Source organism: Catellatospora paridis, assembly GCF_009720365.1.
Taxonomy (GTDB): Bacteria; Actinomycetota; Actinomycetes; order Mycobacteriales; family Micromonosporaceae; genus Catellatospora; species Catellatospora paridis.
Genome location: NZ_ML769312.1, coordinates 401,903 through 459,573, shown reverse-complemented (window position 1 = coordinate 459,573; position 57,671 = coordinate 401,903). Strand labels below are relative to the sequence as shown.

The following is a 57,671-nucleotide window of genomic DNA, read 5'->3' as shown; positions in this document are numbered from 1 at the left end:
CCGACGCCCACCCAGGTGGTCAGGCGGCCGGACTCGGTCTTGGGGAACACGTCGGCGTTGCGCAGCGGGGCGCGCACGGTGCCGCTCCAGGTCACCGGCTGCTCGTCGAGCAGCTTGACGAAGAGGTCGATCTTCTCCTCGAACAGCACGTCGTAGTCGGCCAGGTCGTAGCCGAACAGCGGGAACGACTCGGTGAACGAGCCGCGGCCCAGGATGACCTCGGCCCGGCCGTGCGACAGCGCGTCGACCGTGGCGAAGCGCTGGAACACCCGCACCGGGTCGTCGGAGCTGAGCACGGTCACCCCGGACCCGAGGCGGATGCGCGACGTGCGCGTCGCGATCCCGGCCAGCACGGTCTCGGGCGTGGAGACCGAGTACTCCGGCCGGTGGTGCTCGCCGACGGCGATGGCGTCGACGCCGAGTTCGTCGGCGAGCACGGCCTCGTCGACGACCGCCCGGATCGCGGCGGCGTACGAGATCGGGCGGCCGGCGTCGTCGTCCGGCACGTCGCCGAAGGTGTCGAGGCCGAACACGAGGTCAGACATGGGTAGGCTCCTTCGTGAGCAGTTCCCGCACCCGCGGGGCGACTTCGCGGCCGAACAGCTCGATGCTGCGGGCGCGGGCCCGGCGGGGCAGGCGCATGATGTCGTACTTGAGGTCGAAGCGGCTGATCCGCAGGTCGCGGGCCATCGTGGCGATCTTGCGTGCGACCGTCTCGGGCGATCCGACGAACAGTGCCCCGCCGTCGATCTCGGCCTCGTAGCGTTCGCGGGTCGGCTTGTAGAAGCCGCGTTCGCGGGCGAGGTCCGCGACGACCGGTTGCCAGTAGTGCCACCAGGTCTCGACGGCCTCTTCGTCGGTGTCGGCGACCAGGCCGAGTGAGTGCTGCCCGATCGGCAGCGGGGCGTGCCCGTACTGCTCGAGGGCGCGCAGGTACAGCGCGACGTTGCCGGCGAAGCGTTGCGGCCGGCCGCCGATGATCGCCATCATGAGCGGCAGCCCGTAGCGGGCGGCCCGCAGCACCGAGTTCGGGCTGCCGCCCACGCCGATCCAGGTGGGGATGCCACCCTCGGGCATACGCGGGTGCAGCCGCTGCGCGGTGAGCGGGCTGCGTACGGTGCCCGACCAGGTGACCGTGTCCTGGCGCTGGAGCCGCATGAACAGGTCGAGCTTCTCCTCGAACAGGCGCTCGTAGTCGGCCAGGTCGTAGCCGAACAGCGGGAACGACTCGGTCGCCGAGGCCCGGCCGAGGACGAGCTGGGCACGGCCGCCGGACACGGCGTCCAGCGTCGAGAACTCGTGGTAGAGCCGCACGGGGTCGTTGGTGCTCAGCACGGTGACCGAGGTGCCGAGCCGGATCCGCTCGGTGGCTCGCGCGATGGCGGCGAGCAGCACGGGTGTCGCGGAGTCGGTGAAGCCGTCCCGGTAGTGCTCGCCCACGCTGAACACGTCGAGCCCGACCGAGTCGGCGAGCTGCGCCTCCTCGACGATCAGCCGCACGGTCTCGGCGTCGCTCAGCAGCCGGTCGCCGTCGGTGGCCAGTTCACCGAACGAGTTGAGGCCCAGTTCGAAGCTCTCGCTGGTCATGGTCTCCCCCTGCTCCGATCCGGGCCGCACCTTCGGCGGCGCTGATTGACATGTCAATTATGTAGTCCGGTATGATTGACATGTCAATCGGAGGCGGAATGACGCACGACACACCACGACCGCGGCGGGCACGGCAGCTGCCCACCACCGAAGAGCTGCGGATCTGGCGCGACTTCATCGAGACGGCCGACACTCTCCGGTCCGAGCTCACCGCACGCCTGCAGAGCGAGTCCTCGCTCTCGTCGGGCGACTACGCGGTGCTGCTCGCCCTCAACGAGGCCGAAGGACACCGGATGCGCTCCTCCGAACTCGCGGCCCACATCGACTGGGAGCGCAGCCGCCTCTCACATCACCTGGGCCGGATGGAGCGGCGCGACCTCATCCGCCGCGAGGAGTGCGCCGCCGACAGCCGTGGCGCCGAGATCGTGCTGACCCCCACCGGCCTTCAGTCGTTCCGGCAGGCGACGGTGCCGCACCTGCGCGCCGTGCGCGAGCTGTTCGTCGACGCGCTCACGCACGAACAGCTCATCGCGGCAGGCGACCTCGCCGCCACGCTCCGGGCCCGTCTCAGCGCCGCGGGCAGGCAGCGCGGTTCGGCGGCGCAGGCTAAAGCCGCCCGATCCGACACCGGCTAACGGGCGAGGACGAACGTCGCGACGTGGCCGGGGAACCGCACGGTCAGCTCCCCTGCCCCGAACACCTCGGCAAGGGTCTGCTCGCACCAGGTACGAGCATCGTGCCGGGAGAGGACACCGGCGCGGACGGCCCGGTCGACGTTGACCTCGCTGAGCGCGTACCGCTGATAGGCCTCGCCGGTCATCCGCACCGCGACGACCTCGTCACGGTAGTCCAGCAGCCGCAGGCCGGGCTCGATGCCGGGCAGGTCGCGCGGATCGAGTGGCCGCCACCCAGGCGGCCACGGGAAGCGCTGCTCGAATCGGGCGAACCACGTGTTCAGCGCAGGCCCCTCCGCGGCATGGCGCGCCTCACTGAAGTCGTACACGACCAGCCGGCCGGACGGGGCGAGCACCCGCCGCAACTGCGGGAGCGACCGGGTCAGGTCGGTGTAGTTGAGCGCCCCGGCCGCCGTGACCAGGTCGAACGACGCGTCGGGAAACGGCAGCGCCTCGGCCCGGGCGACGGCGAACGACGTACCGGGCGCGACCGCGTCGCGATGGACCAGCATGGCGGCGGCGGGCTCGACTCCGATCACCTGTGCGGCCAGTGGGCGCAGCGCGGCGGTCGACACCCCGGCGCCGCATCCGACGTCGAGCGCCCGCCGGGCCGTGCCGGCCAGCCGCGCCGCGGCCAGCAGGCGGTGATGCACCGCGGGCCGGTCGAAGGCATAGCCACGGGCCAGGTCGGCGCTGTCGTAGACACCGCTCATCGGAATGCCCCAGCCGAGAGCAGCGCCTTGTGTCCTGATTGCACGGCCACCATTGCAGCACACCACATCGACGCGTGGCCGGACCCGTGTGCCGGGCCCGGCCAGTCACGTCACTGCCGGTGGGATCGCGCCGCGACAGCGCGGCGGATGCCGAACGCCAACGCGGCGGCCTTGCCCAGCGGCGTCGCCGACGCCTCGGTGACCGTGTTCGCGACCTTGGCGATGTTCGCCGCGGCGGCCGACAGCGGCCCGGTCACCGCGTCGACCCGGACCAGCTGGAGGTTGATGCCGTCCAGCGTGGTCTGCACCTGGCCGACGGTGGTGTTCACCCCGTCGACGGTGTTGTTGACGTTGTCCAGCAGCGGACCCGTCTTGGCGGTCACCTCACGGATCATGTCGGTGGTCGCGTCGACGGTGCGCCGCAGCCGCAGGATCGGCACCGCGAGCACCAGCACGAGCATCGCGAAGGCTCCCGAGGCGACCAGCGCCGCGATCTCCGTACCCGACATCTGCGGCTACTTCTTCGACCCGGCCGAGTTCCGGCCGAGCAGCCAGCCGACGAGGAACACCGCGGCCCCGGTCGCCCACGGCGTGGGGTTGCGGCGGATGCTGGCCAACAGGTCGCGTCCGGCGCTCTCCCACTCGTCGGCCGTGTGCGGAATCCGCTCGTTGACCGCCGACAGGGCCTCCGTGGCCGCGTCCTTGGCCGCGACCGCGGTGTTGCTGACGTTGGCCTTGAGCTCGCCGGCACCGGCGGCCAGGGCGTGTCCGGTGTCGATCGCCGCCTGCTTGGCCTCCGCTGCCTTCTCGGCGACGGCGGCGGAGGCCGTATTGAGCGCGTCGTGCGCGCCGGCGATGGCGTCGTCCTTGCTTGGCATGGTCGTCTCCCCTTCGAGGTGTGGTGATGGCGGACCGATACCCGTGCGCCCGCTCCTTATGCAGCGCCGATCATTCGGTGAAGGCGGCGCTAGCCGGCTCTTCGCCCGGCAGTGGCGCGGCGTGCGGGCGGCGCAGCGCGGCGAACCGGCCGAACAGCCGGCGGCTCGGCCACTCGCTGGCCGATCCAAGCACCGTGAGCAGCGCGGGGGCGAGAATCGACCGGACGATGAACGCGTCGATCAGGATGCCCACCGACAGTGCGAACGCGAGTTCCCGGAACGGGCGCAGCGGCACCATCGCCAGCAGCCCGAAGCTGACCGCGAGGGTGAACGCGGCGATGCGGATCGCGTGCGCCGACTGCGGCAGTGTGATCGCCAGCGCTTCGCGCAGCGGTCGTCCCCGGGCCTCCTTCCAGGCGGGTCCGATCCCGAAGATGTTGTAGTCCGAGCCGAGCGCGACCAGCAGCACCGCGGCGGCGAAGGGAACGTAGAAGGTCAGCCCGTCGGCGCCGAGGACGTCCTGGAACAGCCAGGTGGTCACCCCGAGCGTGGCGCCGATGGCGAGCACGCTGCAGGCGAGCAGGCCGATCGGGGCCACCAGCGCGCGCAGGAACAGCATGAGGAACAGCAGGTTGGCCACGAGCGCCGCGAGCGCGATACGGCCGAGGTCCTGTCTGGTCTGGTCGACGATGAGCTGCGCGATCGCGGTGTCGCCGCCGAGGCTGGTCTGCACGTCGGTCAACCCGGCCGCGCGCACGAGACCCGGGAGGTCCTGCTGCAGGCGCGACAGGGTCTGCACGGCGCGGGCGCCGAGCGGTTCGTCGGACAGGACCAGCAGGTAGCGGGCCGCGGTGTCGTCGGGAGTGCGGAACACGTGCAGGTCCTGCGGGACGATGTCGTCGCCGGGTCCGAGCACGGCGGCCACCCCGGGCACCTTCCGCAGCGCCTGCTGCAGCCCGTCGAGTTCCTTCTCCTTCGCGGCCACCCCAGGGCCTTCGAGGAGCAGTTCGGTCGGTGACAGGATGCCCTCGGCGAATCCGGTCTGGGCCTGGACGGCGGCCTGGCGGGTCGGGTGGTCGGCGGGCAGCGCCTCGACGAACGACACCCCCAGGGCCAGGTCACGTACGGGCAGCGCGGCCGCGACGAGGCCGCCCACGCACAGCAGCAGCACGGGTGCGGCGACCCAGGGCCGGGTCAGCAGCCGTGACCAGCGCCCGCTGCCGACCTCCGGTGCCGCGTCGGGTTCGGTGGACCCGGCGCGGCGCGGCGACCACAGCACCGCGCGCCCCATGATGGCCAGCAGCGCGGGCACGAGGGTCACCGCCACGAGCATGCCGATGAGCACGGCCAGCGCCATGCCCGGCCCGAACGCGCGGAACGCCGCCGAGCCGGCGACCACCAGCGCGCCGGTGCCGGCGGCGGCGGTCGCGCCCGCGGTGGCGATGATCGGGGTGAACCGGGCGGTCGCGTGCTCCGCCGCCTCCAGCCGGCCCGCGCCCGAGGCGAGCTGGGTGCGGACCGCGGCCAGGTAGAACACGACGTAGTCGGTGACCACGCCGAGCAGCAGCGCCACCAGCAGCGGTTGAGTCTCCTGCGGCACCGGCACGCCGAGCCTGTCGGCGAGCGCGCCGCCGACATGCAGGGTCAGCACGATCGCGACCCCGGCCACCCCGAGGGCCAGCAGCGGTGCGATCAGCGACCGGAACGCGATCGCGACGATGAGGAACACGGCGGCGACGGTCACCGCCTCCAGCCAGGGCAGCGTCGACAGTACGAGGTCGCCCTGCTCGACCCGGGCCGGAACCGACCCGGTCACCCCGACCACGGCGTCGTCGGCGTCGTAGTGTGCCGCCACGAACTTCTCGGCGGCCGCCAGCTGGCCGGCGAAGGTCACGTCGGGTGCGGTGAACAGCATGGTGATGACGGTCGTGCCGTTCTCCTGCGAGCCCGGCATCAGCTGCAGCGTGTTGGTCACCGGCACGGCGGCGAGGATGGGCGCGGCGTCGGAATACTTGCCCTCCGTCACGTCGCGCGCGCGGGCGACCGCTTCGGCCTGGACCGACAGGGGCAGGCCGTCGGGGTTGCGCTGCACCACCGAGACCCGGCTCAGCAGCGGGAACCCGAACTTCTCGAAAGAGCGGATCTCGCTGCGGACCGCGGCGTTGTCGGCGGACACGAGCTGCCCGAGGTCGCTGCCGCCGTGGCCGATGGCCGGCAGGTACAGCACCGACGCCGCCACGGCCGCGACCCACAGCGCCACCACGACCCAGCGCAGCCAGACCACCGATATCGCGTAGTACTCCAGCAGCCGGCTCGGGCGCCAGCGGCTGCGCACCGGCCTGTCCACACCCGACGGCGGCGCTACCCCGCTCACCGGTGCACCCGCTCGGCGGCGACGGGGTCAGACTGCCTCATCCGCATGGTGTTCCTCCTGTGGCGGCACCGGTCGGGCCGCCTCGCGCAGCAGCACAGGGCCGCTTCGCGCGGGGCGGTTCGACCGGCGATGGGATTTCGTGAGTCGGGTACCCGGCCGGTTGCCCGGCAAACGGAGGCAGCCGGGCGTCAGCGCGCGTCGCGGCGGACGGCGGGTTAGCGCCGGCCCGGCCGGCGGTATGGCAGGGGCATGACTCAGGATCCCCGGCCGCCGGGCGCCGTGCCCGCGCCGCCGCCCGACGCCGGCCCGCGCAGTCCCACCCAGCTCAGCCTGCGGTCCTGGTGGAAGGTGCTGCGCCGGACCGCCAAGGAGTTCGACACCGACAGCCTGCAGGTATGGGCCGCCGCCCTGACCTACTACGGCGTGCTGTCGCTGTTTCCGGGCATCCTCGTGCTGGCCGCGGTCGTCGGCCTGTTCGACGACCGGCTGGTGAACGACGTCCTCGACGACGTCACCCCGATCATGCCGACCGCGGTGCGGGAGGTCTTCACCGCCGCGCTCGACAACGTGCAGGCCAACGACAGCAAGGCGGGCATCGCCGCGATCATCGGTCTGGCGGTGGCGATGTGGTCGGCGTCGGGCTACGTCGACGCGTTCATGCAGGCGTCCAACGCGATCTACGACGTGCCCGAGGGCCGGCCGCTGTGGAAGCGGCTGCCGATCCGGCTCGCGGTGACCCTGGCGACCGGGGTGCTGCTGGTCGCGAGCGTCCTCGTCGTCGTGGTCAGCGGACGGCTGGCCGAGGCGCTCGGCGGCGTGCTCGGCCTGTCCGGCCCGGTGGTGACGGCCTGGCAGATCGGCAAGTGGCCGCTGCTGGTCGCGCTGATCGCGCTGCTGTTCGCGATCCTGTACTGGGCCTCCCCCAACGCGCGGCAGGGCGGCTTCCGGTGGATCAGTCCCGGCGGGCTGGTCGCCGTCGTGCTGTGGATCGCCGCGTCGGCCGGATTCGGGTTCTACGTGGCCCGCTTCGGCTCGTATGCCGAGACCTACGGCAGCCTGGGCGGCATCATCGTGTTCCTCATCTGGCTGTGGATCTCCAATCTGGCGATCCTGTTCGGCGCCGAACTCGACGCCGAACTCGAACGCCAGCGCGCCATCGCCGCCGGCCACCCCGCCGACAGCGAGCCCTACCTGCAGATGCGGGACAGCTCCGCGCTCGATCAGGGCGACAAGCAGCAGCTCTGACCCGGGTTGCCGGGCGGGCGCAGGAGGTGTCGACACCTCCTGCGCCCGGGCTTCTCAGAGGGTCGGCACGACGGGCTGGATGGTGCCGTCGGCGTTGAACCGCAGCGCGTCCACGGTGACCTCCCGGTTCATGCCGTCTCCGGCCGGGATGGCGAACCGGTGGTAGGCGATGTGCCAGGTGTCGCTGTTCGGGGCCTTCACCACGGAGTGGTGGCCGGGGCCCTTGACGCCGAGGCTGAGGTTCTTGGACAGGATCGTGCCGCGATGCGTCCACGGCCCGAACGGCGACGTCGCGGTGGCGTACTCGACGTGGTAGTTCTCCGAGCGGGTGTCGTCGACCGAGTACGACATGTAATAGACGCCGTTGCGCTTGAACGCGAACGGGGCCTCCCGGAAGTTGGGCAGGCTGAACGTACGCACCTGCGCCGCGTCGAAGGAGATCATGTCCGCGTTGAGGCGCACCCCGTACGCCGAGCCGTTGCCCCAGTACAGGTAGGCCTCGCCGTCGTCGTCGGTGAAGACGTGCGGGTCGATCATCTGGCCGCTGCGGAACCCGGCAGCCACCAGCGGCCGCCCGAGGGGGTCGGTGAACGGGCCGGTCGGGCTGGTCGACGTCGCGACGCCGATGTTGGTGTCGGCGCAGAAGTAGAAGTAGTACCGGCCGTTGCGGTAGGCGATCGTCGGCGCCCAGGCCCTGCTGTCCGACCAGCTGATCTGCGGTCCGAGGTCCAGGATCGTGCCGTGATCGGTCCAGTTGAGCAGATCGGTGGAGGAGAACGCCTTGAACCGCGTCGAACTCCAGCCGCTGTAGCCGTCGGTGGTGGGATAGAGGTAGTAGCGGCCGTTGAGGTAGGCGATGTTCGGGTCGCCGTACAGGCCCTTGATGACAGGGCTGCGGCGGCCGGCTGTCCACGGCGCGGTGACCTGGTACGAGCTGTCCGCGGCGAAGGTGCCGGGGTTGGTGGTCGACGGGTCCAGCCACAACTCGCTGTTGCGGTGCCGGAGGTAGCGGCCCGGGAAGTTGGACGACTCCAGGCGCACGGAACCGGCTACCGACCCGTCCCGTACGCAGAAGGTCGCGTCCGCCAGGAACGTCGTGCTGCCGCTGTTGGTCTCCAGCCGTACGCGGAAGTCCCGGTGGCGCAGCCACATGCCGTTGGCCGCCTGGAACGACACGCAGCCCGTGCCGCCGGCCAGGCCGGGCGTGACGGTGAAGGTGGCGTCGCTCTTGGCCTGCGCGGAACTGCCCGAGCCGACCGCGGCGACACTGCCGAGATAGTTGCTGTGCCGGACGTACGAGCCGGGGGTGTTGACCGACTGCAGCGACCGGGCGCCGGTCGGGATCTCGGCGGCCACTGCCGGTTCACCGGCCGCCACGGTCAGCAGGGAGGCAGCCAGGCAGACGGTGAGCGCTCGGGAGACCACCCTGCGCCTGCGATGGACTGTTGTCACGGGGCCTCGCTCTCGGAACGGGGGGTGCCCCGGGCACGGCTGCCCGGGGCATCCACGGATCAGCTGGTGATGAGGCGGAAGGTGGCATCGGAGCGTTCGGTTGCCGTGCTGATCGGGTCCAGGCGCAGCAGGTAGTTGTAGTGGCGGATGTACCGGCTGGTGTTGTTGTAGGACTGGAACGACACCGCCGAGGCATCCGCCAGCCCGGCGACCTGCCGGAACGTCGCGTCCGCGGCGAACTGCGCCGAGCCGTCGCCGCGGACCAGGGCGAGGTCGTAGTTGGTGTGCCGCAGGTAGTGGCCGGGGAAGTTCACCGACTCGAACGACACGTATCCGGAGGCCGCGTTGGCCAGGCCCGGCACGAGCCGCCACTGCGAGTCGGCGAGCGGGTTGACGTTCGGGTCGATGCGCACGTCGAAGTTGGCGTGGCGGACGTACCGGTCGGCGAAGTTGAACGACTGCACCCGCCGGGCGCTGCCCGTGCCCCACTTGGTGCGCAGCCGGTCGTACTGTGCCTGGGTGATGCCGATGATGGAGCCGTGCCGCTTGTGGCTGGCCCCGAGCGCGTACTCGGAGGCGGCGCGGACCCGGTAGGTGCTGGTGCCGGCCAGGTTGGTCGAGGTCAGCGGGAGGTAGCCGCGGCCGGTGGCGTACTGGTCGACCCACAGCCCCCACTCGTTGCGGCCGTTGTACTGGTGCAGGATCGGGCCTTCGACCTGCGCGCCGGTCATGCCGAGGTGGGAGATGTCGCCGAGCCTGGTCCAGCCGCTGACGAGCTGGTTGCTGCCCTCGACCGAGATCTGCCCGTCGCCGGATGCGCGGATGTAGCGGTAGCCGCCGACGCTGCCCGGGATCTCGATGATCTGGGTGTCGATGATGCCCTGGGTGCCGGGCCGGTCGATGTAGGGCTGGGCGGCGGTGAAGGTGCGGAAGTCGGTGGTCCGGGAGTACCAGATCCGGGCCTTGTCGACGCCGTTGCGCGGCGAGATGGTCGCCCAGTAGACGAGGTAGTTGCCGGCGGCCGGGTCCCAGATCGCCTCGGGTGCCCAGGCGCAGCCTGCCCCGGCGATGCCGCCGGCGACGTTGACCATCCGCGGCGCGGACCAGGTGACCAGGTCGGTGGACTCCCAGACGACCAGGGAGGTGCTGCCGGCGTGCTGGGCGGCGTCCCAGCCCTTGCCGCTGGCGATGCGCAGGTCGGTGGCGAGCAGGAAGAACCTGTCACCGGCCGGCGAGCGCACGATGCTGGGATCGCGTACGCCGAGCTCGCCGACGGTGGAGCGCAGCACCGGCTGGGAGTAGTTGAGGTCGGTCCAGTGCAGGCCGTCGGTGCTGGCGGAGAAGTAGATCTGCTCGCCGCTGGCGCTCTCGCCGGTGAAGTGGGCCATGAGGTATGCCGCGTAGGTCTCGGCGGCGGCCGCGGGCTGCGGCAGCGCGGCGAGGCCGAGGGACAGCAGCAGGGTGGCGGCAAGTCCGCCGAGCCCGAGCCGCCGCAACCGGTGTGTCATGCGTTCTCCTAGGAACGTCGGTGCGGGCCTGATGAACGGGTCCGGACTTCAGCGCACGACGGTATGGCGGCACGCGCCACCGGCATCGCTGCAGTCGGAAGGATCCACCTCGGAGCACGGCAGGGCGCCGAGGTGGATCGGCTGTTAACGTTCACACCCGCCCGCCAGGAGGCCCTCGGTTCCGACATGGATCCAGGGTTGAGCCTGTTCAACTGCAGGTGCGGGCGCGGTGTTTCCCGTACCTCACGGGGAGGTTAGGTCCGTGTTAAGAGAATGTTAGCGATAACATTCAGGGTGTCAAGACTGTCGATCGCTTCGGCCGAAAGAATTTCGAGCAAGCGGACGACCTCCGGAAGCTCGCCAATCCCCCGCTGTCGCCACCGCAACCACCCGGTCGGTTAAACCGGTGCCGAGCGCCTGCCATGCGGTGTTATGTTCGTTTCGCGAGCTTTGTGACTTGGTGTGGAGGTTCGGATGGCGATCGCCGTCGTGCTGCTGACCGCGCCGAACCGACCACGGGTCACCTACCTGACGCGCGACTTCGTCGAGAAGGTCGTGAGCAGGGTCAACCCCTACTTCGACGCCCAGTCCGGCGGCCGCGCGGTCGGCCACCCGTTCGAGGTGTTCGACTGGTATCGCGCACCCCTCACCGACGACGAGTGGAAGAACGCCGGCTGGAACCTGGGCACCATCATCACGCCCCTGTACAAGCGGGACCGCGGCATCGACCTCGCCACGTACGCCCGGGTCGTGTTCGTGACCGATGTGCAGGAGGCACAGTCGGCGGCCTGGGCGCCCGCGTCGGACTACCGGTTCCTCCACGTGGGCGCGCAGAGCCTGAACCCGGCGCTGCTGCAGCACGAGTTCGGCCATCCGTTCGGGTGCAACCACGCCAACGCCGACCGGCCCTTCGGTCCGGCCGAATACCTCGACCCGTTCTGCGTCATGGGCGCGGAGGGTTTCAAGTACTCGTTCCCCGACGGCAACCTGGACTTCCGCACCGACTTCGGCCAGGTCGCCTGGCGCTACTGCCAGAACTGCTCCGGCATGTTCCACGACGGCGACCCGATCCAGAAGGGCGTATGCCCCGGCGTGATGATCCCCGTCGGGCACGTCGCACAGGGATTCGAGTTCGTGCTGCCGCACCGCCCGCCCGCGACGGCCCAGCAGCAGAACGGCTGGCGTTACTGCAACCGGTGCCGGCTGCTCGTGTTCGAACCCGAGCCCGGCGACGGCCCCTGCCCCGCCGGAAGCGTGCACAGCCTGAGCCTCGCCCTGGATTACACGCTCGCCCACGACGTCACCGACCCCGGCCAGCCGGACTGGCGCAGGTGTGCCAAGTGCCACGCGATGTACTTCGCCGGCAACCCCGCTCAGGGCGTCTGCGCCGCCGGCGCCGCGCACACTCCCGCCGCGGGCGGCCCGAACTACGTCCTGCCGCACTCGCTGGCAGAACACGACATGACCGGGCCCGGCCTCATCGCCTCCAGCCTGGTCGGCGGAGGGTGGCTGGACGTACGGGCGCACGGCGCCGACATCGGCCCGGCGCTGCGCACCCGCCCCGGCACCGTCACCGTGGAGCTCTTCCGGCTGCGCGGCGCCCCACGCGGCGCGTTCTCACAGCCACCCGCCCTGGCCTGGGCTGACCGGGTCGCCAACGACCGCCTGCTCGTCGAGTACCGCACCGACGAGAGCTGGGACGTGGCACTGCCCGACTCGGCCCCGGGCACCGGCGGCTGGGTGCTGGTCCATCTGACCAACGGCGCACCGCCCGGGGTCAGCTCGCTGCTGGTCGCGCAGCTGTCCGACGCCCCCGGCTCGACCGCCTACATCCCCGATGCCATGGCCCGCATCACCACCGTCAGCCGCGACCCGGCCCGGGGCACCGTGGTGGTGCGGCTCGACAGCGACCCCCTGCCCACCGTCGGCGACCTGGTGAACAAGCAGATCCTGCCGCAGACCAGCCCGCACAGCCCGGCACTCGTCTCCGACCACGACCGGGTGTTCCTCGCCTGGACCGGTGCGGGCCCCGGCCAGCTCAACCTGTTGGTGTCCACCGACGACGGCGCGACCTTCACCGCCCGGCACACCAGCCCCGAGACGTCACGGGACGCGCCCGCGCTCGCACTGTGCGCAGGCGTCGTCTACATCGCGTGGGCCGGCCAGGATGACGGCACCCTCAACGTCGCGCGGGTCGCGCACGTGCAGACCCCCGCGGCCCAGATCGGCCTGTTCGACAAGGTCACGCTGCCCGAGACCAGCCCGGTGCGGCCGGCGCTGGCCGCCGACCTGCACGGCAACCTGTATCTGGCCTGGACCGGGCACGGCGGCGGCCAGCTCAACCTGCTCATCTCCCCCGACCGCGGGCAGACCTGGTTCCGCGACGAGAAAAAGGTCTTCGGCCAGACCTCGACCCACGGCCCCGCACTCGTCTCCTACGCCGGGGGACGGATGTACCTGGCGTGGAAGGGCTCCGGCAACGAGAACCTCAACGTGGCGCGACTCGACATCGAGCTCAAGGGCGGCGACAGCAAGCACCCCGTGTGCGAGGGCATGCTGCCGGTGCGCACCCTGCCCGACACCAGCCCGTTCGGTCCCGCGCTCACCGCCGACCGGGGCCGGCTGGCGCTCGCCTGGGCCGGCGAGGGCGACGGCGAGCTCAGCGTAGCGGTGCCGCTGGACAGCACCGGAACGTACACCAGACGGGTGTTCCCGGAGACGTCCGACGACGCCCCGGCCCTGACCTCCCACCGGTCCCGGATCGCCGTGGCCTGGCGCGGCTCGGGCAACGAGAACATCAGCGTCGCCTTCCTGCGCGGCCGCGGCATGATCATCGACGACTTCCGCACCGGCCCCGCCAGCCTGCCCGTCGAGTCCGGCCAGACGGCGACGACGCGCAAGAGCGGCGAAGTGCTCGGCGGGGTGCGCACGCTGTCGGTGCAGAGCATCCGTTACGAGGGCGGGACCGGTGCCGTCGCCACGGTCGACACCGTCGACGGCGAGCTCACCCTCGCCCAGGCCCCCGGCCAGTTCGCGGTGACACACCTGGTGTACGGACTCGACGCCGACGGCACGGTGCAGCACCTCGGCGTCGACCTGCGCCAGGACGGCGCCGACCGGCTGCGGGTCGTGGTGTCCTCCGCCACCGGAGGAGCCGTGCACGTCAACGCCACCGTCGCCTCGGGCGGGTTGTGGACCACCAACGGCGTCACCCTGTTCGCCGGCTCGGGCGTCGCCGACCTGACCTTCGAGACCTTCGGCGGCACCGGCGGGCAGGACTTCTCGAACGTCTCCTACCTGGTGATCATCCTCCAGAGCGCGGCGAGCTTCACGGTGAAGAGCGTGGAGTGCGCCGCACCCTGACCGGACGCCCCGTCCGCTTTCCCTCCTACTTGCGGGGCCGCGCGATGCCGGTCTCGTAGCAGATGCGCCAGCCGTCGCTCTCGTCGTACAGCACGTAGTGCCACAGCTGCGTCCGCCCGTCGGCATAGCGGACGTCGGCGTCGACGGAGTAGCTCGTGGGAGCCTCCGTGAGATCCTCGATCACGACGTCGGTGATCTCGTAGCTCTCGATGTCGGGCTCGACGTGGTAGCGCGTCCACTGGTCCAGCGGATACTTCTTCTGCTCGCTCGCGCAGACCCACCGGTAAGCGGCGGGGTAGTCGGCGTCGCGGAGCGCGTCGAGGTAGGCCGTGGCGGCCTCGGTCATGCCCGCCTTGGTCCGCGGGTCGGCCCACTGCCGGTAGAGCACCCACGCCGGAGTGCCCACGCACAGCAGCAACACGACGATCACCAGGCCGGGGATCAGCCCGCGTTCCTTCGGCTCCGCAGCGTCGGCCATGACATCCCTTCGATCGACCTTTCAGCCATCGAAGGGTATGGCGGCTCGGCCACCCTGCCGCTCCAGGGCTCGGCCGCCGACCCGAGGTGGTTCCGGAACTCCGCGGTCAGCGGTGGGTCGGCTCCCGCTCCGGGCGCGCGGGCGGACGCTCCCGGTCCACGCGCAGGTCACGTTCCAGGTCGTCCAGGAGGGCGCGCAGGCTGTCCAGCCTGCGGCTGATCATGAGCTGGTCGGCGTCGCCCGGCATGCCGTCACGGTCGGATCCGACGCCCGGCATGGGCTCCTGCTCCAGCCGCCGGGCCTCCTCCATCGAGTTGATGATGACGCCGACCAGGATGTTGACCAGCAGGTTCGCGGTGATGAGCACGTAGCTGATGTAGAAGACGACCGTCCACGGAGACAGGGCCATGCCCTGCTCGATGAGATCGGGCAGGTTCTCCAGCGACAGCAGCACGAACAGGGTGAGCACGGCGCTGCCGATCGTGCCGTACTGCTCGGGCTGGTGCTCGGCGAAGATCAGCCAGCCGGCCATGCCGTAGATGTAGAGCGTGACGATCGCCAGGGCGAGGAAGCCGCCCACGCCCGGCAGGCTGCGCAGCAGCGCGGTGACGATCGTGCGCAGTCCCGGCATGAAGCGCATCAGCCGCACCACCCGCGCGATCCGGATGACCCGCAGGATGGCGGAGTCCCCGTGCAGGCCCGGAACGAACGCCGCGGCGACCACCGCCAGGTCGAAGACGTTCCAGCCGTGCCGGAAGAAGTCCAGCGGGCGCCTGCCGTAGCTGAGCAGGCGGACCGCGATCTCGGCGACGAAAACCGCCCGGAACAGCCACTCGAGCGCGTTCAGCCAGCCGGCCGACCTCAGGTCGGGATAGGTCTCCAGGCCGAGGAGGACCGCGTTGGCCGCGATGGCGACCACGATGGTGACCTCGAAGCCACGGGATGCGGCGACCCTGGCACACCAGGCCGTGATTCCGGGAGGCGGTGACGGTTGTTCAGCCTCGGCGTCGGACGGCCGGCTGCGTTCGAGGAGCCGGCTCATGCCCCGATCCGGGTCGTCGAGCAGCGGGCGTGCGTCCGGACCGGACGGACGGTCCGGATGTGCGGTGAGAACATGCGCAACACCTTACGTGCAGCCACCGCGACGACCGTCAGGGGACGAGCACCCGCGTCAGGTGCGCGCGTTCCTCGATCGGCCGGTCACGACGATCCTCGATTTCATAGGATGACCATGTGATCGAGCAGGTGAGCACCCGTGTCGTGTACCGCAATCCGTGGATGACCGTGCGGGAGGACGAGGTCAGGCGGGCCGACGGCAGTGCCGGCGTCTACGGCGTCGTGGAGAAGCCGGACTTCGCGCTGGTGCTGCCGCGCTGGCAGGACGGATTCTGGCTGGTGGAGCAGTTCCGGTATCCGGTCGGGCGGCGGGCGTGGGAGTTCCCGCAGGGCAGCTGGGGCCGCGGGGCAGACGGCGACCAGGCCGCCCTCGCCCGCCAGGAGCTGGCCGAGGAGACGGGCCTACGCGCCGGATCCCTGCGGCACCTGGGCCACCTGTACGAGGCGTACGGCTTCTCGAACCAGGGCTTCGACGTCTACCTCGCGACCGACCTCGCCGCGGGCGCCCACGACCGGGAGGCGAGCGAGCAGGACATGGTCCACCGGGCGTGCACCGACGCGGAGATCTCGGAGATGATCCGTTCCGGACAGATCGTGGACGCGCCGTCGCTGGCCGCGCTGACCCTCTACCGCCTGCACTCGGCCTAGCGAGCGGGCTCGCCGTCCGGTGTCACGGCGTGCGCCGGCCGGCCATCGCCTCGCGGTGCTCGACGGTGGCGGCGCCGACGGCGATCTCGACGCGCGAGCGCAGACCGAGCTTGGCAAGGATGCTCGACACGTGTGACTGGACGGTCCGCGGTGACACGAACATCTGCGCGGCGATGTCCGGGTTGGACCTGCCCTCCGCGACGGCCAGGGCGACCTTGTACTCGGTGTCGCTCAGCGCCGCCCAGCCGTGCTTGGGCCGGCCGCGCGGGCCGCGTACGCCCTGCCGGATGCCCGCCTGGCGGCCGCGCGCGCGGGCACGGTCGATGTCGCGTGCGGCGTCCAGCCCGGTGTAGAGCGCCACCGCGCCCGCCAGCTCGTCCCGGGCCGGCTTCAGGCGGCCGTCCCCGGCGAGCACGACGGCCGCGTGCTCGCGGGCGTAACCCTCGTACAGCGGCCAGCCGGCCTGCGCGAACGACGCCGCCGCGGCCAGCAGCTGCGACGGGTCGTCGTGCAGCAGCCCCCGGCAGAACGCGACGGTGCCTTCGAGACTGGCGATGGGCTGCCCGGCCAGCAACTCGGCCGTGGTGTCGACGAGATCCTGCAGGCGGGCGGCGTCCCCGGCCGCGTGGGCGAACCGGGCCAGGTCCGCGCACAGCCGGTAGCCGATGCAGCGCGGGCTGAACGTCGGCGGCTGTTCCCACATCGGGTACAGGATGTCGAGGGCCGCGCGGGGACCGGAGTCCGTCTCCGCTGCCAGCGAATGGGCCCAGCGCAGCGGGGCCGTGAACCTCGTCTCCAGCGGGGTGGAGGTCGCCAGCGTGGCCAGCTCGGCGTCGAGGGTCCGGGTCTGGCCGCGGTGCATGTCGACCATCGCGGCCAGACCGTGCAGCGCGGGCGCCTGGCACAGCGGGTCGGGGCTGTCCAGGCTGGTGCGGATCTCGGCCAGCGCGTCGTCCCAGCGGCCGCGGAGAAACAGCACGTTGGCGCGCAGCAGTTGCGCGGTGGTGAGGTAGAAGCCGCCCGTGTCGTGGTTACGGCGCAGGGCGGCGTCCAGAACCTGGTCTAGTTCGGCCGGTTGGTCCTGGGCGAACAGGCACATCGCCCGCACCACGAGCGGGTCCACGATGAGGGCGCCGTCGGCGTGGCCGAGGGCCTTCACCGCTTCGGCGTTGAGGTCCAGCGCCTCCTGCACCCGGTTCTGCGCGAACCGCAGCACGGCGAGGGTGTTGTGGCCGTACGCCTGCGCGACGACGTCACCCGACGCCAGGCCCGAACGCAGCGCCTCGCCGGCCAAGCGGTCGCCTTCGCCGAACTCCCCAAGCAACAGGCGGCACACGGCAGCGAAGCCGTACAGGCGGCCGGGATGCACCGGTGCCAGCCGGGCCGCGTCCTCGCCGGCCGCCGCGGCCTGCTGCAGCCGCCCCTGGCGGAAGTAGCCGTCCATGCGCAGTTCGAGCAGTTGCGTGCGGACGGCCGGCGGCTGGTATGCGGCGAGCTGGTCGTGCAGGATCTGCTCGGCTTCGTCGGTCTGGCCGGCCCACAGCAGGGCCCGGATCAGCGCGATGTTCAGCCTGGTCGCCGTCGCCTCGTCGGCGCTGTCGGCCGCGGCGGCACGCAGCAGGGTCACCGCCAGGTCCGGCGCGCGCACGGTCAGCTGCGGCGCTACGTCCATGAGCCACTGCCCGTGCTCGGCGCGGTCGGTCTGGGCGAGGTGTTCGGCGATCCGCTCGACGTCGGCGCCCCGATCCATCAGCACCTGCGCGGCGCGCAGGTGCAGCGTGCCGCGCACCGAAGGCGGCGTCTGCCCGGCGAGCCCCTGCCGGATCAGGTCGTGGCGGAACTGCAGCCCGGCGTCGGTCTCGACCAGCAGCCCCGCACCGGTCGCGGCGGCGCACGCGTCGGCCAGGTCCAGTACGGGCACGTCGAGCACGGCGGCCAGCAGTGGCACGTCGACGGGCCCGCCGAGCGCGGCGGCCTTGTGCAGGACGGCCTGGGTCAGCGAGGGAAGCGGCCCGAGCCGCGACATGATCATCGCCTGGAGCGATGTCACCGAAGGCGTGTCGTGGTCGGTCTCGGCGCGGCCGCGACTGATCCGCAGCGCGCCGTCGCGTTCCAGGCCGGCAACCAGCTCCGCCAGGTAGAGGGGGTGGCCCTCGGTGGCGGCGACCAGCTGCGCCAGCTGCGGCCCGGCGGGCGCGCCGACCGCCGCCTCGACCAGCTCGGCCACTGCCTGCGGGTCCAGCGGCGGAAGCGTCATGCGCTGCGCGCCCTTGGCGACCATGCTGCGCACCAGCGCGCTCATCGCCTCTCCCCGCGGTTCCGGCGCGGCGGAGATGACCACCAGCAGCGGATACTGCCCGATGCCGCGGCACAGGCGGTGCAGCAACACGATGCTCTGCGGATCGGCCCACTGGACGTCGTCGACGAGCACCGCCACCGGCCCGGCGGCACACCATGCGTCGACCAGGTCCAGCATCGCCTCGGTGACGACGAAGTCGTGCCCGGCCGCGCCAGGCTGCCGGTCGGCACCCTCGCCGCGCAGCAGCGCCGCCACCCGGGCCCCGCCGGGCTCGGCGCCGGTCGCCAGCACACCCAGGCACGCACCGGCCAGTGCGAACGGCAGGTCCTGCTCCAGCTGCTCGCCCGCCGCGCGCAGGATCCGCATCCCCAGCCGGTCGCAGTATGCCGCGACCGCGTCCAGCAGCGCCGACTTGCCGATGCCCGACTCACCCTCGACCAGGGTCGCCGAGCCCCGCCCCGCCGCAGCCTCGTCTGCCGCCGACTGCAGCAGTCGTACCTGCGGCTCACGGCCGAACAACGTCATCGGCATGCCCCCACTTCACCATGCGGCCACCGTTGATCATCGCCGATCCGGTGATCGACCGCGCGCATCGGTGACGACACCGCACGAACGGCGCGGAAACCGGCGGTCCTGGTCCGCCGACGTGCGGGCACCCTGACAAGATGATCGACCCGCCGGTAACAAGAGTACGGCGGGCGGTGACTGCGCCGGTGTCCATCGCTGAGGACCCGTCGCCCGGCACGGCCGAGCGGCCGCCCCCGGGAGGGCGGCGGTGGCCCGGTCAGGTCGCGGGTGGGCCGTGCACGCGGTCGCGGCCGGCCCGCTTGGCGGTGTAGAGCGCGGCGTCGGCGCGGTGGACCAGGTCCGCGGTGGTCAGGCCGTGCTCGGGATAGGCGACCACGCCCAGGCTCGCGGTGACCGTCACCGAGTGGCCCTGGAATTCGATCGGCGCGGCGGACAGCGCCGCCCGCACCCGTTCCGCGGTGCGCATCGCCGCGTCGCTGCCGGTGTCGGGCAGCAGCACGGCGAACTCCTCCCCGCCGTGCCGGGCGGCGAGATCGGTGGATCGCAGGTGCGCCTTCAGGATCTCCGCGACCCGGCGCAGCACGGCGTCGCCGGTGAGATGTCCGTGCTCGTCGTTGATCGCCTTGAAGTGGTCGAGGTCGAGCAGGATCAGCGACAGCGGCGTGCCGCGCCTGCGGGCGTGGTCGAGATCGCGGTCCAGGCCGGTGCGCAGCGCACGGCGGTTGGGCAGCCCGGTCAATGGATCGGTCGTCGCCAGGTCGACCAGCACCGCTCTGCGCTGCGCGATGCGTTCGGCCATGACGTTGAGCGCGTCGGCGAGTTCTCGCAGCTCACCGCGGGACTTCACCTGCGCCCGGGTGTCGTAGTCGCCTTCGGCGAACATGGCGGCCGTCTGGGTGAGCCGGCGGATGTCGCGGACCAGCCCGCGCGAGAGCGCCCAGCCCAGCCCTAGTGCCGCCGCCATACCGGCCAGGCCCGCCGCCAGCGTCAACCGGCGGCTGTGCGCGCCGGCGGACAGCACTTCGTCGTACAGGGCGGTGTAGTCGAGCAGCAACGCGCCGACGATGCCGTCGGCCGGGGTGCGGATCGGGACGACGACCAGCTTGAAAGGCGCGCCCCCGCCCTCGCGGGTGACGGTGCGGATCAGCCCGTCGCGCAGCGTTGCGGAGATCTGGCCGTCGGCGTCGACGCCGAGGCGTGCCTCGCCCGCCGGCATCGTGCCGGCGACACTGTCGCGACGCAGATCGACGATCTCGACGTCGCCGCCGATCTGACCGCGCAGCTGATCGAGGTGAGCCCGTATCGTCACGGGATCCAGCGGGCGGCCACCCTGCACGTCGTCGGCGATGTCGGCGGCGATCACCCCGGCGAGTTGCTGCGCCTCGGCCTGCGCGTCACGGGCGGCAGCCAGCCGCTGCTCGCGTTCGGCGATCAAGCCGATCACCGGCAGCAGCGCGGACACCAGCACGAACGCCACCGCCAGCCGCGGGCCCACCCGGGCAAGCCGGCCCGACCCGCGCAGGAGTTTCCCTGGCCGCAGCAGTATCTGCATGCCTTGCGTGAGGTATCTGCGCAGATTCATCGCCATGGCAGCCGGTAAGCCGTCCGTCACCCGGCTTGTCGTGCGGCCGGTCCTCGCCGTAATGTCGCGAACCTGGCTGAACTGTGCATACCGCCACCCTAGCCGCTGGAACGCAGGCGAGCGTCTGACGCGATGCTCCGGTCCGTCGCCGGTCGGCCGTCAACGCTGCAGCCTCTCCATGTGCCGCGCCGCGTCGGCGGCCGCCTCGTCGGGGGCGATACCTCCTCGATCGTGCGGACTCGTCACCGCCCCGGGGCCCGCTGCTTGACCTCCTGCATCAGCCACCCGTTGCCGTCCGGATCGGTGAACGTGGCGAACGACGCGTAGCTGCGCCCGTCGGGAGCCGGACCGTCCACCCGCTCCTGGTACCCGTTGTCATAGGTGTTGTGGAAGACCCTGCTCACCTCGACACCCCTGCCGAGCAGGTCGGCGCGGGCCGCTTCGAGATCGGCGACGACGAGGTAGGTGCCCTGGGTGGTGCCCGGCACGGCCGGGGTGAGTCCGCGGCCGAAGTGGACCGAGCACGTCGAGCCGGGCGGCGTCAGCTGCACGATCCTGAACTTCGGACCGGCCTCGTAGTCGGCGTCGAGCCGCCACCCCAGGCCGCGGTAGAAGACGAGGGAACGGTCGACGTCGGCCACCGGGATGACCACGACCTCGACCTTCATGTCCATCGTCGGCGGGTTGACGGCATCCGCCGCGCCGTCGGGCGAAGTGCTCATGTGGACCTCCTGGGTTCAGCCGAACGTGAACGCGTACACCTCGGCGCCTGGCTCACCGAACGTGATCTCCAGGGTCCGCTCGCGGACGGCGGCCTGCTCGCGGACGAGCTGGTACAGCCGGCCCTCCCGGAGCACACCGTCGCCGTTCTCGTCGACGTCCACGCCGTGCGAGGGGCCCGGAGCGTGGCCGTCCACGAGCACCCGGAACGGAATGGGCGCGCTGCCGCCCGACGACAGGACGAGGTGTGCGTCGCGCGCGTGGAACCGGCAGGCGACGGTCCCGCCGGCCCGGTCGAGCAGGACATTCTCGCGTCCCACCGTCCAGTCGCCGGCCAGCGCCCACTGGTTGAGGCGCAGGTCTTCGGGGAGCTCGTAGGCACGGTGTTCGTCGTACGCGATCCGGCCCGGCGAGGCGAAGTTCTCGCCGCGCGCGTAGCCGAGATACGTCTCGGGCGAGCGCAGGTGCTGCCAGTCCGCCTCCGCCTCCACGCCGCGGCCTTCGACGAAGGTCGAGACCAGCTCGCGCTCCACGCCGAGCAGTCGCTGGATCACCTGCTCCGACCGTTCGTACCGGCCCTCGCCGAAATGCTGGTCACGGACGACGCCCTCGGCGTCGACGAAGTAGAGCGCCGGCCAGTAGTGGTTGTCGAACGCCTGCCAGACCGCGTAGTCGTTGTCGACGGCGACCGGGTAGTCGATCTCCCGCGCCGCCACCGCCTGCCGGATCAGGTCGCTGTCGCGTTCGAACGAGAACTCCGGGGTGTGGACGCCGACGACGACCAGCCCGTCGTCGCGGTACGCCTGCGACCAGGCTCGGACATAGGGCTGCGCGCGCAGCCAGTTGATGCAGGTCAGCGTCCAGAAGTCCACCAGGACGGCACGGCCGCGCAGCTCGGGGCGACCGAGCGGCGCGACACCGAGCCACTCGGACGCCCCGTCGAACGCGGACAGTTCCACCCGCTCGAACGTGACAGACATGATCGGTTCCTTGCTGTACCGGTCGGAGGAACGCCTAGTTAGGCATGATTCCTTCCTTTCATTCATCTTAGAGGTGATTCGTCGCGAGGACGCCCGGACCGCGTCGGCTTCCGGCCCGTCGTCCTCGGCTGACGTCTGGGCCAGGACAGATTCGAGTCGTTTGTCCGGTTCAGTGGGAGTCGTCACCACCAGACGAATCCGCGCGCCGCCGGGTCGGCAGCGCTCCGCGAACCGGCCGGTAGCCCGCGAACGCCGACTCCAACACGCCTTCACCGCCGGTCACCTCCGGCAGCACCCGGTGCAGTTCCTGTGCATACGCGGCGGTCAGCGTCGCGACGACGGTCATCTCGTCGCCGCGCACGACCTGGTCGGCCACGACGGACTGGAGCCTGCTGAGCACACTGAGGACCGGGCCGAGCGCCGAAACCGGGATGTCGAGGGTCACCCGGGCCAGCGGCTCGCACACGGTGGTGCCGGATTCGGCCAGCGCCTGCGTCATCACCAGCGGGGTCAGCTTGCGGAAGTCCGCGGCCGTGCTGTCCGGCCCGCGCAGCGACGGCGGCCCGTCCGCGACGCTGTACCGCGACTCGGTCATCGTCACCACGCAGTCGGTCACCGGCCAGCCGCGCGGGCCCGCGCGCAGCGCGTCCCGGATGTACTCCCCCATGCTGTCCTTGAACAGATCGAGGGTGCGGTAGACGTACAGCGGCGCGAACCGGTAGTCCACCGGCACCCGCACCTGGACGCCGGAACCCGGCGGCGCGGGCTCGACCCGCAGCCCGATGGTGGCCTGGTACGGGTTGGACGGTGTGTTGAGCCGCTCCACCGCCTCCCCGACGCCCGCCGGGCGCTCGACGCACAGCGTCGTCGTCTCCCGGAAGTCGGCCTCGACGCCGAACTCCGCGGCCAGCGTCGCCCGGATGACCTCCTTCTGCACCTCGCCGTAGAGCGAGACCGCCGTGCCCAGGTTCTCGTCGGCCCGCACGTTGATCAGCGGGTCCTGCTCGGCCAGCTGCGCCAGCGCCGAGCGCAGCCGCGCGCCGTCGGCGTGGTGCGCGGGCACGAGCAGCGCTTCGAGCATGGGCGGGGCGAAGTGGTGTGCGGGCAGGTCGTCGGCCGCGCCGATGGCGTCGCCTACGTGCACGGCGGTCAGGCCGCGCAGCGCCGCGATGCCGCCCGCGGCGACACGGTCGCGCGGGACCAAGTCGCCGTGCTCCAGCATGTGCAGCGCCGTGATCCGGTCCCGGCCGCCGGTCGGATGGTCCCGCACGTGCAGGGTGCCGTCGAACATCCGCACGTAGGCGACCTTCTCCCCCGCCGGCCCGCGCTCGATCTTGAAAATCCGTCCGCGCGGGCCCGCCGCGGGGTCGCCGGCCGACGCGGGCAGCAGGTCCGTCAGACCCGCCATGAGGGCGTCGATGCCCGCGCCGGTCATCGCCGAGCCGGCGAAGACCGGGTGCACCGCGCACCGGGCCGTCTGTGCGGCGAGTTCCGCGCGCAGCCGCCGGGGAGTCAGGCAGGACTCGTCCGCGACGTACGCGGCCAGCAGCGCCTCGTTGTCGGCGGTGAGCACGTCGGCGAGGGTCCGGGTGTCCGGCTCGGCCACCGCCGCGCGCTCGCCGGGCCGCGACACCCGGGTCATCGGCGCGGCTTTCACGTCGAGGCGTCGCGCCAGCTCCGCGAGAGTCCGTCCGGCGTCGGCGCCACCACGGTCGATCTTGTTGATGAAGATCAGCGTGGGCACGGCGAGCCGCCGCAGCGCGCGCATGAGCAGCCGGGTCTGCGGCTGCACCCCCTCGACGGCCGACACGACCAGCACCGCCCCGTCGAGCACGCCGAGCACACGGTCCACCTCGGCGATGAAGTCCGGGTGCCCCGGGGTGTCGATGATGTTGACCGCGGTGTCCCCGATCCGCAGCGCCGCCACGGCGGAACGGATCGTGATGCCCCGCTGGCGTTCCAGCGCCAGCGAGTCGGTCTGCGTCGTGCCGGCGTCGACGCTGCCGACCGCGTCGATGACCCCGGCCGCGTAGAGCAGCCGCTCGGTCAGGGACGTCTTACCGGCGTCGACATGGGCCAAGATCCCGAGATTGAGCGTACGGAGCGACAAACGTCAAATCCTTCGAACGAGCGGGCAAGAGAGCTTCGAGGGAGTTGAACGTCGCTCGCATGTCTTGCTCCTCGGTCGTGGGACGCCTGTCGCCGACCACGTAACCACCATCCGCGCCCCGGCGCGAGCCATTTCCGCCCACGCCACGCCGCTCACGCGGTCGGTCACCGGCTGAGTGCTCCGTACGCGGTCGCCGCCTACCGGCCCGCGGCGCGCCAGGGGGCGGGACGGCCGTGCAGCCACCACTCCAGCGTCCGGGTGATCCACGGCAGCATCACGTACGTCATCAGCGGGGTCAGGCACAGGGTGCTGGCCAGGGTCCGGACCACCAGCGGGGTCCCGGCCAGGTATCGCACCACCAGCACGTTGGCGAGCAGGCTGAGCGGGAAGAACACCAGCCAGATGGTGACCGCCTGCTTCCAGCGCGGGGGCGCGGGCGTACGCGCCTCCTCGATGCTGTGCTCCTGCGGCGGGTCGAACCAGCCCTCGATGCCGGTACGCCGCTCGGTGCGGGCGTGCTCGACGATGCCCTGGGCCGACGACAGCCACCACTGCCGCTGCGACGAATCCTCCCAGGTCTGCAGCGCGTCGGCGTCGGCGAAGCGGTAGAGCATGTGCCACTCGGTCGAGCCGGGACCCGGCCGCACCCACCCCGCGCCCAGGAACCCGGGGAACTCCTCGGCCAGCGTCGTGCCCGCCCGCATCCACGCGATCATCTCCCGGGCGTGGGAGGGGTCGGCGCGGCGCGTGATGGCGATGGTCACCGGTACGGCGCCGTTGCTGCTGGTCATGTGTCCATCTTCCGGGCGCGGCCGGGCCGCCGGTGTTACCGGGATCGCCATCGCGGCGCGTTCTTCGTCACGCTGCGATTGGCAAGCGGAGTGTCCTCCGTTTATTGTCAGGCTAACCGGAGCCGGTTCCGTTTATTGGCTTGACGGTCCGCGAGCTGCCCATCCAGGAGGATCAAGAACCGTGGAAGCTCCCATCAGTACGCCGTTCGGGGCCACCTCGACCGCCGCCGAGGTCATCGCCGGGGTCGACCTGACCGGGCGGACCGCGATCGTGACCGGCGGGTCGTCCGGCCTCGGCGTCGAGACCGCTCGCGCGCTGGCCGGAGCCGGTGCTGCGGTCACCCTCGCGGTCCGTGACACAGCCGCCGGTGAGCGCGTCGCCCAGGACCTGATCGCGGCGACCGGAAACAGCCGCATCCGGGTCGCCCCGCTGGACCTGGCCGACCAGCGGTCGGTGGCCGCCTTCGCCTCGGCCTGGTCCGGGCCGCTGCACATGCTGGTCGCCAACGCCGGGATCATGGCCACTCCCCTGCTGCGTACCCCGCAGGGCTGGGAGCTGCAGTTCGCGACCAACCACCTCGGCCACCTCGCGCTGGCGACCGGCCTGCACCTGGCGCTGGCCGCGGCCGGCGGCGCGCGGATCGTGTCCGTCAGCTCCGTCGGGCACATCAATGGCGACGTCGACTTCGACGACATCAACTTCGAGCGCCGGCCGTACGACCCGTGGCTGGCCTACGGCCAGTCGAAGACCGCGAACATCCTGTTCGCCGTCGAGGCCGCCAAGCGCTGGGCCGCCGACGGCATCACCGCCAACGCCCTGAACCCAGGCCGGATCACCGGCACGAACCTGGGCCGGCACATCGACGGCCTCGCCGGCGCGCCCGCGTCGTTCGCACCGGCCAGCACCGACGTGTCCTGGAAGGACGCCGAACAGGGCGCGGCGACCTCGGTCCTGCTCGCCGGATCGCCGCTGGTCGACGGTGTCACGGGGCGCTACTTCGAGGACTGCCAGGTCGCCGTCCCGCACCGGCCCGGCATACGGCGCGGTGTGGCCGCCTACGCACTCGACCCGGTGGCCGCCGCGCGGCTCTGGCAGGTGTCCACCGACATGCTCGCGAGCGCAGGTTCGCGCCGATGAGCCTGCCACCGTCGGAGACGGGCCCTGACGAGCCGGTGGCGGCGGCCGCCGAGGAGTCCTTCAGCGTGGGCTTCGCGATCGGCGGTGGCTCACCGGGATCCGACAGCTTCCTCACCGTGGCCGTCGCACTCGGCGCGAACCTGGTGATCGCGGTCGCCAAGACCGCCGCGGCGCTGATCACCAGGTCGGCGTCGCTGACCGCGGAGGCGGCGCACTCCTGGGCGGACACCGGCAACGAGGTGTTCCTGATCGTGGCCAACCGTCGCGCCGCCCGCCCGCCGGACCGGGGACATCCGCTCGGGCACGGCCGCGAGGCGTACGTGTGGTCGCTGTTCGCCGCCGTCGGGCTGTTCGTGGCCGGTGGCGCGTTCTCGATCACGCATGGCGTCGGCCAGCTGCGTTCGCCCACTCCCGCCGACGACTTCCTGCTGGGATACGCCGTGCTGGCGCTCTCGTTCCTGCTGGAGGGGCTGTCGTTCCGGCAGTCCGTGCGGCAGGCGAGGGCGGACGCGACGGTGATGGAGCGCGATCTCATCGAGCACGTGCTGGCCACGTCCGATCCGGCGCTGCGGGCGGTGTTCGCCGAGGACGCCGCCGCGCTGCTCGGCCTGCTCCTGGCCACGGCCGGGCTGGCGGCGCACCAGCTGACCGGCTCGCCGATGCCGGACGCCATCGGGTCGATCCTGGTCGGGGTGCTGCTCGTGGTGGTCGCGGCCCTGCTCATCAACCGCAACCGCCGGTTCCTCGTCGGCGAGGAGGCCGATCCGCGGGTGCGCGCCGCCGTGCTGCGGTCGCTGCTGGCCATGCCCGAGGTCGACCGGGTCACCTACCTGCGGCTGGAGGTCGTCGGCCCACGAATGATCTCGGTGGTCGGCGACGTCGACCTCGCCGGTGACGACATCGAGTCCCACGTCGCCGTACGCCTGCGCGCGCTGGAGGCGAGGGTCAGCTCCTCGCCGGCCGTGGCGGGCACGGTGCTCAGCCTGTCCGCGCCGGACGAGCCGTCGCTGGCGCCGTAGCCCGCCCCGGTTCAGGCCTTGTCGCCGTGCCAGGAGCGCCACAGCGCCGCGTACGCCCCGCCCGCGCGAACCAGTTCGTCATGGCTGCCCAGCTCGCTGATCCGGCCGTCGGCCAGCACCGCGACCCGGTCGGCGTCGTGCGCGGTGTAGAGGCGGTGCGCGATGGCGATGACGGTCCGTCCCTGCAGGACGGCGCCGAGCGAGCGTTCGGTGCGCCGGGCGGTCGTCGGGTCCAGCGCCGCGGTCGCCTCGTCGAGGATCAGCGTGTGCGGATCGGCGAGCACCAGCCGCGCCAGCGCCACCTGCTGCGCGTCGGCCGGGTTCAGCGCCCGCGCACCGTCGCCGAGTTCGGTGTCCAGGCCGTCGGGCAGATCGGCGTACCAGTCGGCGCCCACCGCGGCGAGCGCGCCGCGCATGTCGTCGTCGGTGGCGCCGGGCGCGGAGAAGGCGAGGTTGTCGCGCAGCGTGCCGATGAAGACGTGGTGCTCCTGGGTGACCAGGGCGATGCGGCGGCGGCGTTCGGCCGGGTCGAGGTCGGTCACCGGGACGCCGCCGAGGCTGACCTCGCCTTCGCGGGGCGCGTCTATCCCGGCCAGCAGGCGGGCCAGGGTCGACTTGCCCGCACCGGACGGCCCGACGATGGCGAGCCGCTCGCCGGGGCGCACCTCCAGGTCGATGCCGTGGAGCACGTCCTGGCCGCCGGCGTAGCGGAACCGCGCGCCGCGGACCGTGAGCCGCTGGCCGGGCGGGGCCGAAGCGACACCGCGGGGCTCGGGCGCGACCAGGCCGATGCCGAGCACGCGGGCCAGTGAGGCGACACCTCGCTGGGCCTGCTCCAGAAAGATCATGATGTGGTCGATCGGTTCGATCGACTGCTGGGCGTAGAGGGTCGCCGCCACGACCGCGCCGAGGGTGACCCAGCCCTCGCTGAGGAAGAACCCGCCCGCGAGCAGCATCGCCGCGGCGGGCAGCGCGTAGCCGGACTCGACGACCGGGAAGAAGACGCTGCGCAGCGCCAGCGTCGCCCGGCGCGTGGTCCACTGCCGAGCGATCCGCGCGGTGCCCTCGCGGGTCCGCTCCTCGGTCAGCCGCAGCGCCTCCACGGTCCGCGCGCCCTCGGCGGTCGCGGTCAGCGACTCCGTGAGTTCCGAGCTCGCCTCGCCCTCGGCCAGGTAGGCCTGCGGGGCGCGGCGCAGATACCAGCGGGCGACCGCGACGGACGTCGGCGCCCCGGCGAGGATGAGCAGTCCGAGCAGCGGATGCAGCAGGAACACGGCCGTGATGACCAGGAGCAGCTGGATGGCCGAGATGAGCACGATCGGCACGACCTGGCGGACCGCGTTGCCGACGGTGGCGACGTCGACGGAGCTGCGGGTGGCGAGGTCGCCGGTGCCGGCCCGCTCGACCACGGCGATCGGCAGGCGCAGCGTACGCGCGACGAAGTCCTCCCGCAGCCGGGCGTTGGCCCGTTCGCCGAACTTGTTGCCGACGTTCTGGGCGGTGCGGAACAGCAGGATCTGCGCCAGCACACACCCCGCCATGACCAGGGCGTACGTGTCCACGTCGGAGGCGGTCGCGCCGGCGGTGACCCGGTCGACGATCCGTCCCACCAGCCACGGTGCGGCGAGCCCGGCGACCGCGGCGGCGACGTACAGCGCGAGCGCGAGGCTCAGCGACCTTTTCTCGGTCCGGGCCAGCTCGGCCACCGACCGGCGCACGGTCGCCGTGTCGGCGACGGGCAGCGCCTTCATCGCCGGGCCGCCGGTGCGGTGCGGGCCTCGGTGGTCATGGTCTCGGTCATCGTCGCTTCCCCTCGCGCGGCGTCGGTCTCCGGCTCCGCGGCGTCGCGGGCGACCAGGGCCCGGTAGCCGGGTTCGGTCTCCAGCAGTTCGTCGTGCGTGCCGACAGCGGCGACCCGCCCGCCTCGTACGAACGCGACGAGGTCGGTGCGGTCCAGCAGCAACGGAGACGTGGCGAGCACGACCGTGGTCCGGCCGGTGCGGTGCTCGTGCAGCCGGTCGGCGATGCGGGCCTCGGTGTGCGAGTCGACGGCCGAGGTCGGGTCGACGAGGATCAGCACATCGGGTTCGGCGAGCAGGTGTTGGGCCAGGCGTACCCGCTGGCGCTGGCCGCCGGAGAGGTTGCTGCCGCGGCCTTCGATCGGTGCGTCCAGGCCGCCGGGCAGCGACTCGACGATGTCGTCGGCGGAGGCGGTGCGGATCGCGGCGGCGAGCTGCGCGTCGCTGATGCCGTCCCGGATCCGCAGCACGTCGCGCAGCGTGCCCGGGAACAGGTAGGAGTCGTGGTCGGCGACGAGGATCCGGGCCCGGACCTCGGCCGGGTCGACGCCGGCGATCGGCAGCCCGCCCCAGGTCACCTCGCTGGCGACGTAGCGGCCCAGCCGGTCGGCGAGGGCGATCGCGTCCGCCGGGTCCTCGGCCGCGACACCGATCATCCGGCCGGTCGGCACGGCCAGCCCCGACTGGGGGTCGTACAGCTCGGCGGGGCCGGCGGGGGCGGGGCCGTCCGCCGCGGCGTCGGGCTGGATCCGCAGCACCGCGATGATCCGCCGGGCCGCGACCATGCCCCGTACGGTCATGAAGCCGCCTTCGAGCAGGAACCACACCGGCACCGACAGGACGGCGGCGTAGCCGTAGACGGCGACCATCTCACCGACCGTGATCTGCCCTTCGGCCGCCATCCGCGCGGCCAGCCAGACGATCGCGGCCAGGAACAGGGCGGGGATGCCCGCGGTCAGCGCCTGCACCCAGGAGGTGATCGAGCCGACGCGGTAGCCGCGCCGGAGCAGGCTCTGCGACCGGGCGGCGTAGCGGCGGGCGAACAGGTCGCGGCCGCCGACCCCGGCCAGCACGCGCAGCCCGGCCACGATGTCACCGGCCCGGGTGGTCAGGATCCCCAGTTCGTGCCGGTAGTCGGTGTCGACGCCCTGCAGCCGGTTGAGCAGCGGTCCCACCACCAGCACGACCATCGGCACGCCCAGCAGCACGAAGACGGCCAGCAGCGGGTCGACCGACCAGAGCACGACGGCGGCGGTGGTGTAGGCCAGGACGGCGCCCACGCCCGGCCCGGTCATCGTCAGCGCCCACGAGGCCTGCGAGATGTCCGTGCCGGCGACCGTCGCGATCTCGCCTGCCGCGACCGTGCGCGGCAGCACCGCGCCCAGCCGGGCGATGTGCCGCAGCACCACCTGCGAGGAGCGTGCCGTCGCGTCCTCGCGGAGGAAGGTCATCGTCCGATGCCGCATGATGCCCAGGTAGGCGACGACGACACCGGCGCCGATGATCGCGGCGACCCAGCTCAGCAGGGCCCGCGTGTCGCCCGTGCGCAGCCCGTCGTCGATCGCCCGCGCGATCAGGTACGGCCGCACCGCGAGCCCGATCATCCAGGCCGTGCCGACGACGCTGCCACGCAGGGCGCGCGGCCACTGGCTGCGGACCAGCCACCACAGGTACCGCACGGGACCTCTCGTATCCGCAATGCCGGGATCGGAATGTGGGAGGTGTGGGGGCATGGGCTCAGGCTACCGAGGGTCCCGATGCCCTGGCTTGCGGGTTTTGCCCCGGCGCCGGATGAATCCCACCAATACATCGACATTGGCGAGTTCCCTGATGCCGTGGTGCACCGCACCCGGACACGAACGCCGGCACCGAGTGGGCGGGTCGGGTGCCGGGCTACCTGCCCGAGTCCGTCGCCGCGTACTCGTCGAGCAGCCGCTGTTCGTCGTCCTTGGCGGGGAAGAAGACGAACACGATGGTCGCGCCGATCAGGACCGCGATGATGCCGGCGAGGTAGGCCCACTGGTCGCCCTGCAGGAACGCCGCCTTGGCCCCGGCGATGATCTGGGTGGAGTACTGCGGGTACTGCTCGGCGGTGGTGGCCGCGCTGGAGAACGACTTGGTGAGCTGCGTCTGCACGCTGGCCGTGATCGCCGGGTTGGGTGGCGCGGCGGTGACGGCAGCCGCGGCGGCGCTGGCGTACCCGGCGGTGAGCAGCGCCCCGAAGATCGACTGCATGACCGCGCCGCCGAGGTCGCGCTGCAGGTCGGCGGTGCCGGACGCCATGCCCGCCTTGGTCACCGGCACCGAGCCGGTCAGCGAGTGGGAGGCGGGCGTACCCGCGAAGCCGACCCCCGCGCCGATCAGGGCGTAGCCGAGCCCGACCTGCCAGTAGCCAATGCCCTCCCGCCACAGCAGCAGCATCGTCAGGAATCCGAGCAGCACGAAGACGTATCCGGTGAGCAGCGTGAACCGGGCGCCGTGCGACTCCACCAGCTTCGCCGACCGGGGCGCGATGATCACCATGAGGATCGCGGCGGGCAGGATCGCCGTCCCGGCCTGCACGGTCGAGTAGCCGAGCACGTTCTGCAGGAACTGCTGGCCGATGAACATCGCACCCATCAGCGAGCCGAACACGATGATGCCCGCGCAGGCGGCGACCCAGAACACCCGCCGCGAGGCGATGTCCAGGTCGTAGAGCGGGTTCGCGGCCCGGCGCTCGCGCAGCACGAACGCGACGACGGCGGCCAGGGCGAGCACGGTCAGCCCGGCGACCAGCGCGCCGGCGTTGGGCACGGGCGCGAAGTTGATGGCGAGGATCGCCGCGCCGACCAGCACGACCGACAGGATGCCGCCGAGGTTGTCGACCGGTTCGGTGGTCTCGTTCACGTGCGCGGGCACCAGCATCACGGCCATGACCAGGGCTATCGCCGCCAGTGGCAGGGTGATCAGGAAGACCGAGCCCCACCAGAAGCGCTCCAGCGCGAAGCCCGCGGCCAGTGGCCCGAGTGAGGCGATGGCCCCGCCGGTCGCCGACCAGAGCGCGATCGAGCGGGTGCGGGCCGGACCCGACCAGAGTGCGGCGATGAGCGCGAGGGTGGTCGGGTAGGCCATGCCCGCGGAGAGGCCGCCGACGAAGCGGGCGATGATCAGGACGGTGTCCGTGGGCGCGTACGCGGCGAGCAGGCACGCGGGCACGGACAGCAGGATGCCTGCCACCAGCATTAGCTTGCGGCCGTACCGGTCGCCGAGCGCGCCCAGGTAGATGACCGAGCAGGCCAGGCCGAGCGAGTACGCGACCGCGATGAGGTTGAGCGCCGTCTGCGACGAGTCGAAGGCCCGGCCGATGTCGGGCAGTGCCACGTTGGCGACGGCCAGGTTCAGGTTGGCCACCGCCGCGACCATGATCAGCGCCGCGAGCACCAGCCCTGGCCGCGCCGGCGCCGACGACCGCCGGTCAGGCGATGAGGTCATCGTCGGCTACTCCCCCGTCCCGTTCGCGGCCAGGCGTTTCGATCAGGTTATCGGCTATCGCGACCATCACGGGTAAGTTGCCGGAATAGGACCGTTTCAGGGGTCTACAGGTGGAAACTGACCACAAGGACTAAGATCGCGGCGATCCGGCGGTCGCCTCGTCGGCGCGCGGTCTCCTCCGACAGCGTCGGCACTCGGTCGAACCCCGCTCACGGCGCACCGGCCGCGGCGTGCAGGATGGTGGACAGGTGGCTCGGGTTGCAAGCAACTTGCGGTCGCCGCACAGGGGATCTTGTTGCTAAATAAGCCTTAATGTCCGTTTACCGTCCAGCTCAATTTGTGGGATCCATACAAAACTCGCTGTCGCCTACTGAGGCGTACAGCGGTTTCCTACTCACCGGTAGCTGGAAGGGTTGTTGGCGAGGATCCGCCCTGAAGGGGTCCCGAGTTCCAGTCATTGGGAAGGCTTGATCGGTGTTCAGTCGCATCGCCATCGTCAACCGGGGAGAGGCCGCCATGCGGCTCATCCACGCAGTCCGCGAGATCAACGCCGAGAGCGGTGCTCCGCCGATCGAGACGATCGCCCTCTACACCGAGGCGGAGCGCACCGCCACGTTCGTCCGCGAGGCCGACGACAGCTACTGCCTCGGGCCCGCCTCGGCACGCCCCTACCTCGACCACGCCGTGCTGGAGCGCGCACTGGTCGAGATGCAGGTCGACGCGGCATGGGTCGGCTGGGGCTTCGTCGCCGAGGACCCCACCTTCGCGGAGCTGTGCGAGAAGATCGGCGTCACCTTCATCGGCCCGAGCGCCGAGGCGATGCGCAAGCTCGGTGACAAGATCGGCTCGAAGCTGATCGCCGAGGAGGTCGGCGTTCCAGTCGCGCCGTGGAGCCGGGGTGCGGTGGAGAGCCTGGAGGCGGCCACCCGCTCGGCGGCCGAGATCGGCTACCCGCTGATGCTCAAGGCCACCGCCGGCGGCGGCGGTCGCGGCATCCGGGTGGTGCGCAGCGACGAGGAGCTGGCCGACGCGTACGAGCGCACCAGCCTGGAGGCCAAGCGCGCCTTCGGCAGCGGCATCGTGTTCCTGGAGCGCCTGGTAACCGGCGCCCGGCACGTCGAGGTCCAGGTCATCGCCGACGGCCAGGGCACCGCGTGGGCGCTGGGCGTGCGCGACTGCTCGGTGCAGCGGCGCAACCAGAAGGTCATCGAGGAGTCCGCCTCGCCCGTGCTCGCCCCCGCGCAGGTGGCCGAGCTGAAGTCGGCCGCCGAGCGGCTGGCGCTGGCGGTGGACTACCGCGGCGCGGGCACCGTCGAGTTCCTCTACCACCCGGGCGAGAAGCTGTTCGCCTTCCTCGAGGTCAACACCCGGCTGCAGGTCGAGCACCCGATCACCGAGGCGACCACCGACTTCGACCTGGTCAAGGCACAGATCCACGTCGCCTCGGGCGGACGGTTGGGCGACCTGATCCCGACCGAGGTCGGCCATGCGGTGGAGGCCCGGCTCAACGCCGAGGACCCCGACCGCGACTTCGCCCCGTCGCCCGGCCGGATCGAGCGGCTGACGCTGCCCGCGGGTCCGGGCGTGCGGGTGGACACCGGTGTCAGCGAGGGCGACGTCATCCCCGCCGACTTCGACTCCATGATCGCCAAGATCATCGCGTTCGGGCGTACCCGCGAGGAGGCGCTCGGCCGGCTGCGCCGCGCGGTCGCCGACACCGTCGTGATCATCGAGGGCGGCGCGACCAACAAGAGCTTCCTGCTCGACCTGCTCGACCAGCCCGAGGTCATCGACGGCAGCGCCGACACCGGCTGGATCGACCGGGTCCGCGCGCAGGGCCGCCTGATCTCCACCAAGCACTCCGGCATCGCGCTGGCCGCGGCCGCCATCGAGGCGTACGAGGACGAGGCGCAGATCGAGCGGCACCGGCTGCTGTCCACCGCGCACGGCGGCCGTCCCCAGGTCCAGCACAAGAGCGGCCGACCGATCGACCTCAAGCTGCGCGGCGCCGCCTACCGGGTGTCGGTCGCGCAGATCGGGCCGCACCGCTTCCGGGTCGGCATCGGCGAAGCCCCGACCGTGGACGTAGAGCTGGAGCGCTTCGACGAGCACACCGGCCGGGTCCTGGTCAACGGCCGCCGGTTCCGGCTGGTCACCGACACCCACGGCCCGATCCACCTGGTCGAGGTCAACGGTGTCACGCACCGCGTCAGCCGCGACGAGGGCGGCGTGCTGCGCTCCCCCGCGCCCGCGCTGGTGGTGGCGACCCCGCTCCAGGTCGGCGACGAGGTCGAGGCCGGCGCCCCGGTGCTCGTGCTGGAGAGCATGAAGATGGAGACCGTGCTGCGCGCACCGGTCAAGTCCAAGCTGCGCGAGATCTCGGTCTCGGTCGGCAGCCAGGTCGAATCCGGCGCGCCGCTGATGCGCCTGGAGCCGATCGGTGACGACACCGATGCCGAGGCCGCCGCGACCGACGCCGTGGACCTGGAGCTGCCGCCCGAGCCCGACGGCCTGACCGCCGAGGCCCGGGTCGCCCGCGGCCAGGCCGATCTGCGCAGCCTGCTGCTCGGCTACGACCTCGACCCGCGCGACGAGCGCCGGGCGCTGTCGGCGTACCTGGCCGGGCGCGCCGAGCTGGGTCGCGTGCCGATCGAGGGCGAGGTCGAGCTGCTGCAGGTGTTCGCCGACCTGTCCGAGCTGACCCGCAACCGGCCGGCCGGCGAGGAGACCAAGGCCGACACCCGGGTGCACAGCCCGCGCGAGTTCTTCCACGCCTACCTGCAGAGCCTCGACGTCGACCGGGCCGGGCTGCCGGACGCGTTCCGGCAGCGGCTGGCCCGGGTGCTCGCGCACTACGGCATCGACGGCTTCGACCGCACGCCCGAGCTGGATGAGGCCGTCTTCCGGATCTTCCTGGCGCAGCAGCGCTCCTCGGCCGACGTCGCGGTCATCGTCTCGCTGCTGCAGCAGTGGCTGACCGAGCCGGTGCCCGGCGAGGGCGTGCGCGAGTCGGTCAGCCAGGCGCTGGAGCACCTGATCTGGGCGACCCAGGTGCGGTTCCCGGTGGTGGGCGACCTCGCCCGCAGCATCGTGTTCCGCTGGGCTGCGCAGCCGATGCTGCGCCGCAAGCGCGCCGAGGTCTACAACGAGGTCCGCGACCACCTGCGCCACCTCGACCGCGACCCGGCCGCGCCGGACCGCGACGAGCGCATCGCGAAGATGGTCGCCTCGCCCGAACCGCTGGTGCGGCTGCTCGGGCAGCGCATCGGTCGCAAGGGCGTCGACAACGGGCCGATGCTGGAGGTGCTCAGCCGCCGCTACTACGGCAGCCGCGGCATCAGCGACACCCACTGCGTCGAGGTGGCCGGGCACACGTTCTTCACCGCGGCGTACGACCGCGACGGCGAGCGCTACCGGCTGGTCTCGACGGCGACGGACTTCGCCGAGCTGCCCGCCGCCCTGGGCAAGACCGCCGGGCTGGCCGACGGGACGTCGTTCGCCGACGTCTACCTGACGTGGGCCGACCAGCCCGACACGGACACCATGGCCACCACGCTGCGCGAGGTGCTCGACCGCGCCGGGGTGCTGGACGTGCTGCAGCGGGTCACGGTGTCGGTGGCCGGGCCCACGGGCACGGCGATGCACCACCACTTCACGTTCCGGCCGGGTCAGGGCGAGGACCGGGTCATCCGCGGGCTGCACCCGCAGATCGCCGAGCGCCTGCAGCTGCCGCGGCTGCGCAACTTCGACCTGACCCGCCTGCCGTCGATCGACGAAGAGGTCTACCTCTTCCGCTGCGTCGCGCCGGACAACCCGGCCGACGAGCGGCTGGCGGCGATGGGGCAGGTCCGCGACCTGACCCCGCTGCGCGACGCCGAGGGCCGAGTGCTCGCCCTGCCCGCCCTGGAGGGCATGCTGGACGGCTGCCTGGACGCGATCCGCAAGGTCCAGGCGCGACGCCCGGCCAAGAAGCGGCTCGACACCAACCGCATCACGCTGTACGTCTGGCCGTCGAGCGAACTGACCGTGGAGGAGCTGAACGCGGTCATCCAGCGCGTGCTGCCGCGTACCGCGGGCGCGGGCCTGGAGCAGGTGCTGGTGCTGGGCCGCCAGCGCGACGAGGTCACCGGTGAGATGGCCGACGTCGCGGTCGAGGTCTCCTTCGACGCGGGCATGCGGATGTCGGTGACCGAGCCGACGACCGAGCCGATCGAGCCGCTCGACGACTACCGGCAGAAGGTGCTGTCGGCCCGCCGCCGCGGCACGACCTACCCGTACGAGCTGACCGGCCTGCTGTCCGGCAGGCGCGGCACGTTCACCGAGCACGACCTGGACGACAAGGGCGAGCTCGTCCCGGTCGAGCGGCCCAAGGGGCGCAACAAGGCGGGCATCGTCGCCGGTGTGGTCAGCACGCCGACCGAGCGCTATCCCGAAGGCGTCACCCGGGTGGCGCTGCTCGGCGACCCGACCAAGGCGCTGGGCGCGCTGTCCGAGCCGGAGTGCGCACGGATCATCGCGGCGCTGAACCTGGCCGAGCGGATGCAGGCGCCGGTCGACTGGTTCGCGCTGTCGGCGGGCGCCCGGATCTCGATGGACTCGGGAACCGAGAACATGGACTGGGTGGCCGCGGCGCTCAAGCGCATCGTCGAGTTCACCCAGGACGGCGGCGAGATCAACATCGTGGTCGCGGGCATCACGGTCGGCGCGCAGCCGTACTGGAACGCCGAGGCCACCATGCTGATGCACACCAAGGGCATCCTGGTGATGACCCCGGACTCGGCGATGGTGCTGACCGGCAAGCAGTCACTGGACTTCTCCGGCGGCGTGTCGGCCGAGGACAACTTCGGCATCGGCGGCTACGACCGGGTGATGGGCCCCAACGGCCAGGCCCAGTACTGGGCCCCGGACCTGCGGGCCGCCCAGGACGTGCTGATGGCGCACCACGAGCACACCTACATCGCGCCCGGTGAGGCCGGTCCGCGCCGGGCGGCCACCACCGACCCGGCCGACCGCGACATCTCGCCGTTCCCGCACGCGGTGCCCGACAGCGACTTCACCACCGTCGGGCAGATCTTCTCCAAGGAGCACAACCCCGACCGCAAGAAGCCGTTCGACATCCGCACCCTGATGCGGGCGCTCGCCGACCAGGACCACGCGATCCTGGAGCGCTGGGCGGGTATGGCCGACGCCGAGACGACGGTCGTGCAGGACGTGCACCTGGGCGGCATCCCGGTGTGCCTGCTCGGCATCGAGTCCCGGTCGGTGCCGCGGCGCGGCTTCCCGCCCACCGACGGCCCGGACACGTACACCGCGGGCACGCTGTTCCCGCAGTCGTCGAAGAAGGCGGCACGGGCCATCAACGCCGCGAGCGGCAACCGGCCGCTGGTGGTGCTGGCGAACCTGTCCGGGTTCGACGGCTCGCCGGAGTCGATGCGCAAGCTGCAGCTGGAGTACGGCGCGGAGATCGGCCGGGCGATCGTGAACTTCCGCGGCCCGATCGTGTTCTGCGTGATCTCCCGGTACCACGGCGGCGCGTTCGTGGTGTTCTCCAAGGCGCTCAACCCGAACATGACGGTGCTGGCCCTGGAGGGCTCGTTCGCCTCGGTGCTCGGTGGCGCGCCCGCGGCGGCCGTGGTGTTCGCCGGCGACGTCAACGCGCGCACCGCCAAGGACCCGCGGGTGGTCGACCTGGAGACGCGGATCGCGGCCGCGACCGGCGGCGAGAAGGCGGCCCTGGTCGGGCAGCTGCTCGACGTGCGGGCCTCGGTCCGCGCGGAGAAGCTGAGCGAGGTCGCCGCCGAGTTCGACGGCGTGCACAGCATCCAGCGTGCAGTGCAGGTCGGCTCGGTGGACGCGATCATCCGGCCCGAGGAGCTGCGTCCGCAGATCATCGCGGCGGTCGAGCGCGGCCTCGCGGCCGCGTAACACGAAGGTCTGTCCGGAAGCCGGTCAGCGCGTCAGCTCATGGCGCCCTGACCGGCTTCCGCGTTCTGCGTCACTCCCACGACGCCGGCAAGTTGTCGCGCCCCAACGTGCCTTTCGTACGTGTTTAGATCAGTGTGCGCAGGATACGGCCCAGCTGGGCGCGATCGTCCGGACTGAGCGCGCTGAAGAAGCGGTCGGCCTCGGCGCGGCGGGCCGCTTCGATCGCGCGGAGCGCGTCGCGGCCGGGGCCGGTCAGCGCCACCAGCGTCGCGCGGCGGTCGGCGGGGTCGGCGCGGCGTTCGACCATCCCGCGGGCCTGCAGGTCGTCGACGACTTCGGTGGCCGAGCGCGGGGCGATGCGCAGCTGTTCGGCCAGTTCGTTGAGGCGCAGGGCTTCCTGGCGGCCGAGCACGTTCAGCGCCCGGGACTGCGACGGGGTGATCTGCCAGGGCGCGAGGGCGTCCTTGGTGAGGTGCCGCAGGTGGCGGGCGACCGCCCAGAAGGCCTCCGAGAGGCCCGCTTCCTCGTGCTCGTCCACGGGAATACCGTACCAGTGGTTACTGTTGGAACCTCATGTTGAGGTAACCTCAGCATCCACCCACGGAAGGATCCACCCCTTGGACAGCCCACTCATGGAACGAGGAGGCCGCCGCGGCGGCGGCCCGCACACCGTCACCGCCGAGGAGAAGGCGCAGGCCCGCGAGGTGTCGCTACGCCGCATCGGCGGTCTTTTCACCGCCCACCGCTGGCAGCTCGCCGTGGTGACCGCGATCATCGTGGCGTCGTCCGTGATCGCCATGGCCACGCCGTTCCTGCTGCGTGAGGTCATCGACGTGGCGCTCCCCCACGCCGACCTGACCCTGCTGGTCTGGCTGGTGCTCGGCATGGTCGCCGTCGCCGGGCTGACCTCAGCCCTGGGCGTCGTGCAGACCTGGATCTCCACCACCGTCGGCCAGCAGATCATGCACCGGCTACGCACCGAGGTCTTCACCCACCTGCACCGCCAGTCGATCGCCTTCTTCACCCGCACCCGCACCGGCGAGGTGCAGTCGCGCATCACCAACGACATCGGCGGTATGCAGGCCGTGGTCACCTCGACCGCGACCTCCGTCGCCTCGAACCTCACCACCACCGTCGCCACCGCCGTGGCCATGGCTGCCCTGTCCTGGCGGCTGTCGCTGGTCTCGCTGGTCGTGGTGCCCCCGGCCGTCTACCTGACCCGCCGGGTCGCCCGCATGCGCCGCACCATCACCGCGCAGCGCCAGCGCGAGCTGGCCGACCTCAACGTCACCATCGACGAGGGCCTGTCGATCAGCGGCGTACAGCTGAGCAAGACCACCGGCACCGGCCCCGCGCTGGTCCAGCGCTTCACCACCTCGTCGTCCCGCCTCATCGACCTGGAGCTGCGCTCGGAGCTGGCCGGCCGCTGGCGGATGGCCTCGATGAGCATCATCTTCGCCGCCATCCCCGCGGTCATCTACCTCAGCGCGGGCCTGCCCGCGACCGCCGGCACGCTGAGCATCGGCACCCTGGTCGCGTTCACCGCGCTGCAGGCCAACCTGTTCCGGCCGCTGATGGGTCTGCTCAACGTCGGCGTGTCGCTGACCAGCTCGCTGGCCCTGTTCGCCCGCATCTTCGAATACCTGGACCTGCCGGTCGACGTCGACGACCCCGCGCACCCGGTCGAACTCGACCCCACCCGCGTCGCCGGGCACCTGCGCCTGGAGGACGTCACCTTCGCCTACCCGGGCAGCGAGACCGCCGCCGTCGCGGGCGTCAGCCTCGACGTGCCCGCGGGCACCTCACTGGCCCTGGTCGGCGAGACGGGCTCGGGCAAGAGCACCATCGCCGCGCTGATCTCCCGGCTCTACGACCCGGCCGCCGGTCGCATCACCGTCGACGGGGTCGACCTGCGCGACCTGCGGCTGGCCGACCTGGCCCGGATCCTCGGCGTGGTCAGCCAGGAGACCTACCTGCTGCACACGACGATCAGGGAGAACCTGCGCTACGTGAAGCCGACCGCCACCGACGCCGAGATCGAGCAGGCCGCCCGCGCCGCACAGGTCCACGACCTGATCACGGGCCTGCCCGAGGGCTACGACACCGTCGTGGGCTCCCGCGGGCACCGCTTCTCGGGCGGCGAGAAGCAGCGCATCGCCATCGCCCGCACCCTGCTGCGCGACCCGCGCATCCTGGTGCTCGACGAGGCCACCAGCGCCCTGGACACCCAGACCGAACGGGCCGTGCAGCGCGCGCTCGACGAGCTGAGCCGCGGGCGCACCACGATCACCATCGCGCATCGGATGTCGACCGTGCGCGACGCCGACCAGATCGCGGTGCTCGACCACGGCCGCATCCTCGAATCCGGCTCGCACCGCAACCTCGTCGAGGTCGGCGGCCGCTACGCGGCACTCGCCGCATAGCGGCCAGGTCCTCCTCGCCGCGCCGACGAATCCACGAATCCCGGCCGTTCGGGAACCCGAGCGGTCCCGGAACGGTCGGTGTGGTGCGGAGTGGATCGTGAAAGGTGGCCCCGGTGGCGGAGGAGATGGAGCTGATGACCGAGACGCAGCAGTACGCGTACCGGTCGCTGGTTCAACTGGACGGGGGGCGGGCCGCCGATGTCGCCGCGCTCGGCGCCCTGTCGCACGCGCAGGCAGCGGCCGCCCTGCAGGCCCTGCTGGAGGCCGGGCTGGCGGTTGTCGAGCCCGGCCCGGACCCGGTGTTCCAGCCGCTGCCGCCGGAGGTGGCGCTCGGCGCGAGCCTGCTGCGGCGGCAGGAGGCCCTCGAACGGGGCCGTCGGATCATGACCGACCTGCACGAGCAGTACCGGGCCGCCAGCCGCCAGCGATCCGAACAGGTCGCCGAACTGGTCGTCGGCGCAGAGCCGCTGCGCCGGCGGCTGCGCCAGGTGCAGGATCTGGCCGGCGGTGAGCTGCTGTGGTTCTGCCGCGCCAATCCGGTCGCGCTGGCCAGCGGCGAGAACACGGCAGAGTTCGACGCGCTCGCCCGGGGCGTCGTCAGCCGTGCCGTCTACGAGCGGGAACCCCTGCTGGCACCCGGCGTGCTCGACAACGTGGCGGAGGGGATCCGCCGCGGCCAGCTGGCCCGGGCCACGCAGTCGCTGCCGGTGCGGATGCTGATCGCCGACCGGACGACCGCGGTGTTGTCGCTGATCCGCGAGCCTGGCGACGCCGCAGGCCCCCGCGCCGCGGTGATCAACAACGGCGAGCTGCTGCACGCGCTGGTCGACCTGTTCGACGGCCACTGGGAGACGGCGGTGCCGATCCGGGTCACCGGCGGCGGAACCGATCACCCTGAAGGCCCTGCCGAAGCCGAACTGTACGTGCTGTCACTGGTCGTCGGCGGGGTGCCCGACAAAGCGATCGCGTCCCAACTGGGCGTCAGCCGGCGCACCGTGCAGCGGCGACTGGATCGACTGATGGCGCTGGCGGGCGTGGACACCCGGGCGGGCCTGGCCTACCACGCGGCGCGGCGCGGCTGGCTGTGACCGCGGGGCGTCGTGGCTGGGCCGGCCGCCCTCGCTGACGACGCCGTTGAGCTGGTCTGATCTGATGTCCATGACGGCGGGAGGAGGACCCGGCATGACCCGGCACCGCTTCCATGGCGACGAGGCCCGGTTCGACGTGCTCGCCGAGTTCGTCACGGCACGCTTCCCGCAGGCCCGGTACGTCGCCGACGTGGCCGGCGGCCAAGGCATGCTGACCCGGCTGCTGCGCAAGCGGTTCGGCCTGGAAGCCGAGGTCGTGGACCCCCGGGGCTGGACGCTCAAGGGTGTGCCGGCCCGCGCCGAGCCCTACCTGGCGACGCTGGCCGACTACTACGACCTGATCGTGGGCCTGCACCCGGACGAGGCGCTGCGCGAGGTGGTGGACTCGGCACGGGTGCGTCCCGTGCTGGTCGTGCCCTGCTGCAACTTCTGGGACCGCGACCGCAAGCTGGGCCGCGACGAGCTGCTGACCGCGATCACCGCCCATCACCGCGCCCTCGGCGGCCGGGCCGAGCACGTCGAGCTGGCCTTCCGCGGCCCGAAGAACCACGCCCTGATCCTGCTGCCGCCGCCGATGCGCAACGGCTGACGCCGGTCAGGCGGACCGGGCGGCCCTGCGCCGCCGGGACAGGTACAGGTAGAGCAGGGTCACGCCGGTCATCAGCAGCGCGCCGCCCACCGCGAAGGCGATGATGACGATCCCGGACAGCGCCGCCATGCCCTCCAGCTCACCCGCCAGGAAGGCGAACAGCATGAGCACGCTCGCCACGACCGCCAGCAGCCAGGCGAGGCCAGACAGTCCGATCAGGACCTTGCCGAGCAGGCCGGTCCGGCGCGTAGATTCTGGCATGGGAGGCAGCGTAACGCCTCGCGCCAAAGGCCGTGGCGGCCGAGGACACGACCCTTGGGCGCGAGCTCAGAGGGTGGTTCGTAGGACTATGTCCCGTTGTTGGTTTGGCCCTGAGGTAGAGGTCCTGCTCGTGTCCTGTCCGTGCCTGCGCGTGCCGTAGGGCGCTGGCGGATGTCGGCAGCGACTAGGCTGTTCGTGCGCGGCCGGTAACGCCCGCTTGTTACGACAACTTCATGTATTGGCTCAGGGATGTTGGGTGGGCTCATACCTGGAGGCAGGCTGTGTTCCGCCCATTTATACGTGTTATTGCGATTCCTGGTGCGGGGTTGCCGGTGGTCGCGAGCTTCCTCGGCGCCCTGCCGATCGGGATGCTCGGCCTTGGTGTGCTGCTGCTGGCGCACTCGACGACGGGATCGTTCGCGGCGGCGGGGTCGGTGAGCGGCGCGTTCAGTATCGGCAACGCCGTCGGCCTGGTGACGCAGGGGCGTCTCATCGACCGGTATGGCCAGACCAGGGTGCTCGTCGTCGGGGGACTGCTGTGTCCGGCGGCGCTGGTGGCATTCATCGCTGCCAGCTCTACGCACGCGCCGTTGTTGGTGAGCGCGATGCTGGCAGCCGGTGGCGGCGCGAGCCTTCCCGCCACCACGAGCAGCATGCGGGTGTTGTGGCCGCGGCTGGTGCGCGATCCGGCGCAGCGCAGTACCGCCTACGCGGTTCTGGCCACGCAGTTCCAGATAGCCATGGTCGCGGGTCCGCTGCTGGTGTCGGCGCTCGTGCTGGTGGGCGGTCCGGCGGGCGCCGTGCTGGTGGCGGCCGGGTTCGCCTGCTGTGGTGGGCTGGCCTTCGCCGCCGCCCCCGCGTCGCGGCGTTCGCGCCTTGCGGCGGATGCGCCCGCGGCAGTCCCTCGCGGACGGCTGGGTGCGGGTATGTGGACGCTTCTGGTCGCCGGCTTCGGCGGCGGCGTGGCCGGCGGGATGATGACGGTCAGCGTGCCCGCCGTCGCCGCCGAACACGAATCCGCCGCCTTGGCTGGGCTTCTGTTCGCCGCGTTGTCGGCCGGGGAACTGCTGGGCGGATTGATCTATGGTGGCGTGGCTTGGCGGTTGCCGCCCGCGCGCCGCTTGGTGGTCGGTCAAGCTGCTGCCGCGCTTGGCATGGCGGCTTTGGTGCTGCTGACCGGCACGCCCGCCGGGATGCTGGTGGCGATGTTCGCGGTCGGGGCGTGTCTGGCTCCGATCGCGATTGCCAGCTCAGCTCTCCTGGACGACATCGCACCCCCGGGTTCGCTGGCGCGGGCTTACACCGTGCTGGTCGCGGTCGGCCTTCTCGGTGTCGCGGCAGGCAGCGCGGTTGGTGGAGCGCTTGGCACTTCGCTTGGGACGCGGCCGGTCTTGCTCATTGCCAGTAGCGCGCTCGGCGTCGTAGCGTCGTGGACCACCGTCCGCATTCGCTCGCTGCTCGCCGCCACAACACGTTCCTGCGCCACGAGCTGACGACGCAGACCTGCCGACCAGCTCGCCCATTTTCGCCAACCAACGTGCCCAGATGGTGGCCTATTCGTTTCTGGCCGGTTTGTCATCGCTCGATGATGTGATGTTCCGGCCCTCGTGAGAAGGAGCTGGCCGACCTCGCGATCACCCGCATAACCCTGATGAAACCGACCGGCGAGGCCGAAGCGAGCACACCGGCCGACGCGACCATCGCCAGCATCGCCTACCAGAAGATCCTCGCCGTATTCGCCACCGCCACCGGCCCGATGCGCGCCAAGGACGTATGCCGCGACCTCGGCGTAGGCGTCGCCGCGAAGCGATACCGAGGGGATGCGCGCCAAGCTCAAACGCCTTGTCGCCCGCCAGATCCTCGTCGAGCCAGAGCCGGGCTTGTCCGCGCTCACCTCGGTGACACGGTCCGCATAACCCCGCGAGTAGGACTCCTATCCCACTGCCAGACCATAAACGGACATAGTCCTACGAACCACCCTCTCAGTCCGTGGCGATCACGATCACGCTGTCGCCCGCGTCCAGCCGGACCAGAGCGGACCTGCGCGGGTTGAGCACCACCCCGTAGAACGGCGGCTGGTCGGCGGCGTCACGGCGGCGGAAGCCGATCGCCGACTCGCCGCGCCGCCGGGCCGACTCCACCACGGTCGCGAACGTGACCTCGGCTCCGGGCTGCACGTAGTCGGCCGCGGGCTTGAGGTGGATCTCCGCACCGGACGCGTCGAACAGGTCGGCGAACACCTCGTACAGGTGCCGGTTCTCGGCCAGCTGGGTCATCAGCAGGCTGATCAGCCGTGCCGAGACCACGAAGTCGTCGGCCTTGGTCACCTGGGCGACCTCGCGGTTGCCGTCGTCGTTCATCTCGGTGACGATCGAGTACGGCTCACCGAGGTTGACTTCGATGTCGCGCAGGTGCAGCAAGGTCACCAGGGTGCGGTCGTCGGCGCGGTCGGGCTCGGCGGAGTCGTCGGACAGCACGATGATGTGCTGGTATCCCCCCAATTCCATCCGCTCCAGGTCGCGGCGGCTGGTGGGCTGGCAGCGCTGGTAGCCGACGGTCAGGTTCTCCCGGCTCACCGCGAGGGCGTCCTCCGGCGGGTTCGGGGCGGCGACCTCGACCGCCGAGCCGGGCTCGGCGAAGCGGTCCAGCAGGTCCAGCACGCGGTCGGCGCGCGAGTTCCAGCCGACCATCAGGGTCCGGTCCGGTGCGACCTTGGTGTCGGGCACCAGCACGATCGCGTCGGAGTGCACCCGTGCCGGGTCGACGGCCAGTTCGATGAGCAGGTCGTCCTCGGCGACAAGGATCACCTCGTCGCCCTCGGTCAGCACGGTGTCCATCGGCGGGTTGACCGCGATCGCGCCGTCGGCGCGGCGCAGGCCGATCGGCGCGCCCGCCTCGAACGCGCCGAGGACGTCGCCGTATGCCCGGCCGACCAGCGAGGGTTCGGCCCGGATGTAGATCTCGTTGCCCGCGAAGTCGAGCAGGTCGGTGCAGACCGTCGACAGGCCCGACTGCCGGTGCGACTGCACGACCATGCGCACGGCGATGTCGTCGGCGTCGATGACCAGCGCGTGCTTACCCCCCGCCAGTTTCGCGGCGGCGACGTTGGCCGACTCCTGCACCGCGGCGACCACGTGCGGGCGCGCCGCGGGCCAGGGGCGGTTGTTGAGCAGCAGCAGCACCTTGATGACGTCGATGTCCGGATCGTCGCCGGTCGGCGACAGCACCATCACGGCGCGCGCCGTGTCGAGACTGACCAGGTCGAGATCGCTGCGCTTCAGCGGGCTGCCGGACCGGCAGACGACCCGGGTGCGGCCGGTGTCGCCGACCCGGGCGCGGATCTGGTCCTCCATCTCGACCTTGTCCCGGTCGGCGAGCACGACCACGGTCGAACGGCGCGAGCCGCGGTTGGCCGCGGCCAGCTCCCCCACGACGGTGAAGACCTGGTCGGACCAGCCCAGCACGACGATGTGGCCCTGGGCGATCACCTGAGAGCGGCCTTTACGCAGGTTGGTGATGGCGTCGTTGAGCCCGGTGGTGAGCACGCCGATCAGCGAGCTGACGAGGAAGATACCGCCGATGGTGACGACGAGCATCAGCGCGAGGTACACCGGGCTGCCGCCGTCGGCACCCATGGTGCCGGGGTCCAGGGTGCGCAGCACGCTGCGCCACAGGACGGCAGACCAGCCGCCGTCGTGCGCGGTGTCCTCAGCCGCGAACAGCATCGCGAGTCCGGTCACGACGGTGATCAGGGCCAGCGACGCCAGGCCGAGCCAGCCGATGAGGGCGGGCGTGCCCCGGTCCATGGTGCCGTCGAACCAGACGCGCAAACGTCGCCGCACTCCCAGCCGTACCACTGAGGTTCCTCCCACTGCCGCCACTGCCGGCCGCTGAATGTCCAATAGGCAGAGACATCCTAGGGAGCAGCCGGGAAGGTGGCCGCAGGCCGTCCGGCTTGTTCTCCGCGATGGGCGGTGTGCTGGGTTCGCCGCACAGCAACGGGCCGGGGCCGCCTGGGAACAGACGGCCCCGGCCCGGGGCGGAACGAGCGTCACCGGCCCGCGGCGACCTCCTCGCGGCGGTGCCCGGTGTGCAGGTGCGGCAGGTGCAGTTCGGCGGGCTCGGGCGGGAGGTCGTCGACTCCGGCGGCCACGGCCTGCTCGTGGCGGCGGTGTGCGGACGGCAGGGCGAGCGACGCGATGACGGCCAGCACGGCCACGCCCGCGCATACCCAGAACCCGGTGCTGAACGCCGTATCGGTCGGCAGGCCGCGCGGGGTGCTGTTAGAAGTGATGACGGCGGCGACGACGGCGGAGCCGATGCTGCTGCCGATGGTCCGGGCGATGGTGTTGACGCTGGTCGCCTCGCCGGTCTGGGTGGCCGGCACGCTTTCGATGATGGCGTTGGACATGGCCGCGAAGGCCAGGCCGATGCCCGCGCCGACGGCCAGACCGGAGACGACCACCTGCCATTCCACGTTGTGTACGACGGCGGGCAGGGTGAAGCCGCCGACGACGGCGACCGCGCCGAGGAACATCGGCAGTTTCGGCCCGTACCGGCGGACCAGCAGCCCGGCGAGTGGGCCGAACAGCACCATCGACACGACGGTGGGCAGCAGGAACAGGCCCGCCTCGGACACCGACTTGCCGTAGCCGTAGCCGGTGGCGGCGGGCAGCTGCAGCAGGGTCGGCACCAGCAGGAACGACCCGAACATCGCGAAGCCGAGGATCAGGGCGACGAGGTCGGTGGCCCATACGCCGCGGATCTTCATGAGGCGCATGTCGACGAGCGGCTCGCTGACCCGCAGCTCGACCACGACGAACAGGATCATGGTGACCACGCCGACGGCGAGCAGGCCGATGGTGTTCGCCGAGGCCCAGCCCCAGGACTGGCCCTTGCTGATGGCCAGCAGCAGCGACACGAGCGAGACCGACAGGACGGCCGTGCCGAGCACGTCGAGCCTGCCGGGCTTGCGCACCGGCGACTCCTGCATCCCGAAGATCGCGCCGAGCAGCGCGATGACGACGAGCACCAGGGGCAGCCAGAACAGCCAGTGCCAGGACAGGTGCTCCACGATGGGGCCGGCGGCCACGATGCCGACGCCCGCGCCGACGCCGAAGATCGCCGACAGCAGGCCGACGGTGGCGCTGACCTTCTCGCGGGCCAGTTCGTCGCGGACCATGCCGATCGACAGCGGCATGATGGCGCCCGCCGCGCCCTGCAGGGCGCGCGCGACGATGAGCACGCCCAGGTTCGGGGCCAGTGCGGCCAGCAGGGTGCCCACCGCGAGCACGGCGAGCACGGCGATGAGCACGCGGCGCTTGCCGACCATGTCGCCGAGCCGGCCGAGGATGGGCGTCAGCACCGATGCCGACAGCAGGTAGGCGGTGAGGATCCAGCTGGCGTTGGCGGTGGAGACGTTCAGGTCTCCCGCGATGGTGGACATCGCCGGGGCGACCAGCGACTGGAGCACGGCGAAGGCGAGACCACCCAGTGACAGGTACAGCACGAGCAGCGTGCCGTTGGTGCGGCGACCCGTGGGCGCACCCGGCCCGCTCTCGACGGTGGCACCGGCGGCCGGCGGCCCCACGATCGGCTGCGACATGAACTTCTCCTGGAGAAACTTGTAAACAACTGCTGACTTGCCGAGTATTACCCGCTCGCAGTCCGGTCAACAGTTGTTTACATCACTTGTAAGCAGTTGTTTACGTCACGTTCCATGGCCGCTATCCTGATTCGAGAGCGAGGGGAATCCATGGCGACCAGCAGTCCGCGCACCTCCACCACGGGCGAGAACCCGGCCGGGCAGCGCCGCCGTGACGCGGCCGGAACCCGGCAGCTGCTGCTCGACGCCGCCCGTCGCCGCTTCGCCGCCCACGGATACACCGGCACGACCGTGCGCGACATCGCCGACGAGGCCGGGGTCAACGTCGCGCTGATCAGCCGCTACTTCACGTCCAAGGAGGGCCTGTTCGAGGCGTGCCTGGTCGGCGCGGTCGACGAGCTCAGCCACGCGGTGGCCCCGGACGTGACCCTCGACCGGCTGCCGCACGCCATCGCCGCGCAGCTCGCCGGGACCGGCCTGGGCAGTCGGCCGGACCAGTTCCTCCTGCTACTGCGCTCCTCCGGCGACGAGCGGGCCGACCAGATCCGGCGCAACACCGTGCGGTCGTTCGCCGAACGGCTGGCCACGGCCGCGGGCTGGCGGCCCGGCCACCCCGACGGCGACCGGATCATGCTCAGGGCTCAGGTCGCGCTGGCCACCGGCTTCGGGATCGTCCTGCTGCGCTCCTCCACCGGGCTGGAACCGCTGTCCTCGGCCGGTCCGCAGGACCTGCTCGCACCGATGCAGGACCTCATCGACGGGCTGCTGCGCGAGCGCGGCGCGCGGTGAGCGCCCCGACGATGCGCGCGGCGGTGGTCACCGCGCCGGGCGAGTGCTCGGTGCAGGAGGTGCCCGCGCCACGGGCGGCCGCCGGTGAGGTCGTCGTGGACGTCGAACGGGTCGGGGTCTGCGGCACCGACGTCGAGTTCTTCACCGGCGAGATGGCCTACCTGCACGAGGGGCACGCGCGGTTCCCGATGCGGCTCGGTCACGAGTGGGCCGGCGTCGTGCGCGCCGTCGGCGACGGCGTGGACCCCGCGTGGCGCGGCCGGCGGGTCATGGGCGACACGATGCTCGGCTGCCGCGCCTGCCGCCGCTGCCTGCGCGGACACCAGCACGTGTGCGCCGACCGGCAGGAGGTCGGCATCCGCGGCGGCCGACCGGGCGCCCTGGCCGAGCAGGTCGCCGTGCCGGTCACCGCGCTGCACGAACTGCCCGGCGCCGTCGATCCGGCCCTCGGGGCGCTCGTCGAGCCGGGCGGCAACGCCCTGCGTGCCGCGCGAGCCGCCGACCTGACCCCGGGCGACCGGGTGCTCATCCTCGGTCCCGGCACCATCGGGCTGCTCACCGCGATGTTCGCCCGCGCCGCCGGAGCCGAGGTGCACCTGATGGGCCACACCGCGGCCTCGCTGGCCTTCGCCCGGTCCCTCGGCTTCACCGCCTGGACCGAACTGGGTCTGCCCGACCTCCCCTTCGACGCGGTGATCGACGCCAGCAACGCCGCATACCTGCCGGCCAAGGCGCTCGACCTGGTCGAACCCGCGGGCCGCGTCGTCTACATCGGCCTGGCCGGCTCCCCCAGCCTGGTCGACACCCGCCGGCTGGCGCTCAAGGACGTCACCGCCGTCGGTGTCCTGTCCGCCTCCCCCGGCCTCGCCGCCACGATCGCCGCGTACGCCGCCGGGCACGTCGACCCGCGGCCGCTCGTCGCCGCCACGGTCGGCCTCGACCGGGTCGGCGCGGTGCTGGCCGGTGTGCCCGTCGCGGGCGCGGGGCCGGGACCCAAGTTCCACATCGATCCGCGCCGAGCCGGGTAGGGCGGGATCGCCCTACCCGGCCATGCCGGCTACGACGCGGCGCAGGTGTATCCGGACGGCACCTGGGTGTTGCCGTTGGGCCGGCTGACCTGGTAGCCGAAGTTGGCCACCGAGCCACCGGGCGGGATCGCGCCGTTGAAGCTCACGTTCCGCGCCGTCACCGTCTGGCCGCTGGTCGTCACGGTCGCGTTCCACGACCCGGTGATGGCGTGCCCGGCGGGCAGGGTGAACGTCAGCGTCCAGCCATTGATCGTCGACGTGCCGTTGTTGGTGACGGTCACCGGCTGGATGACGTAGCCGGTCGCCCACTGGGTCTGCACGGTCCCGGTCGCCGAGCAGCCCGCCCCGGTCGGGGGCGGCGAGACGCTGGGCGACGGCGGTGCACTGGGCGAGGGCGGCGCGCTCGGCGACGGCGGGGCGCTCGGCGACGCGCTCGGCGAGGGCGGCGCGCTGGGCGACGGCGTGCTGGGGCCGTCGGTCAGCGTGGGGGTCTGCCAGTCGCGCCACTCGGCCAGGTTGCCGGCGGCCCGGCTGGAGATCCTCATCGCGCCGGGGGCGTTGCCGGTCTTCAGCAGGTACTTCTGGATGTTCTGCTGCAGCGGGGTCGACCATTCCGGCCGGTTGGCGCAGTGGCTGCCGTTCTGGATGTCGGACCAGTAGGTGATGTTCTCCCCCGCGCCGAGCGCCTTGTAGACCTCCGCGCCGCCCAGCGCCGCCACGCTGGCCGACTTCGGCCCCAGGTTGACGATGTGCGGGTTGTCCATGATGAACAGCCCGCGCGGCGCGACCATGGCCACCATCTGGTGCGTGTCGACCGGCAGCGTGTTCGGGCTGCCGGTGAAGGAGCCGAACGCGTCGCCCAGCCACGGCTGCTCACCGTACGCGCTGCTCAGGCTCTGCGCGCCCTCGCCGGGGATGCCCCGGAAGATCGGCACACCCGCACTGCCCGACTCGATCGGCATGGTCAGCGCGATGCGCTGGTCGAACGCGCCGACGACGAACGCTCCCTTGCCGAACCGCGAGCATCCCGTGACGCCCATCGCGTCTGCCTTGAGGACGCTGCCGCCCGACTGCGCGATGACGTCGATGATCCGGCTGACGCCCCACGACCAGGCCATCAGCAGGCCCGTGCTGCTCGTGGCGCCGTAGATGGTGTAGAACGCGCCCTGCTTGTTGTTGCGGGGCGTGCCCTCCCTGCCGACCGCGTACGGGTCGTAGTTGATGACCGCCGCGCCCGCGGCCCGGATGGCCGCGGTGTCCGCGCCGAACCCGCCCAGCACGACGACGGCCGGGAAGGGCCCGGAGCCGCTGGGCAGCTGCACACTGGCCGAGAAGCTGGAGCTCCTGCCGGTGTGCGAGACGTTCACCGTGATGTTGGTGCTCGACACCGTGCCGGTGACGCTGGTGGGCTTGGCGGGCTTCTCGCCGTACACGTACCGCTCCGCCAGCTTCTTGATCTCCTCCCGGCGGCACCGCCAGTCGGACTTGGCGGTGATGCGGGCGCCGTCCAGCTTCTTGAAGGGATCGGGCAGCCGGGAGTTGGCGGTCAGCGAGCCGGGCAGCGTGACGGGGCAGTCGGCGCCCTCGTCCTCGACAGCGGCGGCGAGTGCGGCCGCCTCGGCGGGCACGGTCGTCGTGATCACCGCGACCGCACCGGCGAACGCGAGGGCTGTCACGGTCAGCGCGACGATCGTCGCACGGACCGTCGAACGGCCTGCGCCGACGGCCGCCAGGGCGATCCTTCCGGTATGGACGACGGCGGCGGCGACCTCGATCGCCGATCTTCTCCTGGGGACGGTTCGCATGCGGGCTCCTCCTTGCCGATGGGGCGGAATCGATCGGCGACACGGGTTGGCCTGGGCACGAGGCGGGTGCGGCAGCAGCACTCGAGGAACCGGAGGGCGGTCGCCGCGGGAAGCCGGAGCCGCCTCGCACCGGAGCCGACCCGTGAGCGCGCTCACGTCTGTCGATGGACACGCTCCCACAACGTTTCGGTGTTTTCAAGGGAAGGTTTCAAGGAAATTCCGGAAACGTTTCCCTCAGCAAAGCTGAGCGATCACGACCTGAGTCAATGAAGACCTGCCACACCAGTCCCGAAAGTTTCGGAGGCCCTCCGAAAAGTATCGACCGGCATGCTCATACGATCCCGCTCGGAGGGACGCATCGGCGCGGACCACCCCCCACGGAGTGGCGTGCGGGTGCCATGATGCCGACCCAGAAGATCTCCGAGAGAGGTGTCCGTGAGTCAGCCCAAGCGGATGAAAGCACCGTCATCGCCGCGGCCGCGAGTGTCGCCGCGGTCGTGTGCACGCCCTGGACGGCGACGCTGGTGCCGGACGCGCCCGGGTCAAGCGGCTACCACATCCCGGTCGCCTGGCAGGACTTCGCACAGCCGATCGCGCTCGCGCTCATCGCGCTGACGGGAGGCCGGTGGGGGCTGAGCGTCCTGGTCACGGGTCTGGCTGTCACCGTGCCGCCCGCGGTGGTCTACGGCGTCTACGGCGAGTACTTCATGGACCCTGTCGGGGCCGGCATGTGGCCGGTGGGGGTGGTCGTGCTGGCACCGCTCGTGTTCGGGGCCGCCGTCGGGCTCGCCGCGCTGGGCCGGATGCGGTGGCGGCTCGGCGCACAGCGCCAGGCGGCCCGCGCTGCCGCCTGAGCGGGTCAGCCGGGCCGTCACCGGCGGTGCGCGCCGGCGGGGTCTATCCGACGCGCGGAAGCCGCACCCGGGCCGCCAGCGTCAGCTGGTGGAGGCCTTCGCTGGCCTCCGGCCGCGTACGCAGCACGTCTTCGAGCCGGACCCGCCATTTGCCGCCCTCGACGTCACGCGCGTTGAGCCGCGGCGAGGTCGCCAGCTCCTTGCGGGTGGCCAGCAGATCCCGCCGGTAGGTCGGACCGAGCAGGACCGCGACCTGATCGCAGTACCACGCGAACAGGCCGGCGTCGGCAGCCGACACGTCGACCAGGATCCTTGCCGCATCGAAGGCGATTCTTGGCTGGTGTTGCACATTGCTGTCCACGTGGGCCTCCCCCGGAACGACGCCTGTCCAATCACCAGATGGTCCTGGACGGCCCTGAACGGCGCAATACTCCTTGCGGCCAGCGGCGTCCGCCGATGCGTGCGGCCCGCCGCAGCGTGGCCGCCACCAGGTCACCGGTTCGCCTTCCGGCCCTGGAGAACCGCCGGAACCCTCTCCTGACCCGGCGCAGGACCGTTAGCGTCGAGGTCGGGGACGGATCGGCCCGTCCGGCCACCGAGGAGGATACGTGATGACCACCACCTGGACCGCCGAGGAACTCGACCGCATCGGCGCCGCCGACGAGCTGGACGTCGCGGCCCGGCGACGGGACGGCTCGCTGCGCACCCCGACCACGATCTGGGTGGTGCGCAACGGCGACGACCTGTACATCAGGTCCTTCCGAGGACCCGAGGGCGGCTGGTACCGCGCGACGAAGACCCGGCACGAGGGCCACATCCACGCCGCCGACATCGACAAGGACGTCGCCTTCGTCGCCGCACCCGACCCGGACCTCAACACCCGCGTCGACCAGGCCTACCGCGAGAAGTACGCCCGCTTCGGCGGGCAGTACGTCGACCCCATGACGGCCGCGCCCGCGCGGACCACGACAACCCGCATCGTGCCGCGCTGATCACGAGGTCGTCCACGGTCGTGGTCCTCCGGTGGCGCGGCCGTCAGGTGAGTGTCTTGGACATCTGCTGTGTCATGACGGTGAAACCCAGGCTTTCGTACAGCGCGATGGCCCGGCTGTTGCCCCCGAACACGTTGAGGCCGAACCGGGTGGCCCCGTGTCGGCGCAGCTCCTCCTCGACGGCCAGGATCATCGCCCGGCCGTGGCCCCGGGACTGGTGTTCCGGATCCACGTCGATGTTGTGCAGCCAGGCCATCTCGGGGCGGCCCGGCGCGCCCGGCAGCGTGGCCCAGACCCAGCCGACCGTCTCGCCGTCCACCTGCGCGGACCGCAGGATCGCCCACGCGGTGCCCAGCCCGGCCGGCAGGACCAGCTCCAGCTGATGCCGCGCCTCAGTCTCGGCGTCCGCGCCGCTCATGCCCCGCTGCTGCTGGAGGTTGGCGGCATAGCGCCGCCGCAACGCGGCCACCCGCCGGTCGTAGTCCGGACCGGACATAGGGACGAGAACGAGACTCATGCGAACTCCAGGGCAGAACAGACACCTACGCCGGCCATCCTGCCCGACCCAGCGAATCGGGGGACGGCTGGGCCGGATGGAGCTCACCGGACGCGACACGGCCGGCCGGATCGTGGCGAGGCGGACCTTCGAGGACCAGGGCCTGTGACCGGCGCCGTACTCCGGCCGGGGCTCGGCGGCGTCAGGCGATGTCGAGGTGGTCGGCCACTCCGGCGACCTGGAACACGCGCAGCACCCACGGCTGGACGTTGACGCACCGCAGCAGCACTCCCCGTCGCCGAGCGTAGTCCTGTGCCCGCACCAGCCCGGCGATGCCCATCGAGTCGAGAAACCGCGTGTCGGACAGGTCGACGAGGACCACGCCGCAGCCGGAGGTGTCGACCGCCGCGCGCAACCAGGCCTCGACCCCCTCGACCTCGGACATGTCGACGTCTCCCGCAATCCGTACGGTGCAGACGTCGCCGTCGACCACCGTGGCGTGGGTGACCCGCATCGGTACAGCCTCCTCGCGCTGACGCCGAGGTGTCTCGTACCCACCCGCCACCCCGGTAAACCGTAGAATGCGACGCCTGACCGGGCGGGAGGACGGCGACGATGCGGGTGGCGATGGCCAGCGCCGCGGCACACCACGGCCGCGTGAACGAGGATTTCACCGCGGCGACGGCGACGGCGGCGGTGCTGGTCGACGGTGCGGGCATCCCCGGCGCGGAAGCGGTCTGCCGACACGGCGTGGCCTGGTACGCCGTACGCCTGGGCGGCAGCCTGCTCGGTCTTCTGTCGCTCGACCCGGATCGCAGCCTGACGGCGGTGCTCGCCGCGGCCGTCGAGCAGGTGACCGCCGAGCACCGGGACACCTGCGACGTGGCCGACCCGATCAGCCCGTCGGCGGCCGTGGCCATGCTGCGCCTGTCCGGTGACCGGCTCGATCACCTGGTGCTCGGCGACGCGGTGCTCGTGCTGGACCGGGCAGCGGATACGCCGCTGGTCGTCACCGATCCCCGCGAGGTGGTGATCGCCCGGTCCTACGAGTCCAAGCTCGTGGGCAAGGCCGAAGGCAGCGAGGAGTACCAGCGCATCCTGCGGGAGCTGCGCTCCCGCCGGAACTCACCCGGCGGCTTCTGGGTCGCCAAGGACGACCCGAAAGCGGCCGACGAGGCGCTGACCGGCAGCTGCGCGATAACGGACCTGTCCGGCGCGGTCCTGCTCAGCAACGGCGCCAGCCGGATCGTGGACCGGTTCGGGCTGACCGACTGGCCGGGCGCCATGGCCGTGCTCGCCACAGAGGGACCCGCCGCGGTCATCGGCCGCGTCCGGCAAGCCGAGGCACGACACGCGACGGCGGCCGACGACGCGACGGTCGCGCACTGCACAGCCCTGGACGTGGCCTGACGGCCGTCCGGGTCGCGGCGGGGCTCCTGGCGCGGGCCGTCGCGGAAGGGCCGCTCCGCATAGGATCAGCGGGACGCTTGATGGCCGAGGTGCTCGGGGGCGCTGGGAATCGTGATGTTGCCTGCGGACAGCCATGTGCACAGTCAGTGGTCGTGGGATGCCGCGGTCGGCGACATGGAGGGCTCGTGCGCCCGCGCGGTGGAACTGGGGCTCCCTGCGGTCGCCTTCACCGAGCACCTCGACCACACGGTCTGGACGGTGAACCTCGACGGGCTCGATCCCGGCGCGCATCTGGCGAAGATGGCCGCCCCGGACGGGCTGCTCACTCCGCCGCCGTTCGATGTGCCCGGCTATCTGGCGGCCGTCGAGCGGTGCCGTGAACGGTTTCCGAACCTGCTGGTCCTGAGCGGTCTGGAGGTGGGGGAACCGCACTGGCACGCCGAAGCCGTGGCGAAGGTGCTGGGTGCGGGCCGCTTCGACCGGGTGCTCGGCTCCGTGCACTGCCTGCCGCTGGGCGACGGGTTCGCCGAGCCGCCGGGCCTGTTCCCGCACGGGCAGGCGGCCGACGTCGTCCGGCGCTATCTGGCGGAGATCGCGGTGCTGGCTGCCCGGAGCCAGGTGTTCTCGGTGCTGGCGCACATCGACTATCCCGTCCGCTACTGGCCCGCCCAGGCTGGTCCGTTCGATCCGTACGCCTTCGAGGACGAGTTCCGGCACGCGTTGCGGGCACTGGCCGACAGCGGCCGGGCGCTGGAGGTCAACACCAAGGTGCCACTGCATCCGGAGGTCGTCGGCTGGTGGCGGCAGGAGGGCGGCCGCGCGGTCACCTTCGGCAGCGACGCCCACGACCCGGCCGGGCTGGGGCACGGGTTCGGCGCGGCGGTGGCCATGGTCGAGGCGTACGGCTTCCGGCCCGGACGTCATCCCCACGACTTCTGGACCCGCCCGCGCTGAACCGGCTCGACAGACCCGGCGGCGGTCGGTTCAATCAGGACCGTGAACGGCTTCGAGGCCTGGCTGGCCTACCTGTTCGACCGGCCCGCCGACGACGACGGCTCGTGGGACGACCAGCCCCACGAGTGGTTCGACCGGTACGCCCGCCAGGACACGCCCGCGGCGACCGCGGAACGCATCCGGGAACTGTTCGGCAACGCGGGTAGCCTGCTGCGGCGGCACTCCGACGACCAGGTCGCCTGCGGCGTACGCGACATCGTCGACGACGGGCTCGGCGTGCTGCGCTCCCGGCAGGTGCCGGTGGTGCTGCGTACCACCGGGCTGCGCTCGATCGTCACGCTGTTCGCCGAGGTGTTCGCCGCGCGGATATCGGTCGAGCAGCCCCGGAACGAGCCGCAACTGCAGTCGGTCTGCTTCATGTTCTTCGACATCGCGCCCCTCGACCTGGGCGACGACACCGTGCTGGACGTGCTGGAGGACACGCTGGCACTGCCGTCGGTCCCATGCCAGCGGGCCGCGCTGCACGGCCTGGGTCACGCCCACTGCCAGGCACCCCAGGCGGCGCAGGCGATCGTGGACCGGTGGCTGGCCCGGCACCGCCACGCGCCACAGGAGGTGCGGGACTACGCCACCGCCGCCCGCGCCGGGCAGGTCATGTGACCCCGGTTGACTGGCGGTCGGGTCCGGAGTGGACGATGCGATCGTGAGAATTCTCGTGGTGGGTGGTACGGGCCTGATCGGCGCGCATGTCGTGGACGTGCTGGGTGAGCGGGGCCATGCCGCGACCACGGTGGCGCGGTCGGCCCGTCCGGGCGTCGACCACGTGCTCGATCTCGCGTCGGCATCCGTCGAGGAGCTGCGGTCGCTGCTGGCGGGTCACGACGGGGTGGTGTACGCCGCCCGCTCGGACGAGCAGCGGCCGCTGCGCAAGCCGATCCACCCGGTGTTCCGCAGGGACATGGTCGAGCCGGTGGTGCGC

General features: G+C 71.7%; 46 protein-coding genes (2 of these 46 running past the window's edge). 19 read left to right on the top strand and 27 right to left on the bottom strand.

Features of this window, described 5'->3' with window-relative positions; genetic code table 11:
* Both F9C41_RS01900 and F9C41_RS01895 read right to left on the bottom strand, forming a co-directional pair.
* On the bottom strand, positions 1-545 hold the 5' portion of the coding sequence (locus F9C41_RS01900) for an LLM class flavin-dependent oxidoreductase (RefSeq protein WP_155384817.1). The gene continues 487 nt to the left of window position 1, outside the view; 545 of the gene's 1,032 nt are visible here — the first part of the coding sequence; its start codon is at positions 543-545; its stop codon lies off the left edge, out of view.
* Positions 538-1,587 carry an LLM class flavin-dependent oxidoreductase gene (locus tag F9C41_RS01895; RefSeq protein ID WP_155384816.1) on the bottom strand — a complete coding sequence of 350 codons (1,050 nt, stop codon included), beginning with the start codon at positions 1,585-1,587 and terminating at the stop codon, positions 538-540. The genes F9C41_RS01900 and F9C41_RS01895 overlap by 8 nt, the downstream gene beginning before the upstream one ends.
* 98 nt (positions 1,588-1,685) lie before the next feature.
* Here F9C41_RS01895 and F9C41_RS01890 point away from each other — a divergent pair, with 98 nt between their 5' ends.
* Complete coding sequence (locus tag F9C41_RS01890; protein WP_155384815.1) at positions 1,686-2,222, top strand: MarR family winged helix-turn-helix transcriptional regulator; 537 nt, start codon at positions 1,686-1,688, stop codon at positions 2,220-2,222.
* Here the strand turns inward: F9C41_RS01890 and F9C41_RS01885 are convergent.
* From F9C41_RS01885 to F9C41_RS01870, 4 genes are all read right to left on the bottom strand, one after another.
* On the bottom strand, positions 2,219-2,974 hold the full coding sequence (locus F9C41_RS01885; protein WP_155384814.1) for a class I SAM-dependent methyltransferase: 756 nt from the start codon (positions 2,972-2,974) through the stop codon (positions 2,219-2,221). The two genes, F9C41_RS01890 and F9C41_RS01885, sit on opposite strands and share 4 nt — an antisense overlap.
* Positions 2,975-3,084: 110 nt before the next feature.
* On the bottom strand, positions 3,085-3,483 hold the full coding sequence (locus F9C41_RS01880; RefSeq protein ID WP_144120187.1) for a DUF948 domain-containing protein: 399 nt from the start codon (positions 3,481-3,483) through the stop codon (positions 3,085-3,087).
* A gap of 6 nt (positions 3,484-3,489) precedes the next feature.
* Positions 3,490-3,852 (bottom strand): hypothetical protein, encoded by a 363-nt coding sequence (locus F9C41_RS01875; protein ID WP_155384813.1) that lies wholly within the window; start codon positions 3,850-3,852, stop codon positions 3,490-3,492.
* 70 nt (positions 3,853-3,922) lie between these two features.
* Positions 3,923-6,226 (bottom strand): MMPL family transporter, encoded by a 2,304-nt coding sequence (locus F9C41_RS01870; RefSeq protein ID WP_155384812.1) that lies wholly within the window; start codon positions 6,224-6,226, stop codon positions 3,923-3,925.
* A gap of 249 nt (positions 6,227-6,475) precedes the next feature.
* On the opposite strand from F9C41_RS01870, the gene F9C41_RS01865 reads away from it, so the two are divergent.
* A complete protein-coding gene (locus tag F9C41_RS01865; protein ID WP_155384811.1) occupies positions 6,476-7,471 on the top strand; it encodes a YihY/virulence factor BrkB family protein in 996 nt (331 codons plus the stop codon).
* Between the two features lie 54 nt (positions 7,472-7,525).
* On the opposite strand, the gene F9C41_RS40570 is transcribed toward F9C41_RS01865, so the two are convergent.
* Positions 7,526-8,923 (bottom strand): family 43 glycosylhydrolase, encoded by a 1,398-nt coding sequence (locus F9C41_RS40570; RefSeq protein ID WP_230689214.1) that lies wholly within the window; start codon positions 8,921-8,923, stop codon positions 7,526-7,528.
* Between the two features lie 59 nt (positions 8,924-8,982).
* Entirely contained in the window at positions 8,983-10,431 is a 1,449-nt protein-coding gene (locus F9C41_RS01855; RefSeq protein ID WP_155384809.1) for a glycoside hydrolase family 43 protein, read from the bottom strand.
* A gap of 474 nt (positions 10,432-10,905) precedes the next feature.
* Here F9C41_RS01855 and F9C41_RS01850 point away from each other — a divergent pair, with 474 nt between their 5' ends.
* Positions 10,906-13,794, top strand: a complete 2,889-nt coding sequence (locus F9C41_RS01850; protein ID WP_155384808.1) for a hypothetical protein — start codon at positions 10,906-10,908, stop codon at positions 13,792-13,794.
* Between the two features lie 25 nt (positions 13,795-13,819).
* Here F9C41_RS01850 and F9C41_RS01845 read toward each other — a convergent pair whose 3' ends face one another.
* Both F9C41_RS01845 and F9C41_RS01840 read right to left on the bottom strand, forming a co-directional pair.
* Positions 13,820-14,272, bottom strand: a complete 453-nt coding sequence (locus F9C41_RS01845; RefSeq protein ID WP_155384807.1) for an Rv0361 family membrane protein — start codon at positions 14,270-14,272, stop codon at positions 13,820-13,822.
* A gap of 106 nt (positions 14,273-14,378) precedes the next feature.
* Positions 14,379-15,314 carry an ion transporter gene (locus F9C41_RS01840; RefSeq protein WP_155384806.1) on the bottom strand — a complete coding sequence of 312 codons (936 nt, stop codon included), beginning with the start codon at positions 15,312-15,314 and terminating at the stop codon, positions 14,379-14,381.
* A gap of 191 nt (positions 15,315-15,505) precedes the next feature.
* On the opposite strand from F9C41_RS01840, the gene F9C41_RS01835 reads away from it, so the two are divergent.
* A complete protein-coding gene (locus tag F9C41_RS01835) occupies positions 15,506-16,036 on the top strand; it encodes an NUDIX domain-containing protein (RefSeq protein ID WP_230689213.1) in 531 nt (176 codons plus the stop codon).
* A 22-nt stretch (positions 16,037-16,058) separates the two neighbouring features.
* Here F9C41_RS01835 and F9C41_RS01830 read toward each other — a convergent pair whose 3' ends face one another.
* The 6 genes from F9C41_RS01830 to F9C41_RS01805 form a co-directional block, all read right to left on the bottom strand.
* Complete coding sequence (locus tag F9C41_RS01830) at positions 16,059-18,866, bottom strand: helix-turn-helix transcriptional regulator (RefSeq protein ID WP_155384805.1); 2,808 nt, start codon at positions 18,864-18,866, stop codon at positions 16,059-16,061.
* Positions 18,867-19,119: 253 nt separating this feature from the next.
* Positions 19,120-20,415 (bottom strand): GGDEF domain-containing protein, encoded by a 1,296-nt coding sequence (locus tag F9C41_RS01825; protein WP_196279585.1) that lies wholly within the window; start codon positions 20,413-20,415, stop codon positions 19,120-19,122.
* Between the two features lie 272 nt (positions 20,416-20,687).
* The gene (locus F9C41_RS01820; protein ID WP_230689212.1) at positions 20,688-21,167 is read right to left on the bottom strand and encodes a VOC family protein; all 480 of its coding nucleotides are present in this window, start codon (positions 21,165-21,167) and stop codon (positions 20,688-20,690) included.
* Positions 21,168-21,182: 15 nt separating this feature from the next.
* On the bottom strand, positions 21,183-22,145 hold the full coding sequence (locus F9C41_RS01815) for a thioredoxin family protein (RefSeq protein WP_155384803.1): 963 nt from the start codon (positions 22,143-22,145) through the stop codon (positions 21,183-21,185).
* A 169-nt stretch (positions 22,146-22,314) separates the two neighbouring features.
* Positions 22,315-24,255: an elongation factor G gene (locus F9C41_RS01810; protein ID WP_155384802.1), complete on the bottom strand. Its 1,941-nt coding sequence runs from the start codon at positions 24,253-24,255 to the stop codon at positions 22,315-22,317.
* A gap of 197 nt (positions 24,256-24,452) precedes the next feature.
* Complete coding sequence (locus F9C41_RS01805; RefSeq protein ID WP_155384801.1) at positions 24,453-25,046, bottom strand: antibiotic biosynthesis monooxygenase; 594 nt, start codon at positions 25,044-25,046, stop codon at positions 24,453-24,455.
* Positions 25,047-25,227: 181 nt separating this feature from the next.
* Here F9C41_RS01805 and F9C41_RS01800 point away from each other — a divergent pair, with 181 nt between their 5' ends.
* Together F9C41_RS01800 and F9C41_RS01795 are read left to right on the top strand one after the other, a co-directional pair.
* A complete protein-coding gene (locus tag F9C41_RS01800; RefSeq protein ID WP_230689210.1) occupies positions 25,228-26,184 on the top strand; it encodes an SDR family NAD(P)-dependent oxidoreductase in 957 nt (318 codons plus the stop codon).
* The gene (locus F9C41_RS01795) at positions 26,181-27,203 is read left to right on the top strand and encodes a cation diffusion facilitator family transporter (RefSeq protein WP_155384800.1); all 1,023 of its coding nucleotides are present in this window, start codon (positions 26,181-26,183) and stop codon (positions 27,201-27,203) included. Before F9C41_RS01800 ends, F9C41_RS01795 begins: the two co-directional genes overlap by 4 nt.
* A gap of 11 nt (positions 27,204-27,214) precedes the next feature.
* On the opposite strand, the gene F9C41_RS01790 is transcribed toward F9C41_RS01795, so the two are convergent.
* The 3 genes from F9C41_RS01790 to F9C41_RS01780 all read right to left on the bottom strand — a co-directional run bounded on the left by F9C41_RS01790 (position 27,215) and on the right by F9C41_RS01780 (position 32,473).
* Positions 27,215-28,954, bottom strand: a complete 1,740-nt coding sequence (locus F9C41_RS01790; protein ID WP_155384799.1) for an ABC transporter ATP-binding protein — start codon at positions 28,952-28,954, stop codon at positions 27,215-27,217.
* The gene (locus F9C41_RS01785) at positions 28,951-30,606 is read right to left on the bottom strand and encodes an ABC transporter ATP-binding protein (RefSeq protein WP_230689309.1); all 1,656 of its coding nucleotides are present in this window, start codon (positions 30,604-30,606) and stop codon (positions 28,951-28,953) included. Before F9C41_RS01785 ends, F9C41_RS01790 begins: the two co-directional genes overlap by 4 nt.
* A 289-nt stretch (positions 30,607-30,895) precedes the next feature.
* A complete protein-coding gene (locus F9C41_RS01780) occupies positions 30,896-32,473 on the bottom strand; it encodes an MFS transporter (protein WP_155384797.1) in 1,578 nt (525 codons plus the stop codon).
* A 474-nt stretch (positions 32,474-32,947) separates the two neighbouring features.
* On the opposite strand from F9C41_RS01780, the gene F9C41_RS01775 reads away from it, so the two are divergent.
* Positions 32,948-38,398 (top strand): ATP-binding protein, encoded by a 5,451-nt coding sequence (locus tag F9C41_RS01775; protein WP_155384796.1) that lies wholly within the window; start codon positions 32,948-32,950, stop codon positions 38,396-38,398.
* A gap of 124 nt (positions 38,399-38,522) precedes the next feature.
* Here the strand turns inward: F9C41_RS01775 and F9C41_RS01770 are convergent, their stop codons facing one another.
* The gene (locus F9C41_RS01770) at positions 38,523-38,936 is read right to left on the bottom strand and encodes a MarR family winged helix-turn-helix transcriptional regulator (protein WP_155384795.1); all 414 of its coding nucleotides are present in this window, start codon (positions 38,934-38,936) and stop codon (positions 38,523-38,525) included.
* A gap of 94 nt (positions 38,937-39,030) precedes the next feature.
* Here F9C41_RS01770 and F9C41_RS01765 point away from each other — a divergent pair, with 94 nt between their 5' ends.
* From F9C41_RS01765 to F9C41_RS01755, 3 genes are all read left to right on the top strand, one after another.
* Positions 39,031-40,821, top strand: a complete 1,791-nt coding sequence (locus tag F9C41_RS01765) for an ABC transporter ATP-binding protein (RefSeq protein WP_155385387.1) — start codon at positions 39,031-39,033, stop codon at positions 40,819-40,821.
* 113 nt (positions 40,822-40,934) lie between these two features.
* Positions 40,935-41,909, top strand: coding sequence for a helix-turn-helix domain-containing protein (locus F9C41_RS01760; RefSeq protein ID WP_230689209.1), 975 nt, complete (start codon positions 40,935-40,937; stop codon positions 41,907-41,909).
* A 94-nt stretch (positions 41,910-42,003) separates the two neighbouring features.
* Positions 42,004-42,498: a class I SAM-dependent methyltransferase gene (locus tag F9C41_RS01755; protein ID WP_155384794.1), complete on the top strand. Its 495-nt coding sequence runs from the start codon at positions 42,004-42,006 to the stop codon at positions 42,496-42,498.
* Between the two features lie 6 nt (positions 42,499-42,504).
* On the opposite strand, the gene F9C41_RS01750 is transcribed toward F9C41_RS01755, so the two are convergent.
* The gene (locus F9C41_RS01750; RefSeq protein WP_155384793.1) at positions 42,505-42,759 is read right to left on the bottom strand and encodes a hypothetical protein; all 255 of its coding nucleotides are present in this window, start codon (positions 42,757-42,759) and stop codon (positions 42,505-42,507) included.
* A gap of 332 nt (positions 42,760-43,091) precedes the next feature.
* Here F9C41_RS01750 and F9C41_RS01745 point away from each other — a divergent pair, with 332 nt between their 5' ends.
* Complete coding sequence (locus F9C41_RS01745; protein ID WP_196279584.1) at positions 43,092-44,252, top strand: MFS transporter; 1,161 nt, start codon at positions 43,092-43,094, stop codon at positions 44,250-44,252.
* 489 nt (positions 44,253-44,741) lie between these two features.
* On the opposite strand, the gene F9C41_RS01740 is transcribed toward F9C41_RS01745, so the two are convergent.
* Together F9C41_RS01740 and F9C41_RS01735 are read right to left on the bottom strand one after the other, a co-directional pair.
* A complete protein-coding gene (locus F9C41_RS01740) occupies positions 44,742-46,616 on the bottom strand; it encodes a CASTOR/POLLUX-related putative ion channel (protein ID WP_230689208.1) in 1,875 nt (624 codons plus the stop codon).
* Positions 46,617-46,810: 194 nt separating this feature from the next.
* Entirely contained in the window at positions 46,811-48,364 is a 1,554-nt protein-coding gene (locus F9C41_RS01735) for an MFS transporter (protein ID WP_155384791.1), read from the bottom strand.
* Positions 48,365-48,514: 150 nt separating this feature from the next.
* Here F9C41_RS01735 and F9C41_RS01730 point away from each other — a divergent pair, with 150 nt between their 5' ends.
* Together F9C41_RS01730 and F9C41_RS01725 are read left to right on the top strand one after the other, a co-directional pair.
* Positions 48,515-49,153, top strand: a complete 639-nt coding sequence (locus F9C41_RS01730; RefSeq protein ID WP_196279583.1) for a TetR/AcrR family transcriptional regulator — start codon at positions 48,515-48,517, stop codon at positions 49,151-49,153.
* Positions 49,150-50,181 carry a zinc-dependent alcohol dehydrogenase gene (locus F9C41_RS01725; protein WP_230689207.1) on the top strand — a complete coding sequence of 344 codons (1,032 nt, stop codon included), beginning with the start codon at positions 49,150-49,152 and terminating at the stop codon, positions 50,179-50,181. The genes F9C41_RS01730 and F9C41_RS01725 overlap by 4 nt, the downstream gene beginning before the upstream one ends.
* Positions 50,182-50,210: 29 nt before the next feature.
* On the opposite strand, the gene F9C41_RS01720 is transcribed toward F9C41_RS01725, so the two are convergent.
* Entirely contained in the window at positions 50,211-51,986 is a 1,776-nt protein-coding gene (locus tag F9C41_RS01720) for a glucuronyl esterase domain-containing protein (protein ID WP_155384790.1), read from the bottom strand.
* 401 nt (positions 51,987-52,387) lie between these two features.
* Here F9C41_RS01720 and F9C41_RS01715 point away from each other — a divergent pair, with 401 nt between their 5' ends.
* On the top strand, positions 52,388-52,840 hold the full coding sequence (locus F9C41_RS01715) for a hypothetical protein (protein WP_155384789.1): 453 nt from the start codon (positions 52,388-52,390) through the stop codon (positions 52,838-52,840).
* Positions 52,841-52,883: 43 nt separating this feature from the next.
* On the opposite strand, the gene F9C41_RS01710 is transcribed toward F9C41_RS01715, so the two are convergent.
* Entirely contained in the window at positions 52,884-53,201 is a 318-nt protein-coding gene (locus tag F9C41_RS01710; protein WP_155384788.1) for a hypothetical protein, read from the bottom strand.
* Positions 53,202-53,451: 250 nt separating this feature from the next.
* On the opposite strand from F9C41_RS01710, the gene F9C41_RS01705 reads away from it, so the two are divergent.
* Positions 53,452-53,832, top strand: coding sequence for a DUF2255 family protein (locus F9C41_RS01705; RefSeq protein WP_155384787.1), 381 nt, complete (start codon positions 53,452-53,454; stop codon positions 53,830-53,832).
* 43 nt (positions 53,833-53,875) lie between these two features.
* Here F9C41_RS01705 and F9C41_RS01700 read toward each other — a convergent pair whose 3' ends face one another.
* On the bottom strand, positions 53,876-54,349 hold the full coding sequence (locus F9C41_RS01700) for a GNAT family N-acetyltransferase (RefSeq protein ID WP_155384786.1): 474 nt from the start codon (positions 54,347-54,349) through the stop codon (positions 53,876-53,878).
* A gap of 181 nt (positions 54,350-54,530) precedes the next feature.
* Positions 54,531-54,842 (bottom strand): STAS domain-containing protein, encoded by a 312-nt coding sequence (locus tag F9C41_RS01695; RefSeq protein WP_155384785.1) that lies wholly within the window; start codon positions 54,840-54,842, stop codon positions 54,531-54,533.
* Positions 54,843-54,985: 143 nt separating this feature from the next.
* Between F9C41_RS01695 and F9C41_RS01690 the strand changes: the two genes are divergently transcribed.
* The 4 genes from F9C41_RS01690 to F9C41_RS01675 all read left to right on the top strand — a co-directional run.
* Positions 54,986-55,738: a hypothetical protein gene (locus tag F9C41_RS01690; protein WP_230689206.1), complete on the top strand. Its 753-nt coding sequence runs from the start codon at positions 54,986-54,988 to the stop codon at positions 55,736-55,738.
* Positions 55,739-55,852: 114 nt separating this feature from the next.
* Entirely contained in the window at positions 55,853-56,692 is an 840-nt protein-coding gene (locus F9C41_RS01685) for a PHP domain-containing protein (RefSeq protein WP_230689205.1), read from the top strand.
* Positions 56,693-56,734: 42 nt separating this feature from the next.
* Positions 56,735-57,352, top strand: coding sequence for a hypothetical protein (locus F9C41_RS01680; RefSeq protein WP_155384783.1), 618 nt, complete (start codon positions 56,735-56,737; stop codon positions 57,350-57,352).
* A gap of 43 nt (positions 57,353-57,395) precedes the next feature.
* A protein-coding gene (locus tag F9C41_RS01675; protein ID WP_155384782.1) for an NAD-dependent epimerase/dehydratase family protein crosses the window boundary here: on the top strand, positions 57,396-57,671 show its beginning. Its footprint extends 645 nt past the window's final position; the window shows 276 of its 921 coding nt (coding positions 1-276); its start codon is at positions 57,396-57,398; the stop codon falls past the right edge of the window.

Coding starts and splice junctions, on each gene's coding strand:
- F9C41_RS01895 (WP_155384816.1), bottom strand. CDS start 1,587: ATGACCAGCGAGAGCTTCGAACTGGGCCTCAACTCGTTCGGTGAACTG.
- F9C41_RS01890 (WP_155384815.1), top strand. CDS start 1,686: ATGACGCACGACACACCACGACCGCGGCGGGCACGGCAGCTGCCCACC.
- F9C41_RS01885 (WP_155384814.1), bottom strand. CDS start 2,974: ATGAGCGGTGTCTACGACAGCGCCGACCTGGCCCGTGGCTATGCCTTC.
- F9C41_RS01880 (WP_144120187.1), bottom strand. CDS start 3,483: ATGTCGGGTACGGAGATCGCGGCGCTGGTCGCCTCGGGAGCCTTCGCG.
- F9C41_RS01875 (WP_155384813.1), bottom strand. CDS start 3,852: ATGCCAAGCAAGGACGACGCCATCGCCGGCGCGCACGACGCGCTCAAT.
- F9C41_RS01865 (WP_155384811.1), top strand. CDS start 6,476: ATGACTCAGGATCCCCGGCCGCCGGGCGCCGTGCCCGCGCCGCCGCCC.
- F9C41_RS01855 (WP_155384809.1), bottom strand. CDS start 10,431: ATGACACACCGGTTGCGGCGGCTCGGGCTCGGCGGACTTGCCGCCACC.
- F9C41_RS01850 (WP_155384808.1), top strand. CDS start 10,906: ATGGCGATCGCCGTCGTGCTGCTGACCGCGCCGAACCGACCACGGGTC.
- F9C41_RS01845 (WP_155384807.1), bottom strand. CDS start 14,272: ATGGCCGACGCTGCGGAGCCGAAGGAACGCGGGCTGATCCCCGGCCTG.
- F9C41_RS01840 (WP_155384806.1), bottom strand. CDS start 15,314: ATGAGCCGGCTCCTCGAACGCAGCCGGCCGTCCGACGCCGAGGCTGAA.
- F9C41_RS01830 (WP_155384805.1), bottom strand. CDS start 18,866: ATGCCGATGACGTTGTTCGGCCGTGAGCCGCAGGTACGACTGCTGCAG.
- F9C41_RS01825 (WP_196279585.1), bottom strand. CDS start 20,415: ATGCAGATACTGCTGCGGCCAGGGAAACTCCTGCGCGGGTCGGGCCGG.
- F9C41_RS01820 (WP_230689212.1), bottom strand. CDS start 21,167: ATGAGCACTTCGCCCGACGGCGCGGCGGATGCCGTCAACCCGCCGACG.
- F9C41_RS01815 (WP_155384803.1), bottom strand. CDS start 22,145: ATGTCTGTCACGTTCGAGCGGGTGGAACTGTCCGCGTTCGACGGGGCG.
- F9C41_RS01805 (WP_155384801.1), bottom strand. CDS start 25,046: ATGACCAGCAGCAACGGCGCCGTACCGGTGACCATCGCCATCACGCGC.
- F9C41_RS01795 (WP_155384800.1), top strand. CDS start 26,181: ATGAGCCTGCCACCGTCGGAGACGGGCCCTGACGAGCCGGTGGCGGCG.
- F9C41_RS01790 (WP_155384799.1), bottom strand. CDS start 28,954: ATGAAGGCGCTGCCCGTCGCCGACACGGCGACCGTGCGCCGGTCGGTG.
- F9C41_RS01785 (WP_230689309.1), bottom strand. CDS start 30,606: ATGATCGGGCTCGCGGTGCGGCCGTACCTGATCGCGCGGGCGATCGAC.
- F9C41_RS01780 (WP_155384797.1), bottom strand. CDS start 32,473: ATGACCTCATCGCCTGACCGGCGGTCGTCGGCGCCGGCGCGGCCAGGG.
- F9C41_RS01765 (WP_155385387.1), top strand. CDS start 39,031: ATGGAACGAGGAGGCCGCCGCGGCGGCGGCCCGCACACCGTCACCGCC.
- F9C41_RS01755 (WP_155384794.1), top strand. CDS start 42,004: ATGACCCGGCACCGCTTCCATGGCGACGAGGCCCGGTTCGACGTGCTC.
- F9C41_RS01750 (WP_155384793.1), bottom strand. CDS start 42,759: ATGCCAGAATCTACGCGCCGGACCGGCCTGCTCGGCAAGGTCCTGATC.
- F9C41_RS01735 (WP_155384791.1), bottom strand. CDS start 48,364: ATGTCGCAGCCGATCGTGGGGCCGCCGGCCGCCGGTGCCACCGTCGAG.
- F9C41_RS01730 (WP_196279583.1), top strand. CDS start 48,515: ATGGCGACCAGCAGTCCGCGCACCTCCACCACGGGCGAGAACCCGGCC.
- F9C41_RS01720 (WP_155384790.1), bottom strand. CDS start 51,986: ATGCGAACCGTCCCCAGGAGAAGATCGGCGATCGAGGTCGCCGCCGCC.
- F9C41_RS01715 (WP_155384789.1), top strand. CDS start 52,388: ATGCCGACCCAGAAGATCTCCGAGAGAGGTGTCCGTGAGTCAGCCCAA.
- F9C41_RS01705 (WP_155384787.1), top strand. CDS start 53,452: ATGACCACCACCTGGACCGCCGAGGAACTCGACCGCATCGGCGCCGCC.
- F9C41_RS01700 (WP_155384786.1), bottom strand. CDS start 54,349: ATGAGTCTCGTTCTCGTCCCTATGTCCGGTCCGGACTACGACCGGCGG.
- F9C41_RS01695 (WP_155384785.1), bottom strand. CDS start 54,842: ATGCGGGTCACCCACGCCACGGTGGTCGACGGCGACGTCTGCACCGTA.
- F9C41_RS01685 (WP_230689205.1), top strand. CDS start 55,853: ATGTTGCCTGCGGACAGCCATGTGCACAGTCAGTGGTCGTGGGATGCC.